Annotated in this window: 45 protein-coding genes (2 of these 45 running past the window's edge); 27 read left to right on the top strand and 18 right to left on the bottom strand. The window is 54.7% G+C overall.

Annotated elements, in window-relative coordinates:
• From REH34_RS09265 to REH34_RS09220, 10 genes are all read left to right on the top strand, one after another.
• A protein-coding gene (locus tag REH34_RS09265; protein WP_311971451.1) for a GlxA family transcriptional regulator crosses the window boundary here: on the top strand, window positions 1–574 show its 3' portion. It extends 416 nt beyond the left edge of the window; 574 of the gene's 990 nt are visible here — the last part of the coding sequence; its start codon lies off the left edge, out of view; the stop codon is at window positions 572–574.
• A 26-nt stretch (window positions 575–600) separates the two neighbouring features.
• A complete protein-coding gene (locus REH34_RS09260; RefSeq protein ID WP_226506871.1) occupies window positions 601–972 on the top strand; it encodes a MerR family DNA-binding transcriptional regulator in 372 nt (123 codons plus the stop codon).
• Between the two features lie 66 nt (window positions 973–1038).
• Entirely contained in the window at window positions 1039–2220 is a 1182-nt protein-coding gene (locus REH34_RS09255; protein WP_226506872.1) for an isovaleryl-CoA dehydrogenase, read from the top strand.
• Window positions 2221–2249: 29 nt separating this feature from the next.
• On the top strand, window positions 2250–3857 hold the full coding sequence (locus REH34_RS09250; protein WP_311971450.1) for a carboxyl transferase domain-containing protein: 1608 nt from the start codon (window positions 2250–2252) through the stop codon (window positions 3855–3857).
• A gap of 40 nt (window positions 3858–3897) precedes the next feature.
• Window positions 3898–4698: an enoyl-CoA hydratase-related protein gene (locus REH34_RS09245; protein WP_311971449.1), complete on the top strand. Its 801-nt coding sequence runs from the start codon at window positions 3898–3900 to the stop codon at window positions 4696–4698.
• Complete coding sequence (locus tag REH34_RS09240) at window positions 4695–6599, top strand: acetyl/propionyl/methylcrotonyl-CoA carboxylase subunit alpha (protein WP_311971448.1); 1905 nt, start codon at window positions 4695–4697, stop codon at window positions 6597–6599. The genes REH34_RS09245 and REH34_RS09240 overlap by 4 nt, the downstream gene beginning before the upstream one ends.
• Window positions 6586–7482 (top strand): hydroxymethylglutaryl-CoA lyase, encoded by an 897-nt coding sequence (locus REH34_RS09235; protein WP_311971447.1) that lies wholly within the window; start codon window positions 6586–6588, stop codon window positions 7480–7482. The genes REH34_RS09240 and REH34_RS09235 overlap by 14 nt, the downstream gene beginning before the upstream one ends.
• A 217-nt stretch (window positions 7483–7699) precedes the next feature.
• Window positions 7700–8551: an oxidoreductase gene (locus REH34_RS09230; RefSeq protein ID WP_311971446.1), complete on the top strand. Its 852-nt coding sequence runs from the start codon at window positions 7700–7702 to the stop codon at window positions 8549–8551.
• Between the two features lie 1043 nt (window positions 8552–9594).
• Entirely contained in the window at window positions 9595–10947 is a 1353-nt protein-coding gene (locus REH34_RS09225) for an AAA family ATPase (RefSeq protein ID WP_311971445.1), read from the top strand.
• Complete coding sequence (locus tag REH34_RS09220; RefSeq protein WP_059764587.1) at window positions 10940–11665, top strand: hypothetical protein; 726 nt, start codon at window positions 10940–10942, stop codon at window positions 11663–11665. The genes REH34_RS09225 and REH34_RS09220 overlap by 8 nt, the downstream gene beginning before the upstream one ends.
• Window positions 11666–12069: 404 nt before the next feature.
• Here REH34_RS09220 and REH34_RS09215 read toward each other — a convergent pair whose 3' ends face one another.
• The 3 genes from REH34_RS09215 to REH34_RS09205 all read right to left on the bottom strand — a co-directional run bounded on the left by REH34_RS09215 (window position 12070) and on the right by REH34_RS09205 (window position 14609).
• Entirely contained in the window at window positions 12070–12840 is a 771-nt protein-coding gene (locus REH34_RS09215; RefSeq protein ID WP_311971444.1) for a hypothetical protein, read from the bottom strand.
• A gap of 372 nt (window positions 12841–13212) precedes the next feature.
• Window positions 13213–14241: a hypothetical protein gene (locus REH34_RS09210; protein ID WP_059764592.1), complete on the bottom strand. Its 1029-nt coding sequence runs from the start codon at window positions 14239–14241 to the stop codon at window positions 13213–13215.
• Between the two features lie 167 nt (window positions 14242–14408).
• Window positions 14409–14609 carry a hypothetical protein gene (locus REH34_RS09205; RefSeq protein WP_024678814.1) on the bottom strand — a complete coding sequence of 67 codons (201 nt, stop codon included), beginning with the start codon at window positions 14607–14609 and terminating at the stop codon, window positions 14409–14411.
• A gap of 3 nt (window positions 14610–14612) precedes the next feature.
• Here REH34_RS09205 and REH34_RS30165 point away from each other — a divergent pair, with 3 nt between their 5' ends.
• The gene (locus REH34_RS30165; RefSeq protein WP_080269595.1) at window positions 14613–14738 is read left to right on the top strand and encodes an SEC-C metal-binding domain-containing protein; all 126 of its coding nucleotides are present in this window, start codon (window positions 14613–14615) and stop codon (window positions 14736–14738) included.
• A 118-nt stretch (window positions 14739–14856) separates the two neighbouring features.
• On the opposite strand, the gene REH34_RS09200 is transcribed toward REH34_RS30165, so the two are convergent.
• A complete protein-coding gene (locus tag REH34_RS09200; RefSeq protein WP_311971442.1) occupies window positions 14857–16260 on the bottom strand; it encodes a hypothetical protein in 1404 nt (467 codons plus the stop codon).
• Between the two features lie 293 nt (window positions 16261–16553).
• Window positions 16554–20519: a DUF4365 domain-containing protein gene (locus REH34_RS09195; protein WP_311971441.1), complete on the bottom strand. Its 3966-nt coding sequence runs from the start codon at window positions 20517–20519 to the stop codon at window positions 16554–16556.
• A 277-nt stretch (window positions 20520–20796) separates the two neighbouring features.
• On the opposite strand from REH34_RS09195, the gene REH34_RS09190 reads away from it, so the two are divergent.
• Window positions 20797–23673 carry an AAA family ATPase gene (locus tag REH34_RS09190; RefSeq protein ID WP_311971440.1) on the top strand — a complete coding sequence of 959 codons (2877 nt, stop codon included), beginning with the start codon at window positions 20797–20799 and terminating at the stop codon, window positions 23671–23673.
• Between the two features lie 652 nt (window positions 23674–24325).
• Here the strand turns inward: REH34_RS09190 and REH34_RS09185 are convergent.
• Window positions 24326–25545 (bottom strand): IS3 family transposase gene (locus tag REH34_RS09185; RefSeq protein WP_311969563.1). Its coding sequence is split into 2 segments (ribosomal slippage): window positions 24326–25200 and window positions 25200–25545, totalling 1221 coding nucleotides; the frame shifts between segments, so codons are not numbered across the junction.
• A 518-nt stretch (window positions 25546–26063) separates the two neighbouring features.
• Between REH34_RS09185 and REH34_RS09180 the strand changes: the two genes are divergently transcribed.
• Both REH34_RS09180 and REH34_RS09175 read left to right on the top strand, forming a co-directional pair.
• Entirely contained in the window at window positions 26064–26861 is a 798-nt protein-coding gene (locus REH34_RS09180) for a hypothetical protein (RefSeq protein WP_311971439.1), read from the top strand.
• Window position 26862: 1 nt separating this feature from the next.
• Window positions 26863–27027, top strand: coding sequence for a hypothetical protein (locus REH34_RS09175; RefSeq protein WP_311971438.1), 165 nt, complete (start codon window positions 26863–26865; stop codon window positions 27025–27027).
• On the opposite strand, the gene REH34_RS09170 is transcribed toward REH34_RS09175, so the two are convergent.
• Window positions 27020–28182, bottom strand: a protein-coding gene (locus REH34_RS09170) for an IS3 family transposase (protein WP_311970468.1) whose coding sequence is annotated in 2 segments (ribosomal slippage) — window positions 27020–27927 and window positions 27927–28182 — 1164 coding nt in all. Because the reading frame shifts where the segments join, the coding sequence is not laid out codon by codon here. The genes REH34_RS09175 and REH34_RS09170 overlap by 8 nt on opposite strands.
• Window positions 28183–28220: 38 nt before the next feature.
• Between REH34_RS09170 and REH34_RS09165 the strand changes: the two genes are divergently transcribed.
• Window positions 28221–30563, top strand: coding sequence for a DEAD/DEAH box helicase (locus REH34_RS09165; protein WP_311971437.1), 2343 nt, complete (start codon window positions 28221–28223; stop codon window positions 30561–30563).
• Between the two features lie 1007 nt (window positions 30564–31570).
• Here the strand turns inward: REH34_RS09165 and REH34_RS09160 are convergent.
• The 7 genes from REH34_RS09160 to REH34_RS09130 form a co-directional block, all read right to left on the bottom strand.
• Window positions 31571–32419, bottom strand: a complete 849-nt coding sequence (locus REH34_RS09160) for a DUF2971 domain-containing protein (protein ID WP_311971436.1) — start codon at window positions 32417–32419, stop codon at window positions 31571–31573.
• 788 nt (window positions 32420–33207) lie between these two features.
• On the bottom strand, window positions 33208–35190 hold the full coding sequence (locus REH34_RS09155; protein ID WP_311971435.1) for a hypothetical protein: 1983 nt from the start codon (window positions 35188–35190) through the stop codon (window positions 33208–33210).
• 97 nt (window positions 35191–35287) lie between these two features.
• A complete protein-coding gene (locus tag REH34_RS09150; protein WP_029240766.1) occupies window positions 35288–35659 on the bottom strand; it encodes a hypothetical protein in 372 nt (123 codons plus the stop codon).
• A gap of 127 nt (window positions 35660–35786) precedes the next feature.
• Window positions 35787–36410, bottom strand: coding sequence for a hypothetical protein (locus REH34_RS09145; protein WP_311971434.1), 624 nt, complete (start codon window positions 36408–36410; stop codon window positions 35787–35789).
• A 39-nt stretch (window positions 36411–36449) separates the two neighbouring features.
• The gene (locus tag REH34_RS09140) at window positions 36450–38648 is read right to left on the bottom strand and encodes a hypothetical protein (protein WP_311971433.1); all 2199 of its coding nucleotides are present in this window, start codon (window positions 38646–38648) and stop codon (window positions 36450–36452) included.
• 24 nt (window positions 38649–38672) lie between these two features.
• The gene (locus REH34_RS09135) at window positions 38673–39830 is read right to left on the bottom strand and encodes a hypothetical protein (protein ID WP_311971432.1); all 1158 of its coding nucleotides are present in this window, start codon (window positions 39828–39830) and stop codon (window positions 38673–38675) included.
• Window positions 39827–41194: a site-specific integrase gene (locus REH34_RS09130; protein ID WP_311971431.1), complete on the bottom strand. Its 1368-nt coding sequence runs from the start codon at window positions 41192–41194 to the stop codon at window positions 39827–39829. Before REH34_RS09130 ends, REH34_RS09135 begins: the two co-directional genes overlap by 4 nt.
• A 596-nt stretch (window positions 41195–41790) precedes the next feature.
• On the opposite strand from REH34_RS09130, the gene REH34_RS09125 reads away from it, so the two are divergent.
• Complete coding sequence (locus REH34_RS09125; protein ID WP_311971430.1) at window positions 41791–42834, top strand: hypothetical protein; 1044 nt, start codon at window positions 41791–41793, stop codon at window positions 42832–42834.
• A gap of 112 nt (window positions 42835–42946) precedes the next feature.
• A complete protein-coding gene (locus REH34_RS09120; protein ID WP_311971429.1) occupies window positions 42947–43945 on the top strand; it encodes a hypothetical protein in 999 nt (332 codons plus the stop codon).
• Here the strand turns inward: REH34_RS09120 and REH34_RS09115 are convergent.
• Window positions 43932–45484, bottom strand: a protein-coding gene (locus tag REH34_RS09115; RefSeq protein WP_311970423.1) for an IS3 family transposase whose coding sequence is annotated in 2 segments (ribosomal slippage) — window positions 43932–45022 and window positions 45022–45484 — 1554 coding nt in all. Because the reading frame shifts where the segments join, the coding sequence is not laid out codon by codon here. The genes REH34_RS09120 and REH34_RS09115 overlap by 14 nt on opposite strands.
• A 185-nt stretch (window positions 45485–45669) precedes the next feature.
• Here REH34_RS09115 and REH34_RS09110 point away from each other — a divergent pair.
• From REH34_RS09110 to REH34_RS09100, 3 genes are all read left to right on the top strand, one after another.
• On the top strand, window positions 45670–46356 hold the full coding sequence (locus REH34_RS09110) for a hypothetical protein (protein ID WP_311971428.1): 687 nt from the start codon (window positions 45670–45672) through the stop codon (window positions 46354–46356).
• A 367-nt stretch (window positions 46357–46723) separates the two neighbouring features.
• Window positions 46724–47851, top strand: a complete 1128-nt coding sequence (locus REH34_RS09105; RefSeq protein WP_311971427.1) for a hypothetical protein — start codon at window positions 46724–46726, stop codon at window positions 47849–47851.
• A 245-nt stretch (window positions 47852–48096) separates the two neighbouring features.
• Window positions 48097–49188, top strand: a complete 1092-nt coding sequence (locus REH34_RS09100; protein WP_311971426.1) for a hypothetical protein — start codon at window positions 48097–48099, stop codon at window positions 49186–49188.
• A 165-nt stretch (window positions 49189–49353) separates the two neighbouring features.
• Here the strand turns inward: REH34_RS09100 and REH34_RS09095 are convergent, their stop codons facing one another.
• From REH34_RS09095 to REH34_RS09085, 3 genes are all read right to left on the bottom strand, one after another.
• On the bottom strand, window positions 49354–50202 hold the full coding sequence (locus REH34_RS09095; RefSeq protein ID WP_311971425.1) for a hypothetical protein: 849 nt from the start codon (window positions 50200–50202) through the stop codon (window positions 49354–49356).
• Window positions 50203–50249: 47 nt separating this feature from the next.
• On the bottom strand, window positions 50250–51104 hold the full coding sequence (locus REH34_RS09090) for a hypothetical protein (RefSeq protein ID WP_311971424.1): 855 nt from the start codon (window positions 51102–51104) through the stop codon (window positions 50250–50252).
• A 461-nt stretch (window positions 51105–51565) separates the two neighbouring features.
• On the bottom strand, window positions 51566–52045 hold the full coding sequence (locus REH34_RS09085) for a Cro/Cl family transcriptional regulator (RefSeq protein WP_311971423.1): 480 nt from the start codon (window positions 52043–52045) through the stop codon (window positions 51566–51568).
• 203 nt (window positions 52046–52248) lie between these two features.
• Between REH34_RS09085 and REH34_RS09080 the strand changes: the two genes are divergently transcribed.
• The 7 genes from REH34_RS09080 to REH34_RS09050 form a co-directional block, all read left to right on the top strand.
• Complete coding sequence (locus REH34_RS09080; protein WP_122754756.1) at window positions 52249–52977, top strand: metallophosphoesterase; 729 nt, start codon at window positions 52249–52251, stop codon at window positions 52975–52977.
• Between the two features lies 1 nt (window position 52978).
• Window positions 52979–53296 (top strand): hypothetical protein, encoded by a 318-nt coding sequence (locus tag REH34_RS09075; RefSeq protein WP_311971422.1) that lies wholly within the window; start codon window positions 52979–52981, stop codon window positions 53294–53296.
• A gap of 488 nt (window positions 53297–53784) precedes the next feature.
• Window positions 53785–54198, top strand: a complete 414-nt coding sequence (locus tag REH34_RS09070; protein ID WP_311971421.1) for a DUF6957 family protein — start codon at window positions 53785–53787, stop codon at window positions 54196–54198.
• A gap of 34 nt (window positions 54199–54232) precedes the next feature.
• Window positions 54233–54889 (top strand): HAD family hydrolase, encoded by a 657-nt coding sequence (locus REH34_RS09065; RefSeq protein WP_311971420.1) that lies wholly within the window; start codon window positions 54233–54235, stop codon window positions 54887–54889.
• A gap of 612 nt (window positions 54890–55501) precedes the next feature.
• Window positions 55502–55834 (top strand): hypothetical protein, encoded by a 333-nt coding sequence (locus REH34_RS09060; protein WP_311971419.1) that lies wholly within the window; start codon window positions 55502–55504, stop codon window positions 55832–55834.
• Window positions 55835–56390: 556 nt separating this feature from the next.
• Window positions 56391–57185, top strand: a complete 795-nt coding sequence (locus REH34_RS09055) for a Hachiman antiphage defense system protein HamA (RefSeq protein ID WP_311971418.1) — start codon at window positions 56391–56393, stop codon at window positions 57183–57185.
• Between the two features lie 40 nt (window positions 57186–57225).
• Window positions 57226–57671, top strand: partial view of a DEAD/DEAH box helicase gene (locus REH34_RS09050; RefSeq protein WP_311971417.1) — the start only. The gene runs 2500 nt beyond the window's last position; only the first 446 of its 2946 coding nucleotides appear in the window; it begins with the start codon at window positions 57226–57228; its stop codon lies beyond the right edge, outside the window.

The raw sequence follows: 57671 nt of genomic DNA, 5'->3' as shown, positions 1-57671 counted from the left end.
TCCCCAAGTGATCATCGAGGAGGACGCGCTCTATGTCCGCGACGGCAAACTGCGCACAGCGGCTGGCGTGACCGCCGGGCTGGATCTGGCGCTGGCGTTGGTCGAGGAAGACCTGGGCCGTGAAGTGGCCAAGCGGGTGGCCGCGCAACTGGTGATGTTCTTCAAGCGCCCCGGCGGCCAGCTGCAGTTCAGCCGCCAAGGCGAAGCGCGGCCGGCCGGGCGATCGGTGTTGCAGGAAGTACAACGCTGGGTCGCCGCCAACCCGCACTTGGCGTTGTCGATCGAGACGCTGGCCGACCATGCCGGGCTAAGCCCCAGGCATTTTGCGCGGTTGTTCCACGCCGAAGTCGGCATGACGCCTGCGGCCTGGGTCGAGCAGAGCCGCATCGCGGCGGCGCGTGCCTTGCTTGAGGCAGGCGTCGATGCACCCAAGCAGGTGGCCGCCAAATGCGGTTTCGCCAACGCCGACACCTTGCGCCGGGCGTTTGTGAAGCATGTGGGGATCACCCCGGCGCAATACCGAAGGGGCTATGGCGGCGTAGTTGACAGCGATGACGGTGTACGTTTACGTTAACGTAAACCTGATCGGGAAATTCTACCTTGAGCACCACCTTCAGCATCAGTGATCTGTCCCGGCTATTGGACGTCACCCCGCGCACCATCAGGTTCTACGAAGAACAAGGCATGGTCGCCCCCGAGCGGCGCGGTCAGGAGCGGATCTTCTCGGCGCGCGACATGGTCGCCCTGAAGCTCATCCTGCGTGGCAAACGCATCGGCTTCTCCCTGGCCGAATGCAAAGAACTCATCGGCATGTACGACCCGTCCGGCAACAAGAAGCAGCTGGACCGGTTCCTCGAAAAGATCACCGAACGACGGGAACAGTTGCAACAGCAGATGCTCGATATCGAGCAGATGCAGCTCGAGCTGGATACCGCGGAGGAACGCTGCCGAACGGCGCTAGCCTCGCTGTAGCGAGGGGGCTTGCCCTCGAAACATATCAGTCACCGTGCGCCCAATAACAATAAGCAAGGAGTGGATATGACACTGGTACCCGGACTGGATTTCTTCCTCGGCGAAGAGATCAATATGCTGCGCGATTCCGTGGCGGCCTTCGTTGCGGATGAAATCACCCCGCGGGCGCAGGCTGCCGACCGCACCGACACCTTCCCCAGCGACCTGTGGCGCAAGTTCGGCGACATGGGCCTGCTCGGTCTCACCGTGCCCGAAGAGTATGGCGGCTCGGGCATGGGTTACCTGGCGCACATGGTCGCCATGGAGGAGATCTCCCGCGGTGCCGGCGGTATCGGGCTGTCATACGGCGCCCATTCAAACCTGTGCGTGAACCAGATCAACCGCAACGGCACTCATGCGCAAAAGCTGCAGTTTCTGCCCGGGCTAATCTGCGGCGAGCACATCGGCGCCCTGGCCATGAGCGAGCCCGACGCCGGTTCCGACGTGGTGTCGATGCGCCTGCGCGCGGAGCTCAAAGGTGATCGCTACCTTCTCAACGGCACCAAGATGTGGATCACCAACGGCCCGGACTGCGACGTGCTGGTGGTTTACGCCAAGACGGATCCCGCTGCGGGAGCCAAGGGCATCACGGCGTTCATCCTGGACACGGACACACCCGGTTTTTCGGTCGCGCAGAAGCTCGACAAGCTCGGCATGCGCGGCTCCCACACCGGCGAACTGGTGTTCCAGGATGTCGAGGTCCCGGTGCAGAACGTCCTCGGTCAGGTCGGCCAAGGCGTCAATGTGTTGATGAGCGGGCTCGACTACGAACGTGCGGTGTTGTCCGGGGGCCCGCTGGGCCTGATGCAGGCGGCGATGGACGTGGTGGTCCCGTACCTTCACGACCGCAAGCAATTCGGCCAGAGCATCGGCGAATTCCAGCTGATCCAGGGCAAGGTCGCGGACATGTACACCACCCTGCAAGCCTGTCGCGCCTATCTGTACGCCGTGGGCAAGCATCTGGATGCCATGAGCGCGGGTCACGTACGCCAGGTCCGCAAGGACTGCGCCGGGGTGATTCTCTACACCGCCGAAAAGGCCACCTGGCTGGCCGGGGAGGCCATCCAGATTCTCGGCGGCAACGGTTATATCAACGAGTTTTCGGTGGGGCGTATCTGGCGCGATGCCAAGCTCTATGAAATCGGTGCGGGCACCAGTGAGATCCGACGGATGCTGATCGGTCGCGAGCTGTTCAACGAAACCCGCTGAGCACGTCATCCCACTCCAGGAACCTCACCATGGCCATTCTGCAAACCCAGGTCAACGTTCGCTCGGCGCCGTATCAAACCAATGCTGCTGCCATGGCTGAACACCTTCAGACGCTGAAAAAATTGATCGCCGAGGTCTGCCAGGGCGGCGGCAAGACCGCCCAGGAACGCCACCTCAGTCGCGGCAAATTGCTGCCTCGTGATCGCGTCGATCTGCTGCTGGATCCCGGCTCGCCGTTCCTCGAGATCGGCCTGCTGGCCGCCCATGAGGTGTATGACGAGAAGGTCGCCGCGGCGGGCATGATTGCCGGCATCGGCAGCGTGTCCGGCGTGGAATGCATGATCATCGCCAACGACGCCACGGTCAAAGGCGGCACCTATTACCCGCTGACGGTCAAAAAGCATCTGCGCGCCCAGGCGATCGCCCAGCAGAATCGCCTGCCGTGCGTATATCTGGTGGACTCGGGCGGCGCCAACCTGCCGCGCCAGGATGAAGTATTCCCCGACCGCGAACACTTCGGCAGGATCTTCTTCAACCAGGCCAACATGAGCGCCATGGGCATCCCGCAGATCGCTGTGGTGTTGGGGTCGTGCACCGCAGGCGGCGCGTATGTGCCGGCGATGAGCGACGAGACCATAATGGTGCGCAACCAGGCGACCATCTTTCTTGCCGGCCCACCGCTGGTGAAAGCGGCGACCGGCGAAGTGGTCAGCGCCGAGGATCTAGGCGGCGCCGATGTGCACTGTCGCCTTTCCGGGGTAGCGGATCATTACGCCGAAAACGACGAGCATGCCCTGGCCATCGCCCGTCGCTGCGTGGCCAATCTCAACTGGAAAAAGGCCGGCGAGCTGGCCTGCATTAGCCCCATCGAGCCCCGTTACCCGGCCGAGGAAATGTATGGCCTGGTGCCTGCCGACCCCAAGCAGCCACTGGAGGTTCGCGAAGTCATCGCGCGCACCGTCGACGACTCCAGCTTCGATGAATTCAAGGCGCTGTTCGGCGTCACCCTGGTGTGCGGCTTTGCCCATATCAACGGCTATCCGGTGGCGATCCTGGCCAACAACGGCGTGCTCTTCGCCGAGGCCGCGCAAAAAGGTGCGCACTTCATCGAGCTGGCCTGCCAGCGCAAGATCCCCCTGGTGTTCCTGCAGAACATCACGGGCTTCATGGTCGGGCAAAAATACGAAGCCGGTGGCATCGCCAAACACGGCGCCAAGCTGGTGGCCGCTGTGGCCTGCGCCCAGGTGCCGAAGTTCACGGTGATCATCGGCGGCAGCTTCGGCGCAGGCAACTATGGCATGTGCGGCCGCGCCTACGATCCGCGCTTCTTGTGGATGTGGCCCAACGCGAAGATCGGTGTAATGGGCGCGCAGCAGGCGGCAGGGGTGCTGGTGCAGGTCAAGCACGAACAGGCCCGGCGCGCTGGCGAGCAGTTCAGCGACGAAGATGCCCAGCGCCTGCGTCAGCCTATGGTCGAGCAATACGAGCAGCAGGCCCATGCCTTTTACTCGTCGGCGCGGCTGTGGGACGACGGCGTCATCGACCCGGCGCAGACCCGGGCGACCTTGGCCCTGGCGCTGTCAGCGGCCTTGAATGCACCGATCGCCGATACGCGCTTTGGCGTGTTTCGCATGTAATCCAACGCGCACTTCCTGGCACCTCACGGAGCACTCGGCCATGCCCGATTTCTCGACCCTCGAGTTGGTCTTTGCAGACACCGGCGTCACCACGCTATGGCTGAACCGACCCGATAAAAACAACGCGTTCAATGCGCAGATGATCAGCGAGTTGCATCAAGCGCTCGATCAGGTAGCTGCCCACCAGACGACGCGATTCCTGCTGTTGCGCGGCCGCGGCAAGCACTTCAGCGCCGGCGCAGACCTGGCCTGGATGCAGGCCAGTTCGACCCTGAGCTACAACGACAACCTGCTCGAAGCGCAGACACTCGGCGACTTGATGGGCCGCCTGCATCAATTCCCGCTGCCGACCCTGGCCGTCGTGCAAGGCGCCGCGTTTGCCGGGGCCATGGGCCTGGTCTGCTGCTGCGACATGGCCATCGGCAGTGACGACGCCTTGTTCAGTCTGTCCGAGGTGCGCCTGGGCCTGGCCCCGGCGGTGATCAGCCCTTACGTGGTGCAAGCCATCGGTCAGCGCGCCGCGCGGCGTTATGCCCTGAGCGGCGATCGTTTTGACGCTCACCGGGCGCGGGAGCTGGGGTTCCTGGCCGAGGTCTATCCTGCGGCCGAGCTCGACATCGCGGTGCGGGCCTGGACGCGCAACCTGTTGAAGAACAGCCCGGCGGCCATGAGCGCGTGCAAGTCGCTGCTGCTCGATGTCGGCGACGGTGAGCTGACGGCGGATTTGAAAACGCGTACCGCCACGACCATCGCCAGCCTGCGCACCAGTGCAGAAGGCCAGGAGGGCATGCGCGCCTTTCTGGAAAAACGCGCTCCGGCGTGGAATGGAGAAACGCCATGATTGCTACCTTGCTGATCGCCAACCGCGGCGAAATCGCCTGCCGGGTCATTCGCACCGCCAAGGCGCTGGGGATCAAGACCGTCGCGGTGTACAGTGATGCCGATACCGACGCGCGACATGTGCATGAAGCCGATGTGGCGATACCCCTGGGCGGCACCAAGCCGGCGGACAGTTACCTGGTGGTCGACAAGATCATCGCCGCTGCCAAGGCGTCTGGCGCCGACGCGGTGCACCCCGGCTACGGGTTCCTTTCGGAAAACGCCAGCTTCGCCCGGCGCCTGGAGCGCGATGGCATCGTGTTTATCGGCCCGCCCGCGTCGGCAATCGACGCCATGGGCAGCAAGTCCGCCGCCAAGCGCCTGATGGAAAACGCCGGCGTGCCCTTGGTGCCCGGTTATCACGGCGACGCGCAGGATCTCGACACCTTCAAGGCGGCCGCCGAGCGCATTGGCTACCCGGTGCTGCTCAAAGCCGCAGCTGGCGGCGGTGGCAAGGGCATGAAAGTCGCCGAGCAACCGACCGATCTGGCCGAAGCGCTGGATTCCGCCAAGCGCGAGGCGCTGTCGTCGTTCGGCGACGAGCAGATGCTGGTGGAGAAATACCTGCTGGCGCCACGGCATGTCGAGATCCAGGTCTTCGCCGATCAGCATGGCCATTGCCTGTACCTGCACGAGCGCGAGTGTTCCATTCAGCGGCGTCACCAAAAAGTAGTCGAAGAGGCCCCGGCGCCGGGGTTGCCCCCCGAGTTACGTCGCCAGATGGGTGAAGCGGCGGTGCGTGCCGCTCAGGCGATCGGCTATGTCGGGGCCGGTACCGTGGAGTTCTTGCTGGATGCGCGTGGCGCGTTCTTCTTCATGGAAATGAACACCCGGTTGCAGGTCGAGCATCCGGTGACCGAGGCCATCACCGGGCTTGATCTGGTGGCCTGGCAACTGCGCGTCGCCCAGGGTGAAGTGCTGCCGTTGACGCAGGCCGAGGTGCCGCTGCTCGGGCATGCCATCGAAGTGCGCCTGTATGCCGAGGACCCTGAGGGCGGTTTTCTGCCGGCCAGCGGGCGGTTGCAGCTGTATCAGGAAGCGGCGCCCGGCATCGGTCGGCGGGTCGACAGCGGCGTGGTCGAGGGCGATACGATTTCGCCGTTCTACGACCCGATGATCGCCAAGGTCATCGCCTGGGGCGAGACCCGCGAGGCAGCCCGTCGGCGCTTGCTGGCCATGCTCGGCGAAACGGCGGTGGGCGGCGTGAAAACCAATCTGGCGTTTTTGCAGCGCATTCTCGCCACCCCGCAATTTGCCGCAGCCGAGTTGGATACCGGTTTTATCGAGCGCCATGCCGAGGTGCTGCTGCCCGCGCGGCCGGCGTTGACTGACGAGTTTTGGGCTCAGGCCGGGCGGGCCTGGTTGGCGAGCGAGCCGATCTCCACGTCAGAGGCGGACCGCTTCTCGCCTTGGCGCCAGCGCTCGGGCTGGCGGTTGGGTGGGCCCAGCGAGGCGTTGCTGCAGTTGCGTTGTGAAGCGACCTCGCGCGTGTGCCGGGTCGCCCCGGCCGCGGCTCCGAGTGTTCGGTACTGGCGCCGCGGCGAGGTATTGTTCCTGATCTGGCAAGGCCAGCCATTCGAGGTTCGCGCGGTCGATCCGTTGGCTGAAAGCGGCGGGGCCACCGCCATAGAGGGCGGCCTCACTGCGCCTATGAACGGCAGTATCGTGCGCATTCTGGTCTCCCCCGGCCAGCGAGTTCAGGCCGGTGATGCCTTGATTGTGGTCGAGGCGATGAAAATGGAGCACACCCTGCGCGCCGCCACTGCCGGCACCGTCACCTCGGTCTTCTGCAGCGAAGGCGAGCTGGTTGCCGAGGGCGTGGTCCTCGCCGAACTGGAGGAGGCCAGCCATGACGCTGCCTGATCGGGTTCGGATCGTCGAGGTCGGCCCGCGCGACGGCCTGCAGAATGAACAGGCATCCATCAGCACCGCCGACAAGATCGCGCTGGTCGATGGCCTCAGCGATGCTGGCGTGGGCTTTATCGAGGTCGGCAGTTTCGTCTCGCCCAAATGGGTGCCGCAGATGGCCGACAGCGCGGCGGTGTTCGCCGGTATCCAGCGGCGGCCGCAGGTGGTCTACGCGGCCCTCACCCCCAATGTGCAGGGGTTCGAGGCGGCACTTGCTGCGGGTGCTTCGCAGGTGGCCGTGTTTGCCGCCGCCTCGGAATCGTTCTCGCAAAAGAACATCAATTGCTCGGTCGCCGAGAGCCTGAAGCGTTTCGAGCCGTTGATGGCTCATGCCCAGGCCGAAGGCATTCAGGTGCGCGGATACGTGTCCTGCGTGCTGGGCTGCCCCTACGAAGGCGAAGTCGCGCCGTCTCGGGTGCGGGATGTGTCGCAAGCCTTGTGGGAAATGGGCTGCTATGAGGTTTCCCTGGGCGACACGATAGGCGTCGGCACCGCCGGCCAGGCGCGGCGCCTGATCGAGGCCGTCAGCCGCGACATCCCACGCGCCTCCCTGGCCGGGCATTTCCATGACACCTACGGCCAGGCGCTGGCGAATATCTATGCTTGCCTGCTGGAAGGCATCAGCGTGTTCGACAGCGCCATCGGCGGGCTGGGGGGCTGCCCTTATGCCAAGGGCGCGACGGGCAATGTGGCCACCGAAGATGTGCTGTACCTGCTGCAGGGCCTGGGGATCGAGACAGGGATTGATCTACCGCGGCTGATCGCGGTCAGTCGGCGGTTGACGGCTGCGCTGGGCAAACCGTCCGGGTCTCGGGTGACGCGGGCGCGGGGCGGCTGAGGGGTAGCGGGATTGTTCGACGGCGAGCCCCCTCGCTACACATGTCGCATGCGCGACGGAGGCTTGCCCTGGCTCTGGCGAACGTTCGTCAAGTGAACCCTTGGTGCTTTACCGAGGACTAACACCTAATTCCCGAACACCTGAACATGGCCGCCGCCGCTCGCGCTTGCGAGCAGGAGAGGCAGGCCCATGTCTTTCAATGAAGGAGCTATGCACCATGGCAATCCATTCGAATGAAACGCCAGTCTGGTTCATCACCGGCTGCTCCACCGGCTTCGGCCGTGCCCTCGCGCAATTGATCGTCGATCGCGGCTGGCGGCTGGTTGCCACCGCGCGTGACGAATCGCGGGTGGCGGATTTGGCCAAAGGGGCTGAAGAGCGAGTGCTCACCGTCGGACTCGACGTCGGTATCGCAGATCAGGTGACCCACGCCGTGGCCGCCGCCAAGGAGCGTTTTGGTCGCATCGACGTGCTGGTCAACAACGCCGGTTATGGCTATCAGAGCACCATCGAAGAGGGCATCGAATCCGAAATCCGCGACCAGTTCGATGCCAACGTCTTCGGCCTGTTCGCCATCACCCGCGCCGTGCTGCCGATCATGCGTGCGCAGCGCAGCGGGCACATCATCAACATCACCTCGGTGGCGGGCTTGATCGGCTTCCCGGGGTCGGGTTACTACGCGGCCTCGAAGCATGCCGTCGAAGGCTTCTCCGATGCGCTGCTGGCCGAAGTCGAGCCGCTGGGCATCAAGGTGACCTGCGTCGAACCGGGGCCATTCCGTACCGACTGGGCCGGCCGTTCGTTGCGCCAGACGGCCACGCAGATCGATGACTATAAAGAGACTGCCGGCAAGCGTCTGGAAACCACCAAGTCCAACAGCGGCAGCCAGGCCGGTGATCCGGTGCGTGCGGGGGAGGCGATGATCGCGCTGACCCAGCAGGACAAGCCGCCTCGGCATTTGCCGTTGGGTGCCTGGGGCATCGATATGGTGCTCAAGGATCGGCGCGGTCGTCTGGAGCAGCTCGAAGGCGTCAAGGACATCAGCGTGGGGGCTGACTTCCCGAGTTGATCCGGGGCCCATCGCCTCTAGCCGGGGGGGCTTGCCCCCGATTGGCCCGCTAGCCGCAGATGATTTGACTGACAGGACGCCCCTCGCCACAGGTGCATGCCAGACAGGCTCAGAATGGCGGAGGCGAAGGCCTGCGGCGCCTCCTGAGGCACGTTATGCCTCACCCCCGGTTGATCTGCCGCCGATACGGGCCAGTGAAGTGGCCTTTGTCAGGATCATCGACCGGAGGCGGGGCAACGGTGTCTTCTGCGCCTTGGATCACCACGGCAGGCACCGCGATTGGCGGTTGCGCGGCCAGTCGCAGTTCGGTGGGGTCGTACCGTGGATCGCCCGCCACTCATCTGAATCGATGACGATAGGAGTGGGTCACCACATCGATAGCTGACGCGGCCTGGGGGCACAGAAAAGCGGGGTATCAACACTGCAACTAGGCCTGGCGGCCAGGTAGTACGGGGATTTGAAGCGTATGAGATGGAGCAGGTAGAGGGAATCGAACTTTTATAGGACAAAAAATCCCAGAAACGCGTAGATGTGTAGGTGCCCACCTCTCGAAAATCCTTGAAAAGCGTGTAGGTGTGTACTCCACGATGCCTATAGCTTGGTGCCGCATCGTAAGCGACGCCAGAACATCCGGTGATCCTCTCTTTACTCACATGTGAGCCAGGGTGCGAATTTGTGCCCCTTGGCAACTGAATCCGAATGGCCTTCAGAAACGGGCCAGCCGGTTCCCCTTGCATTGTCGAAGAGATAGTATTGAGCCATCACTCAAGGGCAGTCGAATGCCCAGCGAGCTTTGCCCAGCGCGGGGGCGGCGCGTAGGAGCCCGGCATGGATCGGCGAACCAATCAAAACTCAGCCATTCATAAGCCATATCTCAAAGCATTTTTGGGAAGATCTAGTAGTTCCTGAAAGATCTCTCGATCTGGCGTACAAACCTGCCATCGTCACCATATATCTGCCGCAATCCAGCTTATTTAATGGAGGTGCAAAAGGTATTTCCATCGGCATGGGTGAATGAAAATCACAAAAAGGAGTTTGGCTAGATGATTAATGCAATAAATTTTCAAGCGTGGGACGGTGATTGGAGGAGCATTCCCTTCGTAGCATCCGAGGGCGGCTGTGAAAAACACGGCTTTAGGTGCACTGTAGTCACCGGGCAGAACGGCTCGTATAAAAGCACAATGCTTCGAGAATTGGTGGCTGGCCTGATTGCTCCGAAATCCACTGAGACGAAGCTTGATGTCAGCGATGGCTCAGTCATGAACCACGTCATCTGCGCATCCGGCTCTGTTGCTGACAGATTTCCCTCTAAGGAAAAAGCAGGTGGTGGTAGTACCGAGTTTGCGACAGAACAGTATGCTTATATCGGTCAGAGGGTTGGGGCGAACCTCCTTAGCAAGAAACGACCTTTTGAGACCGTGATTGTATTTGCTTTAGATAGAAGCAAGAGCGAACGTTTCACATGGCCTTTCTATAAACAGGCTCATGAGTTTGCTAACATCATGCCGGATCTAAACGTGTCGGTCTTGGTGCGTAAGGATGGGCTTAAGAGATCCAGCAGGCGGAGCGCGGAGGAAAGCGGGTACTCAGTGAGCAAACTGAAGCGATTGTTGAATATGGAGGACGCTGATCTTTCTGGCCCTGTGTCTGATGACGTGGCTCGGCATATACTGGAAGAATTCAGTGAAAACGTCTTCAATGACTTTATTAAATTCATGTCTTCCACTAAGGCTCGACTGATCTTGAGTATGGGGAGGGGAGGGATTCATTGCAAAACTGCCTCTAACGAAGTAGTCCGCTTGGGCTTTATGCTCGACATTTTTTCGCTTCGCGATGTTACAGTTAAGCGAGCCGGAAGTGATCTTGAATTTTCAATTTTCGAATTGAGTTCGGGCGAGTATCATATGTATACAAACCTGATGGGGCTAGGGTTCGGGGTCGAAGAGGGGTCGCTGATGCTCTTGGATGAGCCTGATAATAGCCTCCATCCACAATGGCAGCGAGACTTTATGGCGGCAGTGCATGGGATCTGCCAGATAGGAATGAAATCTGGACATCTGGTTGTATGCACTCACTCTCCATTGATCGTAAGTGCCTCATTAGAAGGCAGTACAATCGTTGATCTCTCCAATGATGAACCCGTCATTAGCGTGGCATCTTATGGCGCTTCATCTGATGATATTTTGCTTGAGCAGTTTGGCTTGACTTCCAGTCGAAATCGAATCGTAGTGGATGTCGTCCAGCGCGCGGTTTCTATCATAGAAAAAGACGGCTTTGCACATCCTGATCTACTCGCATTGACGGATCAGCTGGTCTCAATCAAGTCGGCTCTGAGGAGGGAGGATCCTTTAGTTGAGGTGATTGATGCGATCCTTGGAGAGTCGGGCAATGATTAAAATAGGATTCGAGCAAATCCATCCGATCCCTGTCCTCCCCGCTGACATTGTTGTCGCGAATCTGAAGGGCCTTAGCTGGAGTAGTGGTGTGAATGCTGTCACTGCATTCAAGGACACACTCAAACCCATGCTGCGTAAGGTACAACAGGGAAGATGTAGTCTGTGTCGGCGGTTTCTTTACGATGATTATGCTACTCACTTGGAGCATTTTATCGAGAAAGGTATCCATCGGGACTTTACATACGAAGTTACGAACTTATCTTTGTCCTGTGGGACGTGCAATATAAAGAAGAATGGATATAACCGTACACTCAATAGCCTGATCAAAAAGCGTGCAAGACGTAAAGGGCAGCAAGCCAGCAAGTACTGTCCAGTACTCGCTGTGAAAATTTCCGCTAATGCTCCAATGCCCGTTTCTTCTGCTAGCTATCGCTGGATTCATCCTTATTTCGATCGATATTCAGATAACATTGAGATCGAGAAAGGATGGATATTCACGGGCAAATCTAGAAAAGGGCAGAGGACAATTCGTTCCGTGAAACTTAATGCCTTGGCACAAATTGAGCGAAGAGCACTCGCGGAGCGATTGGAAGCACGGCCCGGTCGGCTATCGAAGCTTTTGGGGGCGACAGCCGAACTGGATAAATACAGGGCTGGGCACCTCTTCAAATTGGTGACAAAGCAGCTATGGAAACGCCGAGAGGCTTCCGACGTCTGAGAGGACGGTACCAATGTGTCGATCTCCCGCTTGCGCTGGTGATCGACCACTTCAGTTCAACGGTGAGCTGGCCCCAGCTCAGTCCGAGAAAAAACTTAACGTCTTGTCCGGGATCAGTTGACCACTACACAACCCCGACGCCGGGTTAAGGGATACGTTTCTCGGGGGCAAGGTCAGCCAAGAGGCTTCATGTGGAAATGGGTCTTATAGACTTCTTCGCTTTGTTCAAGCGCTTCAATGTGACGCTTACTTCGCTTGAAGGGATGCAGGGGCGAGACTACCGCTACACTTGATTGAACGGAGCCGGTCGCTGCTCCCCTGTTTGAGATAGTTAGTTAATTAATTAGTTTAAGGGCATCAGGAGGCTCCTGATGCCAACTATTTATCAGTAACCAATGTCTAGCTCAGTCGTCGTAGTCGTCGTAGTCATCCTCTTCGTTCTCTGGGTAAAAGATACTTTCTCCGGTTCTGTTGGTTATAAAGCATACAAAATTGTATGCCGCTAGTGTGTAGTCAAATGTTCGTAGTGGTATTGTGTTGATTCTTTTGTTTTCATGATTCTTGAAGTGTTCGAATTTTATTAGATCTTTGTCGACTATGTAAGAGTGTTTGATTTTGTTGTTCAGTGTCCTTAGTTCGTTGACGGTGGAGTATGAGCTGGCTTTATTTAGGTTTGCGTTGTGATTCGTGTAGTGTTTTTCAATAATATCCCATCTGTGTGGGGCGCGGTTCCCAGGAGCGGGGTTTTCAATAAGTTCTAGGCAGCGAGTCAAAATCTGCTCTATTGTTGCCCATAGATTAATAACTAAGCTTTCATTGGCGATACACTGTATTTGTTCAAGCTGTGCCACTTCGTTGAAGTTTCGGAATGCCAATCGGGCGGAAGAGATTTTTTCTTGATCATCTCCCATATTGTCGAACATGCGGCCGTAATGTTCGTTGAAGGCCTCAAAGACTGGGGCGATGAGTTCATTGCTTTGCATGTGAGTGAACATTGCAAACTGATGGAACATTACGATGTCGTCAATTCGTTGAATAGCTTGCAGTCTTAGATTTCCGCGTGCGCGCGATAGAGCACCGTCAGGAAATCTATAGGTTTCTCGCAAAAGCGGCTTCAAAGTTGTATCGTTTTGGCTAAGTGCCTGGGTTGCAGCTAGCGTTAGTGGTGATTTCACAAATTTACCTTAGCGTTTTTTAGTGGGCTGGGTTTCAGTGTTTGTTAATCGGGTGTGGAGCTAATTTTCTTGAATTAGTACGGTATGAACCTAAAGCCCGTTATGGGTCGCTGGAGGCGATCTACCTTGAACCTCACATAGACGAGAAAATGGAGCGATTTCTGTCCGCCTGCACCACTTGCATGGCTAAGCCGCTGGTCTAACTGTCAATGGGCAAGTGGCTTTTGAGTTCACCTGCCTCCATCGATAGGGCGGTCAATAAGGGCGATATGTGAGCCCAGGGCATGGTTCGTCATCAGCGCAGGTCAAATGAGGAAAGCGTCGTCTAGCCGGAAGCCGAGCTCCCCTGGGCTTCCCTGAACCTTGAGATGATCAGTCCGAGAACTCTACGGTTGCATGCACGAACTGCTGATCATCCTCATCTTGCCAGAAGGTGTGGGTGCATTGCTTGCAGCGAAACTGAGTCATCGGCGGATCATCTCTTTGCTGCTGGGTTTCGAGGTCATGACCGTGGCATACGTGGCAAAACAGATCCCAATCGGATTTCGCGGCTGCCCACTGCGACAGATTGATTTTGACCAGAGGTAGTGAAGCTTCGATGAGTGAGGCGCAGACATTCGCCCATGCTTGGAAGCGCACTGGCTGGAAAACATGGCCTTCCCACTCGCCTCGATCAAGGCCGGTGTTATTCAGTTTCTCTTCGTTACCGTGGATATAACCGTTGAGCAGGTCGTAAGCCTCAGAAATAGTGTTTTCCATTTCCACCGAAATGATCCCTGCCTTACGCAAGCGAGGGAGCACCCCTTTGTCTCCACGTAGCGTCGGCGATCGGTAGTCGTTGGATTTCCATTCCTTGTACTCATCGGGCTGTTTGCAAAAATAGATGGGCGAGATGACGCTTTCGATGAATCCTCGCAGCACTTGCATAGCTTGACGGTAGTACAGCCCACTCGCCAGCTGGACGGAGCACATCAGATCCGACCGAGTCTCAAGCATGTGTGAAAGAGAAAAGTATCCCGCTTCAGACAAGACGTTTCCGATAGTCTCTTGCCAGGCTATCAATGCCTTGGCCAACCGCCCAAACACCGGATCATGTTTAAAATCAACCAGGGAGACCGACTGTGTTCTTGCTCCTAGTGCCGGCTCCGATTGAGTTGCAATCTCGGTGAACTGGTCTGCTAACTCCAATGCTACTTGGATCGAGCCTTCCAGCCTGATGTCCGCCTGATCCTCATAGCCTGTGCCTGCGAGGAGTTTGTTGATGTAGGTATGCAAATCGTTTTGCGTGGCCCAGGCAGTTATGGCCTCGGGCGCGAATGGCAGGATCGAGAGCGCATCTTGCGGAAGAATTTCTTCTGGGCCCGCGCTGGTGGGAAAGGTTCCTTCAAAAACACTGTCCATAGATTCCGATGTCCTTCACAGGATTGGCAGATTGTCAGATTGCAAGGTAACTGCAGCGGCTAAGTGACGATGCCGTGTTTCAGTCGTACGATCAATTCGAGCGCGTCCACGATGAGCATGTTCATTGGTCGTGAGAGGCTGCTGACACCGTTGTTGAAACTGCATCGTTATGCAGCTTCGTCGACCTTCGCTAACCTCTTGAACATTTCGATCTTCTCAAATTCGAGTTCCTTGAGGATCGTCTGCTTCGCTTCATTCTTGTCCAGCCCACGACGGGCCTCATCGAACTCGATCTTCTTTATGCGCAGCTCAATCTCACTCTCCCGATTGTGACCATTGTTGAAGTCGGTAAACGCCAGGGATATCACGCAATGGCCATCCATGGCGGAAAGACTGAACCGAAACTTTGTAGTGGTCAACTGATCCCAAGGATATACGGGCGCAACGAACTCTGTCCCTGCGGAAGCGGTGTTAAGTACAAAAACTGCTGTCTCTAAACTGCGCGTAGCGTCGTCATGCTGAGGTCTGAATGCAGATCAACGTGGGCAGCCTCCCATCATCAGAACGGCCCGCCCTGTGTACAGCAATGCCCTGGGGCGGGCTCCGGAGCGGCATTTACATTGGTTTTTGCCACTCAGAGGTCGCGTGACGGTACCGGGGGTTTTGAACCTTCGGACTGCCGAATTTTTCTTTGTCGATAACGAACGATTTGGCCATGAGGTCTCGAACACCACCGAGGCGCTCCATAGACGTCAGCTCTGCCGTGATGTCCTTTACGACGGTCGTGAACGCCTTGGTCGACTGCGACTTCATGAACTCAGGGGTGGACAGGGCAAACTCGCGATCCGGTAAGCCCGGAATGCCGGCCCATCCAGTCATGGTGTTAACCGCTTTGATCAGGAAGCTTCCTTGGATGCCTTGGGCAGAGGGCACGCCGTATTTGCGTTTCAGGTCGCCGCAAATCTTGTCAACATCGCCTATCAATTTGGTCACCAACCTGTTGCCGTCACCGATGCCCTTTTCATCGAACGCGACCCGTATTTCCTTCAGAGTCTGTCGGATGGTGACGAAATGGTCTTCGTTGCGAATCTGCTTGGCAGCCATGATCGCGTTCGGCACGCTGCCGGAGACCTGGGTCATCCAGGCTGAGAAAAGCGGCAGGTCGAGAGCGACAGTCTGCGCACCCCCGTGAGATTTGATTTCAGCGATGCTCGTCTGTGTTTTGCTGGAGAGGTTGGCCAGGAGGCGAGCCGTGAAGTCGTGACCGAAGAAGCCGCTTTTTTTCAGCCAGTGCAACTGATAGGCATGGCGTATCGGATGAATAAACGAGTCGGCCTTAAGGTGCTTAGCTGCCATGGAATAGTAGATGGATTTGTAGGCCAGCCAGTTCAGGGAAGCGATGAACATCTCCAGCTGCTTTGTGGCGCCGCCGAAATCTTCGGGCTTCTTCCTGGCGAAGTCTTGCTCGGTGAAGACGTGGCCATCGGAGCCTACGAGTTTCACTTCTTGCGACCAGCGTCCACGTGTGTCGCCCACATCTGCCAATTCGGCAAAGATTGCAGCGGTCAAGGCGCTGTACTTGCCGTAGGCATCAGTGGCTTGGTGCCCGAGCATTCTCATGGTCAGGTAGTACACGCTGGAAGATTTATCCCAGGTGCAGACCATGTTCATTTTCAGCTGCTCCAGGAGACCTGCGAAGTCCTCATCGACGAACTTACCTCCGCGAATCTCGGGGCGGATCAGAGCGGCTTCCCGTTGTGCAACCTCGTCGACCGTCTGCAGTTCGAACTGGGTTGGGTCAACGAAGCGCAGGTACGGGAACTGCTTTTTCCGCGCTTCCCGGTGCTGAGGCTTGTAGTTGTCGATGCACAACAGGTCATCATAGAAAAGAATGCCCTGGAGGAAGTTCTCTACAGCGCACAGGTCTCCATTGATCGTGTCGGTGTTTTGTACCGTGACAGCTCCAGTGGCACGCTGGACAGCTGTGAGGGTGGCATTGTCTAAAAGTGCGTAGGTCATGAGCTCGTTGCCCTGTCGTGTTGTGGTTACGATGATAACCACTCCCGGCCAGAAACTGAGCAGGCCGAAAAGCATCGGTGGCCGTTTCTATCACAAGGTTGATTCGCGCCAACTAGCGGATGTTGAGCGGGGGGGGGGCTCGTCGGCCCGTCATGCGGATGATTTCGCTCCGGCGGTCAAGAGAGCGTTTCGAGAAGCGCGTGAGGGTATCTGCTCCAACCCTAACTGCGACGCGTCCAGCGTCGACCATACTTAGGCCACATCGCGCTGCGTCCAGCGCCTGCGGCCTGCACTCATCGCCCGAATTTGGGGCTTTGCGCCGCTATTCGTGCTGTGGTGTAAGCGTTGGCGAACTCTGACTGGTCAATCGTGCCCTCCGTTAGGCTCTCATTGAGCTCGGTGAAGATTCGCAACCCTTCGCCAGCCGCTACAGATTCCAACTGAGCACATTTCGAACCTAGCAACCGGATGGAAACCTTCTCAAGACGCTCGTCCATTTGGTCTCCATGGTGAGACTCGACCAACAGCCTGTAAACCGCCCAGAGTCGTTTGGCACAAGCCTTCGGCAAATGACCCATGAGTGCGGCGGTGATGATCAAAAGGACTATGGTCTCAAGGGCCTGATCAGGGGCATCATTTTTCATAGCTGCTTTGACATGCCAGTGTCGCATCAGCGCAGCTAGTCCAGTCTCAGGAAGCTGAGCCTGCTCCACTAGTGCATGCAACGCCGATGCTGCATGCCCCAGCGATTTTTCAAAGGGCACTCGATAATCCCAGAGCGCCGAGATCACTGAAATGAGCCTAGGTTCAGCGTCGAGGATTTCTACGGCTTGACGTACGGTTCGTGCAGTATAGGCAGCCGGGGGGAGCAGCCGGACAATTTCGGATAGCTGTACGATTACCCCGACCCGCCATTCGCACAGCTGCGCAATTTTGCCGGCTTTTTCAATAGGGGAGAGCTGCCCAACCTCTGTCATTGCGGTCAGGACATCAAGCGTGCAGAAACCGTCGACCTCGGAACCTGCAGCACAAAATATCCGCAGCGATTCGTCATCAGAATAGAGCCGGTACCGTTCCGGCTCTTTGCCAAGTATCTCCACGATTTCACTGTTGCTGCGCCCAATGACTCTGGCGGGCGATGCCTCGCTTGCCACCTCTGGAGGGGAGGGCTGAAGGATCGAGGCGAGATGGGGTTTCAAAGCGTTCTGTAGCTCCAAGCATTTGCTTCGCTTTGGGCTTCCAAACACGGGGTTCGTGAACTCGGCAAGCTCCTCCATCGTGGCCTTGGCCACCGCAATTTGACCGAAGAAAGTGATGACGGCGTCGATCAGCCCCAAGTCGTTAAGGACTAACAGTGCTGTCCAATCCAGCAAAGGCACTCGCTTGCGCAGGTCATCGGCACTGGTCGGCTGCCAACCTGTATCGTTGACCATTGCCAAGTGATACTGGCGATCATCCCGGCTGGACACCTTGGCAATTTCCCACAGGTGCACGATATCGCAAACGTAAGACAGCACCAGTCGTGGACGCCACGAGAAAGGAACGGTATTCAATCCCTGCTGTAGGGAGCGCTCTAGCCGCTTCTGGAAGGCCTCTCTGTCGGGCGTCATTCCAGTCAGTGCTTTCAGGCTTTCCACCAACTCCGTGCCAGAGGCGCCCTCTCGGATTTCGCCTCTCCAGAGCATCCGGGAATTCGGGAAATTCCTGAAGAATGCATCAGCTCGTGTGCGGAACTGCTCTCTATCCCTGGCAAGGTCGATGTCACTGCGTCCACCCAGAGTGCCGCTCAGGTGCATCATCAAGTAGGTGCCTTCCTGGCTCTCTACACTCTGATCCACCAGCTCGCCCGCTCGCAGGGCCAGCTCCAGTAGCCGTTCGCTCGTTGGGTCGGAAAACTGAATGAGAAAGAACAGTAACTTAACGAACTCCAATTGTTCCCCTTTGGATCTCGCAGTTTCGAGCGCTCTTTCCGCTGCCTCCACGGCGTCATCGACGTAGCCGCAACGCGTGGCAATCGTCGCATAGGTGTTCAGTGCCAGTGGATCGTCAGATCCTGTGGCTACAATTTTCAACAACCGATCGCGGGCCTTTTCCGTTTCGCCCAGGTGATCAAGTGCCAATGCCTCGAAGGCTCCCATTCGATCGCCAGGCTCAACGCGAACTCGATTGCTTTGACACAGCTCTACGATGCCTTGCCAATCTCTCAAGGTCACCAAGGCCAGCCCAAGCCGCGCAGCCACCGCAGGCGAGAGGACATAGTGCTCAGTGATCCTTTCGGAGAGTCGAACACACGCCTGCGCGCTCTGCGGGTCAGTAGGGTCAAGCTCGTGGATGAGGGTGAGTGCAATACTGACGGGCCGATCCAGTTCTTCATACCTGGCCTGCAGCGTCCTCAACGCCTCATCCTTGGCCAACCTGCTCATCTCCAACTGGAGATAAAATTGTGCGAGGGCGGCTTCGGGGGCCAGAGCAGGATCTGCTTCGAGCAGCCCCATCCACTGGTTCACGAGGCCGGTCTGAACTGATTTGTGCGCCGAAATAGACGCTGCGGTGACAGCCGCCCCAAACAGGGGGTGGCTGCGATCCACGTCACCGACGTATGCGCCAAAGCCTTGATAGCACGCCCGAAATTTACGGGTTTCATAGAGCAGAAGCGTGCCCCAGAACTGCTTGTCAGGTGAGTCGGGCAACTGATCATTTGCCGACAATGCGAGGGTGAAGTCCGCCAATTGACCCGCAATGCCCCGCAAGACCTCATGGATATGGGGCAAGTCCGGGCGCTTCTGCGCTGCATCCTTCAGGTCTGCAAGTATCGACTCTGCCTTGCCAAGGGCCGACGCTGTGGCCCCCCAGATGTCGACGAGCTGCTCTATGTTGGAGCCCCAGCCAGATGCCTTTATGGACAGGACAGCATCGTTAATCGCAACCCAAGCTTCCTCAAGCTTTTGAAGGTCTACACCCGGAAGACCTGCGGGTGGGATAGATTCACGTCGCGGCGTAGTGGCGGTGGCCACTGCGAGGGAAAATTTGGCTCGGGCCCTAAGCAACAGCAACAGTTCACGAATGTCATCGGACGCGTCACAGGCTTCAATGCCCGCCTCGCAGTCCGTCAGGGCATTTGCCGGTTCTTCAGACAGCCAATGTGCAAACGCTCTGGCGAAAGACCGTTGAGGTTCCGCAAGCAAATTCGCCTGCTCAACGGCCAACTCGTAATGCCCTTGCACGGCATGCAGCCGGGAGCGAATGGCAATGATGGCTGGATCTGCACCCTCCAGTAAATCATGTAGCTCTGCAAGTGAGTCGCTATCGTTCTCGAATCGGATGCGGATCTCCGCTTCCACCTGGGCTGCTCGGAACTTGGGGAACGGCGTTACCTCATACGCGTTCTGGTAGGAAGAGACTGCCGCTCTGTTATCTCCCGTTTGAACCTGCCAGTTGCCACGTAGGCGCCAATATTCTGCGCGCTCAAGGGTGGCCGACCCTTCGAGTTTTGGCTCTGCCTCATCGAGCTGGATCTTCGCTCGATCCAGCGCGGTGACCTGTAGATCTGCCTTGGCCTGAGTCAAGTTCCAGGCAAGCGTGCCGCGAGCTGGGTTGACCCAGTAGTCTTCCGTTGGGCCTGCCAAGGCGTTCATCAGTGCGGAGCCTCGTGCAGCCACGCCTTTTACCACGCCCTGAACCAGGGTTAAGCGGTCATCTGCTTGCATCCCTGGGTGTGTTTGCTCTGCGCGCTCACTCAGGATATGCCCCATGCGAGACAGTTCGTTCTGGTGGCGAATGTCCTCCGAGAGATCCGTAGCTATTTTTAGTACGTTCTTTGTGGGCGCACGAAGGGTGACGGATTTGCGTTCAGCGGACAGATCGTCGACCGAGATGCGATTCAGCTCATCCCTGAGCCAAACATAGTAAAGGGGGCAGTCGACAGAATCTTCGTTCACCGATAGGTCGCAGATCACCAGAAGTACCGGTTCTACGGCTCGGGCGTAATAGCGGACAGTGGTGGCTTTCAGAGACACCGAAATGTATTCGCCATCCGCCGTCAGGTTCGGAGAGCGGGTGCCCTTAAGCTGGATACGGAAAATATCCGTCGCTTGTTGATTCGGCGTGGTCTGCACTTGGAAGTCATAGCCATAGTCGTCAGTCCCTTCCAGGCTTTGCACTCGCCAATTCTTGGGATGTCGAGCCATCAGGCAACGTGTTGCATCGGCATTGATGTCGTGCTGATCACCCGTCCCAGGTAGAGGCCCGTCAACTGGCATGGTGCTTCCTCGGTATTATCAAAAATGGGTGCTGGAGGCTTGAACGGCGTTTTGATGCAGCACTATTTGTCCTGAGTATACCGGGCGTCAAACCGGGTTTGGGATCAGACTATGGGATCAATATCTCTGTAACTGGGGCTGCGAGTCAGGTTGGGTGCATCCCCCATGTTGTATGAGACCGCCCAAGTTTTTCCGGACAGCGGCCCATCCACAACGCTCGATAATGGCTTCCTGATGCCAGTCCGGTTACGCTGATGCGTACCAGGGAGGAGGCGCAATGAGTCAGTACCTTTTAAGTTTTGCCAGGCAGAACCTTGAGGGGCGTACTGATGCGTACCTGGTGCTTCTCTGGTGTATGTACCAGGCCAACCAAAGCAAGGGCCGCTACTCCGACCACATCAAGTCACACATCACCACTGCGTCGGATCAATTGCTGGGTCGTAACTACCAGCGCGTCGCTGCTCGCTTCAAGAAAGTGCTCGATAAAAGGCCTGAACTGGATCGGATACCACCCTCGGGCTTGGGGGCATTAGATCACCTGCGCGTCAGGAATTTCCGGGGCTTTGGCGAGTTTGGTGCCGACGACAAAGGCACGTTCATTCGATTCAGTAAGCTGAAAAACATTTTCTACGCGCCCAATGGCGGCGGCAAATCATCGCTCTGTGAAGCCATCGAAATTTGCACCACTGGGGACATCAAGGAAGCCGCCAGGCGCAAGACCAAGGTCAAGCAGTACATTGCACGAGGAGAAACCAAGCCCCAGCTCGCTCTCCTGGGAACGAATAAGCTCAAAATTGCGCCCAGTATCAGTTGGTCGAGCTGCTTCATTGATCGCAATCGCCTTCAGGAGTTTTCGCTGCTGGGCTCGAAGGACACTGGTAGTGGCGAAAGTGATGTCTTGGCGACCTTGTTCGGCCTGGAAGAGCTTCAGGAAGTCATTTCCCGATTCGTGCGCCCTGACAGCTTTACGCTCAAGGCATTCATGCGTGCCGACCAGGCCGAGGCCCTGGCGAACCTTGAACGCGCACGAACAGAGCTTGGCCAAGTGCGGAGCAAGCACAGGGCAGATCTCTACGCTGCGATTTCGCAAACCTGTCAGCTCTTGGGGCTGCGGGCCGATCAGGATTTCGAAATTCGTCCAAAGGTACAGCGGCTGCGCAAGACGATAGACATGCACATCCGTGGGGCCGAGCGACTGCGAGCGGCCAAAGCACCGGTGGTCATTCCCATCAAGCATGTTGCGCGTACGTCTGCCATCGCCAAGCGGTTGCTCAGCCGCAAAACGCAGATCGAGACACTGTTTCTGCAAAGGGCCAGTGACGTTAACTATCGCGCTGTTTTTGAAGCCTTGGAAGCTTTGGAAGCCACCGAACCGCCGTCTGAGCAGACCTGTCCCGCCTGTTTGACGCCCCTTGACCAAGTCACGGTGAACCCGTTTGAAAGGGCGCGTGATCAGATCAAGGCGCTCGGGGCTCTGGAGGCCCTGAAGCAATCCAAACAGAAAAATGATACTCAAGTTGTCCTCTGGGCTTCAAGGATCGCGACCGGGGTCAGTTCCGTGAAGGCCAATGCCTATGCCGATGTACCCTGCCCAGTGGCGATGGACGTATTGGAAGCGGTGCTCACAGAGTTCCATACGGCCACTGACCGCTCGACAGTGGCGGCGTCTGTCCTCAATGCTTTCATCGCGCTCTGTGCTGACAGTACAGCCCAGATCGAGGCCTATCTGCGTGCCTGCGAACGCAGGCAACGGGAGGTTGATCAGGCGGAGGTTCAAGCGGCTCGTCTGGATGCGCTCATCGAACACCTCAAGCAGGTCGATGAGTCGCTGAAACGACAGTTTGACCTCAAAACCCAGGCGCTAACCGGGTTCACAGACGCCAATGACAGGATGCTTGCGCTGATAGCGCAGAGAACGGCTTTGCTCAACGACTCGGTGGATAACAGCCACTTCAACCAGTTGCTCAAAGATCTTGAGGTTGAATACCGAACGCTTTACGGCGACCTGTTGGACTACAAGCTGGAGCTTGAAAAAGCGCGCATTACAGGGATCGAAGCCAAGGCTGCCGAGTACTACCGAGCGATCAATAACCACGACGATGACCATGAGCAGATTGAGACGCTGGCCTTTGAAAAGCTTACGGAGAGCTACCGGATCAAGATCACCAACGTTGACGGCTCTCTGTTGGATGCGTTTGCTGTGCTCAGCGAAGGGCATCTGAGGGCACTGGGCTTGTCGATTCTCTTGGCGATGGCTGAGAAAAACAATTTTCCGCTCATCGTTTTTGATGACGTCGTCAACGCGATCGATACGGATCACCGATCCAACATCATCGACTTGTTTTTCAATGATGACTACCTGCGCCGGATCCAGATGGTGGTGACGACCCACGATCGCCTCTTCTGGGAGCGCTTCTGCATCATCGCTGATCGCCATCCTCAATCCGACCAGCACGCAAACCATGTGCTCAGCTATACGAACAAAGGCATCGTGGTCATTGATCACGCGGGTGGTTTTCAGAAAAAGGTGCACGTGGCTCTGTCGGTTTTCGACGTTCGACAGGCGTTGCTGTATTGCCGGATATGGTTCGAGTCCATGGTGCTGGAGTTCTGCATTGAGAACGGCGTGCAGGTCACCGCTAATTTCAACAAGTCGCAGCTGAAGAAGAGCGTGTACCTGCAGGTTAGCTTGGAGCACACCTTCAAGCTGGTGGAACCGTTCATTGACTACGACCTGTCGCACTTCAATTTCATCAAGAATGACTTGGTGAACTGGGGTGGCCAAAATCAGGAGCACCACGCCTTTGATGAAGGAAGCTTGAACTTCGTGCACTCCAAGACCAGTGGTGAGGTCTTGAAAATCTACGATGCCATCCGTTTCTTGGAATGCCAGCTCTTCATGGACAAAAAGAAGGACTTCGGAGAAAGGTACCTTGCTGAGGTCAATGAAAAGATCGAGAAGGCCCGCAGGAAGCTAGCAGGCCTCGCCAGAGCTCCTGAAGAGGTGCAAAAGGAACACCGGGCCGGGTTGAAGGCGTTGGAAAAACGCGCCACTGAACTCACCCAAGAGCTTGAGTTTATCGAGCGCTGCATAGTGAGCGTGGCGGATCGTGAGCGAGCAGGGGAATTGCCAGCTCAGTTGCCGGCCATTTAGCGTCACATTTGGCAAGCCTCCGCTTGGATGAGCCGACCTAATCGAGCTCAAGCCGATGTACCAGGGTAGGCGGATCACTATTCAGGGGTACTGCCTAGCTAATCGAAACAGCAGCAGTGGCCATCATCTATCCATAGAGGGTGCATCCGGGGCCCGGAACTGGGGGTTGCAACTTAACTGAGTGCTATCGCCAGGGGGAAAACGGGAGGGGAGCGGTAACCTGATCGAATATCGTCTTGGCGACGTCGTACTTGATGAGGTGCTTGCCGTGTGGCGTTGGGCGGACAAACGCCCGAATCTCCGCAGGCCCAAAAGTAAAATGCCTAGGGAGATTCAGGTGCCTTTTAGCTGAACCGTCAGCACTGTTGCACTGCTCACAAATGGTTATCGGAGCAAAGCTAGTGATCCGGCAGAGCTCACCCGGCTGAGGCTTGATGCCGTAAGCATTTGTGCCATGATCATGATGAGTGTGAAGACCCGCAGCCCAGCCTTCCCGCTTGTCCGGTCGGTGGGGGAAAAGCATTGTCCAGCGGAGTAACTCAAATTTCGTCCGATCGCAGGAGGGGCACCTCCATTGGTCACTCAAATTTGCGTACAAGAGTCTGCAGTGCGCCCTGGACTTGCCCCTACCAGACCGGACACCAACTCCCCGTTAAATTGATGCTGCTGCCAAACGCCTAAATTCTCGCGGCGACCGATATTTCAAAGCGCTGTGCGGATGCTGCTCGTTGTAATGCTCGAAGGCAATCGTCAGATTGCGCAGCGCTGTTTCTCGATCCGGCTTGGGCATGTGCGCCACGTAATCACGCTTGATCGTCTTCACGAAGCTCTCTGCCATGCCGTTACTTTGCGGGCTGCGTACCGGTGTGGTCACCGGCTGCAAGCCGATCTGGCGAGCAAACAGACGCGTCTGCTCGGCGATATAGGCCGAACCGTTATCGCTCAACCATTGGACGGACGTGCTCGGTAGTTGATCGCCAAATCGCTTCTCCACGCTTTCCAGCATCAAGTCTCGGATGTCGTCACCGCTGTAGCCCGTCGGGCTGGCGACCCAGCTGATGGCTTCGCGGTCACAGCAGTCCAGGGCAAAAGTCACGCTCAACTTCGCACCGTCGTCGCAGCGAAACTCGAAGCCGTCCGAGCACCAGCGCGTATCGCTGGTCGTAACGGCAATCCTGCCTTCATGCCGGCGCTGCACGCCTGGCTGTTTGATGCGGCGTTCCAGCAGCAGATTGTGATCGCGCATGACGCGGTAAACCCGCTTCACATTGATCGGGGCCAGTGACTGGGCTTCACGCTCGCGGCGCAGCAACCCCCAAACACGACGGTAGCCATAGCTCGGCAACTCGCTGACTTGCCGCTTAACCTCAGCGACCAACTCCGTATCGTTCACGAGCCGACGTCGCCGTACTTTGGGCGATACCGATTGCTTGATCCGAACCGTTAATTGCGAGCGCGACACACCGAGACATTCGCTGACCAGTTTCACTGGTCGTCCCCCGGCAACAAGGGTGAGTGCGCAATCCATTTTCGCGACCGGGCGATCTCCACGGCCTCTTTGAGGACTTCGGCTTCCATCGTCTTCTTGCCCAGCATCCGTTGTAATTCGCGGATCTGCTTGAGCGCGTCGGTCAGTTCCGACGCAGGTACAACGGCCTCGCCAGCACTGACCGCCGACAAGCTTCCGTCCTGATACAGCTTGCGCCACAGGAACAGCTGGTTGGCGTTGATGCCGTTGCGTCGAGCCACCACGGACACACTTTGTCCGGGTTCAAGGCTCTCGCGAACCATGGCCAACTTCTGCTCGGTACTCCAGCGGCGCCGGCGTTCCTGGCCGAGCAACTCGCCACCCTTATCGTTGCTGTTAGTCATATACATACCCGTTTGCCTATCCCTTATCTTAAGGGGGGAACGGTGTCCTGTCTTTCATGGGGCTCGTTCACGCCCCCTCAAAGGCGAGGTAGTCATCCCATCCAGGAATTCGCCTGGCATGGTTGCTCTTCAGCGTCTTCTCTCGGTTGAGGTTTCTGACTCGGGTATCGTCGCACGACAAGCACTGACCATCGGCTAAGAACTCGGGTTTGCAGGCGCAGATTCCAGGTGTCACGAATAAGCCCTCGTAGTACCACATGTGACCCAGATGGGACGGCGGCTGAGACCCCGCAAAGCGATCATCGCTGGGTGCTAGTGCATCCGCAAGCCACGCATTAGGATAGTGATATCGTCTAGTCGCTCCTGGGCGTCTACGTGATGACGTCTGGCTAATTTCGCAAGGACGCAATTACCTGTTTACCTCGGCCTCGGAATCACGATAGTTTGCATTGATGGGTGGCGTTTGGCCGCTATCGTCATGCAAGGGAATTACCAGGGATGACCCTCGTGGATAGGTTATGGATGGCGTAAGTTTCAAGGAGGTTGATCAGTACGCGTTGTGCTGTATCGAGCATCTATCTGATGAGCTCAAGGATGCCCTACGGGAAAATCTGACGCGGATATGCCATGGCGTTGACCAGGCGAGCCGTGACAGAGCTTTGTACAAGTACCCGGCAACCCTGCGTGCGTTTTGGGATCGATACTCCGGTAAAACACGCAAGACTCAGGTAGGAATGCTCGGAGAGCTCCTGTCCCACGTTGTGATCCTGAAGCTTTTCCCTGGCTTTGACGTTGTCTCTCCATTTTTCAACATGGAAGAGAAAAGCATCCGCAAGGGCTTCGATCTGCTGCTCTATGAATCGTCAAGCAAAGAGGTCTGGATCACCGAGGTGAAATCCGGTGGGATGAGGGTGGGCAAGACCCCATGTACTGCCACTCGTGATCTGCTCGCCAAGGCCCGCGATGATCTAAAGGGGCGACTCGCGGAGCAGGAGATGAATCATTGGCAGAACGCGATCAACGCGGCCCGCAACTCCATCCACGCCAAGGCTGATTTCAGGGACTCCGTGCTGGAGATTCTAGAGCTTGAGGCTGACATGGCCGTGGGGCAATCGGCGACTGCAGCTGACAATAACGTCTTTCTGATATCGGCCCTGTTCAGTGATGTCTCCCAGCGCGTTGCAGAAAAAACCATCTCCAAGTTCACAACTGACCTAGCAAGCGGGTCTGTCTTCAAAACGCTGGTGGTGCTGTCTCTGCACAAGGGCACGCTGAAGCGTCTAGAGGATTTTTTGAAAGCGGAATCGGGACACTGACATGCAAGAGCTGACAATCAGGAAGTTAGCCAACACGAAATTCAAAGACCTGTACTTCCGCCTCCTCAGCAAGGATGAGATGGAAGACTCGGAGGTCGTTAAGCTGCTGGCTATCGCAGTGCTCTTGCTTAACCATCAGACGCCGGAGATTGTAGTGGTCAACTGATCCCGGACACTGAATTGAGTTTTTCCTCAGCGACCGCAGGCGCTAGCCCTTCGTTGAACTGATGCGGTCGCCGCCAGTTGTATCGCCCCATTAGGAATCGGCCGATATCCTGTTGCGCTAGCGCAGCGCTCATGTAGCCCACCGTCGGTATCCATTCTGTTTTCAGACTGCGAAACAGCCGCTCCATCGGCGCGTTATCGTGGCAGTTGCCGCGCCGACTCATGCTCTGTGTGAAGCGGTATCGCCATAGTCTTTGGCGGAAACTTCGGCTGCCATATTGGCTGCCCTGGTCGCTATGAAACAGTACGTTTTGCGGCCTGCCACGCTGCTCGTAAGCCATGTCCAGTGCCTTGATTACCAGGTCGGCGTCGGGCTTGGGTGAGAACGCCCAACCCACAACACGGCGGGCACAAAGGTCGATGACAGCTGCTAGATAGTGCCATCGACCTTCGGCCCAAACGTATGTGATGTCACCGCACCAGACCTTGTTTGGGGATGCGACGGTGAATCCTCGATCAAGCACGTTCGGAATATCAGGTCGCTCCACGGTCGCCTTTTTATAGGCATGCGAACCGGGCTGTTTGCTGATCAGGTTCATCTCGCGCATCAACTCGCGCACCTTGAATCGCCCGATCTGCATGCCGTCCTCTTTCATCATCAGCATGATGCTCCGGCTGCCCGCAGCGCTTCGGCTTTGCGTAAACAGCTCGTTCACGCGGCTGCGCAAAACCACCCGTTCGGCATCTGGATACCGGCGTTTTCGGCAGTACGCGTAGTAGCAAGATCGGGTTACTTCAAATACCGAGCACAACAGATCAATCGGCTCTTGAGCCCGCAATTGATCGATTAACGCGAACGCTCGTGTTCCTCGGCCATCAAGAGCGCGGTGGCCTTTTTTAAAATCGATTTCTCTCGTTCTAGCCGATTGATACGGGCTTCGAGTTCCTGGATTTTTTGCTGCTCAGGTGTCAACGCCTTGCTGGTCGGCGTGACGCCGCCACGTTCTTGCTGGAGCTGGTTCACCCAACGACGCAAGGCCGACTCAACCAGCCCAAGCGAACGGGATGCCTCGTTATGGCTGTAGCCTTGGTCGAGCACCAGGCACGCAGCCTCGCGCTTGAACTCAGGGGTAAAGGTACGACGTTGCTTGGTCATCAGACACCTCTCTGTGGCGAGCATTCTCACCTAAATGGGTGTCCGGAATCATTAGACCACTACAGATCAAGCGTCTGGGCTATCGGATCATCCTGTTTTACGGAAACCTCACTGGCCGATACGAAGCCCTCTACGATGTCGCGCTCCACCACGGCTTGCATCCTGTATCAGCCGTGATCGGTAACAACTTTCCAGAGGACGACTACCGCAGCGACTCTTTCATCCGACAGATTGTAGGAAGCTACGTTGACACGTTCCGCGATCAGGGCATGGTACTGACCGAGCAGCAGGAGGCGCTGCGCACGTTTGTCCAGTCCGAGTACGAGCACTCTTCCGTGGTAGTCGCCCCGACGTCGTACGGAAAATCCGAGCTGATCATCAAGTCAGTGAACGATAACCCTCACAGTAAGATCCTGATCTTGGTGCCTTCCAAAGCGCTCCTAGCACAGACCAAGAAGCGCCTCATTTATGCTGATATTGAAGGTTTGGGGAAGGTGATCTCCCATCCTGAGATGTATGTCGAAGGCCGAAACGATCGAGCATTTGTGCTGACCCAAGAGCGCCTGAGCCGGCTGCTGAACGATCACCCCTTGCTAAGCTTCGACATGGTGTTCGTCGATGAGGCGCACAACCTTCTTCAGAATGATCGACGAAGCGAACTGCTGGCGACCATGCTGTGCATTCTGGGAGCGCGCAACAAAAAGACCACGTTCAAGTTCCTCACTCCCTTTCTATGTGACGAGCTCAACGTCAGGGTGCGCTTTCTGGACATGATCCCTACGGGATTCAGGATTGATGAGTACATCAAGTCAGAGCGCTTTTACCTGCGAGATTTCAGGCCAAACAAGGGGGATGGAAAACTCAAGCTGTACGACCATTTCCTCAATGTCTGGCTTGATATTGACGGCAAATACCAAAATTGCTTCGAGCTGATCCGACGCGAGTCGCTCAACAAGAACATCATCTATGGAAACAAGAAGAAGAGCATTGAGGCATTCGCGGTGGGCTTGGCCGCGACACTGAAGCCTGTTGATTGTCCCCTCATTGCGCGTGCATGCGACGAGCTGGAGGATGCTTTTGATAAACGCTATCGCTTGATCTCGTGCCTCAGGAAAGGCGTCATGTATCACCATGGCTCTATCCCGGACACCATCCGTTTATACCTTGAAAATCTCTTCAGCGCCTCGGAGAAAATGAGATACCTGGTGTGTAATTCAACGTTGCTGGAGGGGGTGAATCTACCTATCGAGCGGCTGTTCATCTTTGATTACACAAAAGGGCAAAGCAATCTCACGTCGTCCCAGTTCAAGAACTTGATTGGGCGGGTCAATCGCTTCAGCGAGGTCTTTGCGCCTGAGGCGCAGGCTTCACTGAAGAAGCTGGAGTCCAGCATTTATCTGCTCGGAGTCGAGGGGTTCACCAGTAAGCGGGCAAATCTTCAAAGCTTTTACCAAAAGGCGGTGAACGTCTCGCAGGTTGACCAGGATAGCGTCGGCAATGTGATGCTTGAGGCCACTACCATCGTGGATGGCAAGATTTCGAAACTGTACAACGATGCGGTTGAACGTCTGGCAAATTTGCATCCCGGCTTGCTGGGGGATCGTCCTTGCCAATACGTGACGACCGAGCTTGGAAAGCTGATGATCGCCAACAGCATCAGTGAACTCGATGTTTTCAAGCATGAAAAAAATATTGATCGACGGATCAAGAATTCGGTCAAGACGCTTGGGCAAATCAGCGACGTTGCACGACTGATGCGGGCTGTCCAGAAGCTCTTCATCGCAAACTTCGAAGAGAGCCGAGAGCACCGCGATTTGCTGCGTCTCAACGAGCTCCCGGCGCTTAAGTTCTACACCATGCTTCTGGATTGGAGGTTGAAGCGATACAGCCTCAAGAGAATGCTCCGGCTAACCCTACGGTACTGGAACAAGCTTGCCGAAGAAGGCGTCACCGACCACGTTTTTGTGGGCAAATGGGGCGACTCGACCTTCGGTGAGAGCGTGTACGAGAACTGGGTCAGGATCTCTCAGAAAGATGATGCCGAGCGCATCAACCTGGCTATCGTGCATTTGAAGGACGAAGAGGATTTCTTCGACAACCGGATCTTCAAGTTCGTGGAAGTGCTCAACGGTGTCGGTGCTTTGGAGGCTGGCTTCTATAAGCGGATCAAATACGGTACCGACGATGATCTCAGGATCAAGCTGATTCGGGACGGCTTCAGCCGTGGCCTGGCCGACCTGATGCTCGCAGATTATGCAGAAATGGTCAGCGTGGGATCGGATGGCGAAGTCCACGTCGACTCGCGTATCGTCAGAAAAATGATGAGAGACAAGGTCAGCGATCTGATGATCTTTGAGGCGAAAATGAGCATCCGAGTTTGATCGTGACCGCTGGAGTTAACAGCGTGGCTCCGGTGGTGGCGAGCTCTCTGGGCTTGGCTCCAGCAGGCAATCGACCGCTTGGCCTGGGTGAGTGACCCAGTGCTCCCTACATGGTCAGACCATGAGCATAAGGCCGGTGCCGGTTGCGCGAAGCCCCGTTGACCAACTCACGCCCTGGATCTGACAGATCAGACTTTAGGAGTTTATTGAGTAAGCTGAGGCAGAAGTGGGTCAGGCAAGACGCCGTATTAGAGAAATCGACGGTGCGCCAAATTTTTGAGGCTTGTGAGAAGGCTGATGGCGGCGCTGCGAGGGGGCTCGGCCCGCCTAGGCGCTAGGGCAAGACTGCCTGGAACGCCCGTAATCATTGGCTGAATGGTGGAGCGGGTAGAGGGAATCGAACCCTTATTGGACAGAAACGCCTGAAAGCGTGTATCCGTGTAGTCTTCAAGTCGTCCGAACCTCGGTATATGCTGAGTATTCTCTGATATCACCATGGTGCACCGTGGTGCATGAAGCATTCGTACTCTTCTAGCGATGCTCGATGCGGTCTATCCTCGAACCTTGTGCCGCTCAACCATAGGCTAGCGGGGGGGGGGCATACCCCTCTCCCGATTGGGTACGCTCGCCATCAAATAGCATTCTCCAAAGGCTGGATCTCACATTCGTTGACATGGCTAGGGAGATCCTGCCAAACGCTTGCTAGGTCGGCGCTATCGAGCAGGTAGCGCCCTTATCAGCACATACTAAATTAGCCTACGGAAGCGCCATACGTTTACCTTGGAGAGTTGCTATCGCGATGCTTTTGCATGTAGAAGTCATTGAAAGGTTAAGGGATTTTTCCTGGCTGAAGATTTGTTCATACGACCCCGGGACAGGTGGACACCAGAGTTTACGCCCTCACTTATCTTCTTGCTGAAATGAAAAAGTCCAAAAGGGCGGCATCGTCACCGATGCAAACGTTCATTCTGGAGTTCACACAAATCCTGACACAAGGATGGTTTAAGCTAAGTGATTTTATCCAGCTTCATGAGCGTGTTGCATGTCTTGGTTAGCTCAAATTCAAAACTACCGGTTCTATGCTGAACGAAGTTCACATCGACGTGTGTATAGTCGGCAGTATTTAGTATTTTTTCAACCCTTTTTATAAACTCTAAGTTTGCCTTGATTCCAAAGGTTATCGATTTCAATGCTTCAGCAGGGAATTCATGTCCTCCGGTTCGCCTACTAACTAGTCGGTACTCCTCTTCGTACTTCCATTTTTCCGATTTAACAAAAAGATTGGCGTGCATTAGCTCTGATAGTTGTTTAGTATAAAAACTATCACCTAAATCGTTCTCGTACCGGTTGTCGCTCTCCCAAGGCTTTACAAATTCACCAAGCCTATTTGCTAGATCCAAAAACAAATCCTGATAGGGTGGAAGTTTTGAGTATTTCATGTCCTCACGGATAAATATATTTTTTTCTAGTATTAAGCTTGTGTCAAATTCAATGGCTATGCCTGTATGCGATCCTCCATAATGTGACCATAATAGTGCATCTGTTGGGATTTTAGATAGTGAGTAAATTCCCAATGTAGACATGTACCACTGCAAAGCCCCATTAAGCCCAATTTCTTTTCCGTGCTTATCCATAAATGAGTGCTGGTTCAAAATATGGATCAAAAAAGATTTTCTTAAATATTCTTCACTATGGTGTGGTGGATACATGTCTACAACTTTTTGATATTCGGCATCAATATTTATTTGTGAATCTAAAGGGTCGTTAAGTTGGGCTGCAAGCGGGAAATATATTGTGCGATTTGAAAGTATCTCCAAGGTTCTGCTAGATGGATCTCTATATTTGTATGCTTTCAAGGCTGGTGTCTCGCTCTTACTTAAGTGTTGTAAGTTTATTTATATATGTGTTTGCTTGCTTGGTCAATATTCTAATTAATTATCTTGGCCGTTGTCATGGGCGGATCTGCGAGCCCGGCGGCGGTGGATGATTTGCACTAGGCAACCGGGCGAGATTTGAGTATGTTAGTGGGACAAAAGCATAACTCCTCCGTGTGTAAAATTTGGCTGAAGGGTTCACGAGCTCCCTGATAGCGTGGCAGCGGTCAGCCAACGTCTGGTTGCTCCTAAAACATGGTTGGGGAAGAGGGGGATTAGCGTATAGGAGGTATTTTGTGATTCGCTTGATCTAGAGCAGCAGATGAATGCGCAGTTGGCGACCGCCAAGAGTCTGAATGGGCTTACACAATCAATTCAGGACGAGTGCGCTGTCGCCGAATAGAGTGATCGCGACGTACAACCGCCTCGGTTAACCATTCCATCGACTCCTTCATGCTCATGCCCTCCCTGATTGCAGGGGCTATGGCTTCCAGGATATCCCCCAAGCGAGAGTCTTCTCGACCGTCACCTGAGCCCGGCTCAAAGGCGTCGCAATGCCGCACTAGTGCTTCGGCGTCGTTTGCGTTCAGTTCAAGTTCAATCAGTATGCCGATTTTTCCTTGCCAGGTCGCAGGTGCTTCGGGGAATGATGCAGGTATGCCACCCAGAATGATGTAAAACCAAGCTCACAATAGCGAACATGCCAGAGAACGGAATGTTCGCATCTGCGATTGCGACGGTCGTGGAGGGGATCGTCTGGGATAATTGGCTCACTCAACCAACGGCACAATCCTCTGCAAAGTCCCAGTGTCCGCAACCTTCGTAAACCCCTCAATCTTATACACGCAGTGCTCAATCACGCGAACCCCTTGCGTCTGCAGGTTCCTGACGAAGGCAGCACCCTTCAGCTCCCCACCAGAGCCACGTTCATCCGATCCGCCTTGAGCTGAAGTGAACACCAAAACCGGGGGGAGGGCCACGCCGAGCGCTTCACCGGGGCTCATAGCGAACCCAGCAGCCCACGAGTACCCGGCAAACTCGTCGGCTTTGATCGTCCGATACATCTGCGATTGCAGGACAAAGAGCTCGCCCGGCTTTACGTTCACGATCCGGATCAGGGCGTCATCCTGGCGCCGCAGGCCGCGAGGTGAGAGCCGGATCAGATCACCCTTTTTGGGCACTTTCGTCTCCCCTGGCACCGAGCTATATCGCTGGTTAAGCATCAGCGATATTTCTGGGCAATCACACACCACCGCGATGCGCTGTACGTCCTCTGAATCAATCCGCGACTCAATCTCAGAGAGCCCTCGCAAGTGCTGTTGGAACGGCAGAGCACCTTGTCGGCGCACTTGGACATCGACCGTCGTGAAATAGCGAGACATCTGCTCGACGGCTGCATTCGCCGGCAGCGTGGTATCGACCAGGACAACCAGATTTATCAAGTCTCCCAGCCCTGCCAGCAGCTGAAAAATGTCGAACAACGGCAGCTGATTGAACTGCTGGACAACAACAGCCGGCGCGTGAACACCGTCGGTTATTTCGTAAAACGGAACATGGGTAACCCCTAATTCATCCTCATAGGCGACACACCTCGCTTTGGCGGCTGTCACCAATGTTGGAACGGCATTTGTCAGGAGCTCAGAGACAGCACAGTACTGCTGGGTGAATTCACTGGATGCTTTGATATCGTCATAACGCACAAGCACCAGGCGAGCGTTAACGGCTAGCGAGACCTCGTCGAGCATGTCGTGAGCGAAGAGATCGGGAGTGAACGCGCCCAAACGATTGAAAGCGTGTTCAAGCTCGCGCTCGCTGTAGACTGGGTGAAACGGGCCGCAGATTCTGGTCAGATGGTCGCGCACTGCGTTCTGCAGCCAGTAGTTGCTTCGAAGCTGAACCAGTCCCTCCGTCTCGACAACCCACCCTTGGCGTTCACATTCCCGAACTGCCTGACGCACATCATCCACCCCGCCAACGCCTCCAGCATCACCACATCCACAAATAGCCCCTACCTCCACAACGGTATCGCCCGCCATGGACTGTGCTTCCAGGTACCTCAGCAGCCCCAAGGCATGCCTCAATCCAGGATTCAACTCGAAGCCTGACAGCACCGCTGGGACAACATCGGTAACGGACTCAAGAAATGGCAGTGCTATAAGGGGGTTGGCCAGGATGGAGTCAGCGTCCACCGACAGGCACTTTGTCATCCGCTCCGCCGCGATTTGGTCAAATCCTTGGCGCATATAGCCCGCAACTGACGCCTGGAAGGCTAAGTTGTCCTCCCATGCGAACTGTAGCTGGGCCGTTTGGGCATCGCCAAGATGCTTCCCTAGGATGAATCGGTTCTCATGATCAAGCAGTTGCCGTACGCGGCGCCCTTCGGCCAAGGCAGTCTCGATCAACAGATTCCCAAGACCATAAGGCGCAGTGTAAAGGGGCAGCGCACCTTGAGCGCTAACAAAGCCCGCCAGTGCCTTGCACTCATCGAACCTCAAGTCAGCGCGGGTGGAAACGGCGGCAACTGAGGGATCTGAGCCAACTGGCGCAACCAGGGCAACCGAGGCGATGACCAATCCTCTCCCGCGCTTAGCAATGGACGCGCGATAGGTCATTCCAGGGAATAGTGGTTTGGACATCAGCGTCTGGTCGAGCCGCGCTTTGAATGGGTTCCCAGTGGCCAGAGATAGAAAATGAAATTGTCGCTCTCCGCTCAGTGTGAGCGTGAGTTTCCGGACGAAGTAATAATTTTCCATTGGCCGTACACCATTGGTTAGAAAAGGCTACAAGGGGATAAAAAGGGCTATAAAGGAGCGAATAGATCGGCGTCTAACCGGCTCAACAAGAGCGCGGTCAGAACGTGAGGATCTTCCCTGATCTAATGATTTCCTCTCGGAAGGCAGCGCACTGGAGGGCCCGCTGAGCGTCCCGCAGTTGGGTTCGGAGCAACTGAATCTCGGTTCGCAAACTGGCCAGCGATTTGTCGTACTGCGTATGTGGCTTGGTGGACGACTGGGATCGCACGTGCTCCAGCAAGAGATCAGCAATCTGGGAAAGCTCCTCCCCACCGCGCCCTGGATAGAACACTTGCCTCGTGAGTCCAACCGTGCCGGCAAGCCATGCGAGGTTTATTTTGCCAGCTCGCATAGGCACGCCTTTACCTGATTCGATGACCTCCAAGACCACCAGGCGCAGCTTCCTGGCTGACTCCAATTGCGGCGTCATGGCGCGCAGTACCTCAAGCGGCGTGCCTCCCTGGACATCAACCCCCGTGCCAGCAGCAACCCCAGCACCGTCCTCAGCATCAGCATCAGCATCAGCATCAGCGCCACCGCCACAACCATCATTCAACTTAAGCACGGGTATTTTTCCATTTGAGGTAGGGGGCGATGAGCTTGGAATCCGCAACTGGCTTCGGAATCCCGCTGACATCCGAGAAGTCGGTCAGGGTGTCGTCGACGATCTGAATGGCTGGCTTGTGATCGAGGATTCTGTCTACGAGCTGACAGGTCACTTCGTATTTGCGTTGGTACTCAGGTACGCTGGCCTTGGCGGCAACCCCGTAAGACGGTGCAGCCCTGACAGTCCGTTTCGACAGGTCGTCTACGATGTTGCGAAGCTTGGCGTTCTCCTCCTCCAACTGCGCAGTTCGAATCATGACCGGATGCATTGGATCGATATCGATCTTGTACGGGGTAGGAGCGCTGCTCCCATCGCCCAGCAATGCCGGATAGCGCTCCAAACACTGCCTGTATGTCTTCCCACGCTTTAACAGCAAGCTGCGATCTATGCCGCAAATGCGGGCTACTTCCTTTGCTAACTGGCTGATATTTTTGAAGGGGTCACCACTCTCCTGAAGCACCTCCAAGGCAGCATTGATTCGAGCAATCGTCGCATTGAGTTGCGCGGCGCCGCGTCGCGCCTTCACTGTTTCAGGCGCTCCTCTTCGCACTGCTTTGGTGGGTATCTTTGTCATGGTCGGTTCGGCCCAGTCTCACGAGCTCGCTTGGCCATCTCAGTGCACCATCGCCATCGAAGCTTGGTCTTTGGGTGAGAGGGCAGAAGGTTTGCTCAGGGCGTACGCAGCAATATCCCCGAATGAAAGACCGGCGCCATTCATAATTGAAAGAATTTGACCAATGTAGCGCTCTCTTTCGTCTACTGGTTGGTTGACAACTATCAATAACTCGGGGTTACGTGCCATCTCTTCAAGGATTAGCGGGTAATGCTCTGACGCCAAGGCAGGAAACTGGGACATGTCTAACAGCATGGAGAGAACGCGCTGTTTCGGGTCGTCCATATCAACGCTGTGACGTACAGCATTAGCAAGGTCGCGATGACGAGTGATGTACCCTTTCGGAAACTTCTCTTCCCGCCAGTTTTTCTCAAGAATCTGTACGACTTGACGGTATCCGGCCAGTTCCAACGCGCTCACCGAAAGCTCGTCGTAGACTATCTCGGTATTGGACGAGTGTGGTTGATGTTTATGTAATTGCTGAAGCCTTGGTTTAAGATGATCAACGCGGTTGACTAGGTCGCGAACTTTCGCGTTCAGACCGGGTAGGTGATCGATGCCGAATATTGCATAAGGGCAGATACCACACGTGCGAGCTTTTCTTGTAAAATTCATCAATTTTTTAGGGCAATCACCGTCTAACGCACAAATGCAATTGTCCAGAAATTTTACGCGCTGAGTTTTGGTGCTAGCAATCAAGTCCAGACCCGTCTCCTCGATGTCCAGAATACCTGGAAGTACGGAAATCAGGTGCTGTTCGCGCACTGTATCTTTGCGGTGCTTTTGCCAGCCTTTGACCAGCGCTGATTCTGGCGATGACGGGCTGGGAGGTCTGCCAGTCAGAGCAGCAAATGCATGCGCAGACACTGCTTTGTTGGCAGATTCAACTAGGGTGAGCGTTTCTTGTCGCGTCGGCACTACGTAATGCGCGGATGTGTACCGATGGGCATGGCCTACTTGCCCTCCGATGATGGCGTAATCGAGAAATGCATAAATACGGCGGTGGGTAATCCAAGTTGCACGCAGCGCATGGGGTGTATGTACTGTCGACCAATCTCCACTGGCCGTCTGTTCCACGAATTGATGGCGACTTTCAGGTGGCACGAAACTGTTGTACATTTCTTGAAAGCCACGAAGAATCAACGTCCACTTAGCTGCGTAAGAGGGATCAGAAAACGGCAAGCCGCTATCGAGCCATGGGCTCCGGAAGAGAGGTTGGATTTTTCCGTACTTCTTCGCATTGCTGATATCGTTTTCGTAATAGACACCTTTGTATCTTTTGCCGTACTGCTTAGTCTGAAAGTGGCGCTCTTGGAGCAGTACGTCCATAACCTTGTAAGGGAGCGACACGGGGCGGCTATTGCCGCTTTTATCGGTGTTGACGTAGAGAATGCAGCTGCTAAGGCTACCCCGCAGAGATGCATCATAATATTTGTCAAAGCTGCGAACATCCAGCCATTGGCAGTTTTGAAGCCGTAGCCCAGAAAACATGGCTGTGGTGAGCATTCTCAACTGTGATAGCCATGGGACGTAAATTTCACGGCCAGCGTATTTATAATTCTCACTTTTCCACGAATAAGCGTTGATGATTTTTTTGAGAGGCACCTCCAAGGTTTCAGAGATGTCGTCGGGGTTCCACAGCTTGAGGGAGTATGAAACTCCGTATTTTTCAAGATCAATCCAAACGCTGTTTTTCAGATCCAGAGAGTCTTGGAAGCTCAGTAAGCCTGTCAGGAACTTGTTTTGAAGTTCAACCCCAATCGCATCGAGTGCCAGCATGTATGCCTCGACCATAATCATGGAGCCGATGGGCAAGGGGATTTTGTCACTTTTCCCCGCTGGGCCACTTCCAGGTGAGTCCAGTTTTGGATGAACCGGATTTGTGTAGGGGCTACTGACCAGTGCTCTGCCATCTGGCAGCAATTCTTTACTTTTCGCTATCGCGACCTCAAAGAACCGCCATACCGAAAAAATGAAATGCGACTTTGTTTTGATACTGCGTTTAAGATCGTAGAACTGCATCAGTGTGAGAGGCAGGTCGAGGTGCGAGCTATCCTTGAGGTTTTTGATCTTGGTGTATTTTTTTGTGCGATGCCAAAATATGGATCGGTGGAATTCCTCGATGTTAGTCGGGAATTCAACGCCGCTGTCCGGGTGTTTTCTCAGCCAAGCGGGCAAATACCTGCCCAAGTAGTCCATCAGGATGTGAATGTAGCCAACTTCCTACGCCCTGCTTTTGGGCTGGTGCTCTTCGATATGCTCAAGATGCAGTTGCCCAGCTCTTACCCAAGAGGCTAAGTTGTCCTCAATGTGAGGATTCTCTGGGGTATTGTAGTAACTCTCGACCCATTCATAGTCGCCCTTTGTAGGCCGCCTGCGGCCAGGCAGAGCTGCATACTCCTCAGGGGAAAGTACGCTCTGTGCTTCCCAGTTTTGGGCGTCTTCTCGGGCGATTTTATCCTCAATTTTTTGTTTGTTCTTCCTCTTGCGGCCATCAAGGCCGGCGGCATAACGGGATCTTCTCCATTTTAGGTTTTCGCTTTTTGACTGGCTGGGGTCGATCGAACCCCAGTGCATTGCGAACTCCGCATAGGACTTTTTGATTTCGGTACTCGATTTCTCGATCCTGGTCGTGCTTAGATGCGCGTGATACCCCTCAAGTAGACGCGCCTGATCAGGGCTTACAATCGATGGATATTGTTTGGCGAACAGGTGAAGCCAAGCTAGGTAGGAAAAATCCAAACCTTTACTGCCCTTTGTTGCCTTGCTCTTTATTTCACGCTGTTTGTCTACAACTGCAGGCGCTGCCTCCCACAGCTCTTCAAATACTATATTTTCAGGCTTTTTCCAGTTCACACGGTACTGGAAAGTGCGAGCGCAGCGCTGCTGATGCGATGCGTTGAGTCCAGCGATCTGGTGAATGAAACCCTCGGACATGCCTATCATTTCTGGGTACTTGGCCCATATGCCACTCAGGTTGAAGCTATGGGGGAGCGTGACGTGTCCCTTCGCCCACAAGAGTACGAACATCGCCCGGATAGGGATGCGAAGTCTGCTCACATCTTTCAGCTTTGGCGTGTACTCGCCCGTGAGCTCCTCATAAAGGGGCATGGCGAGATCGAGCTGTTTGTCGGGTACGAGGCATAGGCTGTAGAGGTTAGTGAGCTCTTGGTAGGTCAGGGCCCGACCTTTCCGATGCCGCAAGAAGATGGATAAGGCCAGACGGTGTCTGGCCTGCATATCCCTCAGAAGCTCTGGATTTGCTTTCCCCGCGACATTCTCGGCTTCCATAGCTTTCTGAGCCAACTCTTGCAAGATGGCTTGAGCGCTTTGCAGGACATCGTCGCCGTGCACGGTAAGGTTGTCGGTGGTGTTGATCACGCTTCTGGGCCCTGCTGCAGCAGTTGCTCGCTTAGGCGCGCATAGGCTTGGCCACGGTAGTAATCAATGCTTTCCCCGGCGCCCCGGTGGTAGATGAGTTCATTTGCAGCATCTACCTCCACAAGGGTGTAAATACCCAAGTCGGCGGCATAGATCTCAGTGCTTTTGAGGTCAGCATGGCCCATCAACAACTGGATCTCAGGCAGGTCGAGGCCAGGTTTAGGTCGGCCTGGCACCACCACATAGTTACGTGCCCACACGCCGTACAGGTGGCGGAATTGGTGGGACGAGTAGTTTCCTTGAGGCGCTACGAACTTCAGTTTCTTCTGCGTGGCTTGGATGCTGCGATTGACCGCCCTGTTGACGCTGTTGGCATTGAGTTCGCAGAGAGGTACCCCGTAAGTATCTTCATCCAACGACAGCAGCAGCCAAGGGCTGTCAGAAGAAGGGCGCACAGCCATGTACTCAGCCAGCTTTTCCCAAAATATCGACTGGAACGGCTCGAACATAGTCACAACAGCTGTCTTGCGGCCCTTGAAGCCGAAGCTTTCCTTGTTGGTCGTGTCACGCAAGCCTTGAGGGTCTTCGACGCGGATGATCCTCTTGTGGACGTCTATGTCCTCCAGGCGAATCCCCATCGCTTCCGATACCCTCAAACTCCCGAGTCCAAAGCACCAGATCAGGCCGTCCAGCCGAGTCGGGGCGTTTTCAAGCATCGGCAGAATGTGAGGGATGCCGATATGTTTGGCCTCCCGCTTTTTCTTGTTCTTGGGCGTGCGCAGGCCTCCTTGGGTTTTCTTTGCATCTTTGCCAAGAGAGGGTTTGACCTGCAGGGTGTTGGCGTGGATCTGAGCCAATTCCTGAGGGCTGCGCACCCGGGGACTGAGTTCCGGCAACTCATTCACTTGCTCTAGAGGCGCTTGACCCGTTAGGACGGCGGACATTTCTGCCTGTTCGAACGTGATTGCGCTGCAGACTCTCAGCATCAGATTGGCGCCTGCGATGTATGGGCCCGCAGACTTGGGGGAGATCGTTTTTCGGCCTGTTCGAATGAATGCCTTGCGGACAATCGGGTCTTTGGCGTCCGCCCCATCGATGAGATAGGATGGAAAAAGCTGCATGGTTTTCGATGCAGTAGCAGGGTCAAGTCGGCCAGAAAGGGCACCGGTCTCATAGAGAAATTCGGCAAGCGCGCGCCCACCCCTCTCCAAGGTGATGACCGAGTTACGCGCGTAGCTGATGCCGATCTCGTCCCAGAGGTGCTCGGTGAACTCGTTGTAGAAATCCAACGGTATGCCTGTAGCTGTCTCGTAAAGCCTGGGAGGCTCGCCCTTGACTAGCGTGAGGCTATTCATCGCTTGCATGCTGCCGCCGGGGCCTGGCTGCTTTTGACCCTTCTGCCGACGAGGGGCTGGGGGGCTCAGATCTTTTGCAATCGTCGGGTTACGCATATATTGACAAGGCTCCGGTATGGTGATTTAATCTCGCGAACCGGATGGTATTGACTGTACAGTAAAATTAGAAATAGCTAAAAGTGCTAATAAGGCGCTTTTTTATGTCTTTTTTCGCCTATGTTCTCTGCAACCCCCTATTTTCCGGCGCCTCTACAGTCGTTCCCGCCGTTTCCCCACCCCTCATAGATGCATAGGTTCATCCCTTGCTGGCTATAGAGGCATGCTTGAATGCCCATGCCGGTAAATATTTCCAACAGTCCGGCTGACTACTCGATTGTGCTGATGGAACGCGCCGCGTGATGCCAAGGCTCTGCGTCCATGCGCAAATTTGATGAATTTCGACACAGTCGTGCTCTAACCCTTACCGTCGCCATGGCAACGTCAAAGGTTTTGCGATACTTTGTACTGGCATGAAGCCATATCTATAGCAGGACGCACCCAGACGGCTCAGGCCCCGACCTTGGCTGACCTCGTTCCTGCGCATTCATTTCGTGACAGGAACGACCATGTCAGGCGGCGAAACGGAAAAAATTGCAAGACTCGCGGAGCTCGTTTCCAGCGAGATATTCAGCTTCTTTCGCTGGAAGAAAGAGGGGCCGGCGAACCTCAACTTCGCCTGTGTGAAGAAGGAAACGCACGCGCCCTCTAAGAAGTCTGAACACACGCATCCGACTGACGTGGTGTTCAAGTACGCAGACCCTTATCTGAATAAAGCCGTCTACCTTCATACCGATTTGAAGAGCTACGCGGTGGGCTCAATCACGCTGGACTCGATCAAGAAGGCCTTGAAATCCTTGGGCAAGACAATCGACTGTGCCCGTGCCTCGACGGAGTGGCAGACGCGCTATCACTTGGCTAAGCGGGAGAGGTATGAGGTTCGTGGGATGCTGTTCGTGTACAACCACGACGACGAGTACGACAAGAATTTCTACGATCACTTCAAGGACTACAAGGGCGAGAACCTGCACATCAAGGATTCTCAGCAGATTCATATCGTCGAACCTTCACTGATCAATTACCTGAAGACGCTGCAGGTCGATGTGAATGCCCTCAGAGCGGCAGGGACATTTCCGAAGGACAACTACACCTTCTATTATCCTGACCTCGTTCTGCATAAGGCCAGTGGCGAATACTGGGAGCGCGCGGCCACCGCTGAGCTCATCGCTTCGCCGTACATGATCATCCACCACAAAGAGGTGATCTCGTACTGCGAAAAGGCCATGAAGCCGACAGAAGCGTATGGCGAAGGCTACCTGATCTACTATCGCCGCGATGGCAGCAGTGAGATCGAATTCAGGTACCTCTTTGACGCCCTGTCCAGGTTCCAAATCCTCAATGCCAACAAAGACTTGAAGATCCGTATCAGGGTTGCCAATCGCTACCATCACAGCAGCATCCTCAGCAACTTCAACGCTGCCATCAACAGCTACGTCACTGAGTGGGGCGAAGACGAGAATCGCAAGCGGAAATTGCAGGCAATCGAACTAGACATTATGAATCACGCGATTCCGAACTATAAGCCCGAAGCGATCGGCTGGGAGCGAGACTGACATGAGAATGGGGAGCCTATACTTCGCGTCCGACAAAGCGATCTTTGACGCGCTCACGCAGCGAAGCCTTACGAGCGCTGAGCTACGGAAGGTCTTCCTCTCCAGGGGGATCGTGATCTCCAATGAGTCAGACAAAAAATTCCTGGCCAATCGGTTCAGTGCCCTGTTCCATGATTACTACGATTATCGGAATCTTTCTCTCTTGGTAGGTGGCCGTGACAGTCGTGAGAAAACTACGAATGTGGTCGTCACCACGGCGGTTACAAAAGATCAGCTGACCGACGCTCTGACCTCCGTCAAGGAGTGGCTTGTGGATGATCAGCACGAGCAGGCTGAAGTAGCTATCCATGGGGATCAGCTCAAGCTCACCGTCAAATACCAGAAGCTTGATCTGAGCCAGGCGGAGTTCCGCCAAGTCGTCGAGAAGACAGCGGAGGTAATCCTTGAGAAGCAGGGCAACGGCTGGAAAATCACTGGGCCCATGAACGAAAAATTCAAGGACATCACCGATCAGCTGTATTCCCAGATCGAGATAGTCACTGACAAAGACGTGGCGACCCGAACCATCTCTCTGGAGGCAATTCCGGATGCCGGCATCAGGACGAATTTCCTTCGCAGTTTGATCCGCAACCTCAAGGGCATGGAGGTGGTCGATGTCGTCGACGTCTCCACATTCAACCCTAAAGATCGAGAAGATGATGACCTAGATCTCAGCGATGAGGCGTTGGTGATCGAGGATGCGGTTGAGTTTGACTCAGACGATGAGGGCGAGGGTGGCGATCCGGAAACCGAGCTGGCGAGGCTGCAGCCAGAAGCCAGGGTTCACAAGATCATCCGCATCGACAAGGCATCACTGAAGGGCAAAGGTGTCTTGGAGTCCAAGCAGCTGATGGAGCTTGAGGGGCACGGTTTTTACCTGTGGAAAATTCGGTGGACTGCTCGCGAGAAGCTCGTAGGTTCAGAGATCGTTCAGTTCGAGGCTCAGTTTGGTAACCAGTCCAGGTACTGCGATTTCTCATACATCGTGAGAGGGGTCTACAACTACAACAATGGGAAATACGGCGTTTTTCAAGGTAGTTGTCGCGTCCACCGTCTTGCTACGCGACCTTAACCACCACAGTCAGCTCCCTTTCAGGATTCAGATACACTGTCCCTATCGGGTTCCAGTTGCGTGTTTCGCCCGTCCATCGTTCCGGTCTTTTTTCTTTAGCCTGCTCATAGACCGCGTCGCGCCGAGCCAGGATCTCCCGGTCTTTCCCCTCGTGACGTTGGGCCGGTGTCACGAAGCGGATTTGGCTATGGCGATGCGCGGTGTTGTACCAGACCATAAAATCCCGCACCCAGATACGCGCATCATCCAGACTGCTAAATCCATCTTGCGGCCACTGCGGGCAGTATTTCAGCGTCCTGAACAGTGACTCCGAGTAAGGGTTGTCGTTACTGACACGCGGTCGGCCACGAGAGGGCGTGATACCCAGGTCGTACATCTTGGTCAGCAGCGTCACCGATTTCATCGGCGCACCGTTATCCGAGTGAAGTACCAGCGGCTGGTGCCAGCACTTCTCCTGAGTCACGCTTCGTTGCAGTAACGCAGCAGCCTTTTCACCACTTTCTGCTTCGTAAACTTCCCAACCCACAGCCTTGCGGCTGTAGATATCCTCGATCAAATAGAGGTAGTAAAACTTCCCTCGAACCGGTGACGGCAGGTAGGTGATGTCCCACGACCACACCTGATTAGCGGCTTTCGCCGCATAGGTGGTAGGTGCCTCATGACGATGCGGGCGCTTGGCGCGCGAGCGATGATGCTGCTGACCTGCGGCATGCAACACACGATAAAAAGTCGCTTCAGACGCTATGTAACGGCCCTCATCAGCCAGCTGTGGCACGATCTGGCTCGGAGGCAGATGCGCGTATGACTTACTGTTGCACAGCGCCAGGATAGCCTGACGCTCAAACTCACTAAGTGCGTTTATGGGCGTCGGCCTGACTGTCGTGGTACGTCCATCGGCAAGCATTTCTTCGGGCAAACTCCAGCGTTGTAGCGTGCGAAGCGAAATGCCAACTTCCAGACAAGCAGGCGCCCTGCGGGCGCCCGCACTGATGGCTTCATTGAGCCAACCAACGAGTAAATGCCGTTCTGGCAACAAGGTCAGGTGCCCTCGTCGTCGCTTCCCCAGTAGGCGTTGAGCTTTTTTCGCAGCACTAGCAATGCCGCTGTCTCAGCCAATGCGGCATCCTTGCGGCGCAGTTCGCGCTCAAGCTCACGGATACGATTCTTATCATCCCGTGACTGCCCGGAACTCACGTTTTTAGCAGTTGACCGCTTCGTGCTGCTGGCAATAAACGCATTGCGCCAGTCGGTGATCTGCTCAGGGTAAATGCCTTTACGTCGGCAGTATTCACCCATTTCCAGTTCCGACAGGGCGGCTGTTTCCATGATGATCGCCATCTTGGATTCAGCTGACCAACTCTCGGAGGGTTGCTTGGTGTCGGACAATTGCGTTCCTTTGGAAGCAGCTTGCTTGCGCCAATTATGGAGAGACATATCGCTGCAACCTTCGCGGCGCGCAACCTCCGACGCCGATAGGCTCAAAGGTGGCAACATCATTTTCAGCAGTGCAGCTTTGCGTTCTTCTGAGTAGAAAGGCATGACGATACTCTTGCCGCCCCCGGAATGCTTTTTTAAAAAGCAGGGGACACGACAACTACCCTGACACCGGGGGAATACGCCAAGAATCTGGTGCGTGCCGAGCCGGTGTTTGAGCAGAAGCTCAAAATCCGCTTGGAGGAAGCAGCGCAGAAGACACTGGATGATATCGAAAGGAGTTTATTGGCATGAAGTCAAAGCGGCTGAAACTGTGGGTTCTGACCGCTCGCATTGAATTTCAGACCCTTGTTCATGGCCTTCGACAGCAGCCGTTCAACGACGAGAGTCGGATCGGTGTCGAGGTTCTTGAAGTCCTGGATGGCAAGGCAACCTTTCGGTATCACGAGCAACGGGATATCACCCAGTCGTTTACGAATCCTCTAGGTGAGACGTTCGAGTCGAGTTACTCGACGTTCATCAGCTTTGACATGGTCTTCGAATCGCTGGGGGTTGATCGTTATTCAATCTGCATGAGTTCGCCGCCCAAGGATCTGAAGCCGTTCGTGGAGCTCATCCGGGCGGCAGCCGGGACAACATTCGCGCTGGAGGTCGTGAAGCCAGACATTTCGTGGGTCTACCAGCAACTGAAGGCTGACAAGCGGCTTACAAGGGTCATGGCCAAGCGCATCGTGTCCGGAGCTGTGACGTTTGATATCGAAAGCAGCTACCGAGTGGATATTACCTCTACGGGTAATGCGATGACGAAATTGCTGGAGATCACAGGTGGGCGCGCGGCGCCTATCGACAAGATCAAAATCGTCTACACGTACGACTCAACGCCTGTGCAGATCGAGCTATCACGATCGGGGTCGGTTGCGATTTCTCTGGATGATGATGAGCACTTGCAACTGCTGACGAACCTCTTGATTCGCTAACCAGGCTGGGAGCGATTAGGGGAGGGCTGGCTCGTTCTGGAAACTTTCCTTGATCGCGCACGTAACTGCATCTGCGGAGGATGGTAGTACCTTCGCGATCACGTAGGGCTTCACAGCCCTGTCCTGCATTCAGTTGATTCTGAGTACGCCTAACGTCCCTGGGGTTGTAAACCATTTTTTTGACCTGTAAACCTTCTCAGTTAACGCGTCAAAAAAATGGTTAACAAGCTTTGAGGTGTCGGCTTCCTAGCCACATGTCCACATGCATGCCGCGCCAGGTGCATGACGTCCGCTCAACCTTTTTGTTCTGATGGCCGGAGGCCGCTGGTAGGATTGCCAGTACTAATCAAAACATGGAGTTAGAGCAGTGGCCAAGAGCGAAGGCAGGTGGTGGATCTGGGGTGCCTGGTTGACGATTGGGGTTGGTGTGGTCGGCTTCGGGATCGTGCTGTTTACGCTCTATGGCATCAACCTCGGGCCGATTTCACATGAGCACGCAGCTTGGTCAAGCTTCGGGTCGTTGTTGAGTGGCTTCTTCATGGTGGCCTCTACGGGAGCTACTGTGGCCACGCTTCTCTTCCTAGCTCATCAGAACAAGCAGATCCAGAAGACAAATATTGAGCAGCAAAGGGTCACTAACGCGCAGCTTGCGGCGATGAATTTTGAGCAATATGTCAATCATCGACGCTTCTTCATGGAACGATTAAATGAGCTGCAATCGATGTTCGGTAATACATTTGTATTTGAAAATAGAGACGCTCTGTATAACAAAGTCTTCCCGAAAAATACTCCGACCAATTTGGAGTTTAAAGCTGAGGTTGTGACAGATCCAGGCTCCCAAAATTATCTCGGTGCATTGAATCTTCATTTGTCCGTGTTAAGAAACTATGCAAAAAGCCCTAGCGGCAAGGATGATGGTAGGTGGCTTGTGGGAAAGCTCATCAACCTGAGTGAAGCCTTAGATCTTCGTATGGTAAACGAGGTCGCAGAGGGAGATCTTGAATTTAAAGGGCAAAGAACGCCATTAAATATCTATGGAGCTGACGAATTTGTTATGGTTGCCACAGCTATTTACGATTCGTTCATGTTTTACACCGGGAATGATAAAGCGGAGAGGCTGATTTTTCCGATGGGGCGATCTGCAAATGACTCTCTGATGAAATATTTTTTGGGGCGAGAAGAATATCCAGAGATTGTTAAGGTTTTGAAGCCTTTGCCCGGCTTGGAAATGTTGGAGCGAATTTATTTTGATCTCTGTGGAATCGAAACTGAACATTTCGGCTACCTAGAACCCCTTTATGCTCAGTTGATGGAAATATTTAGTAGTCCAACAGGTGTGCAAAAACTACGGAATAACGTCTACATTGCCGATTTGCTCGAAACAGGCCGTAGATGCACCGCTAAAGCATTGGCTAGGTCGGAGAAAGGTGCAGATGATTATAATAAGCTCAAAGTGATATCTGAAGACCTTGATATTCTGATTGCACTGAAATAACGAGTTAGTAGGGGTGATGCAAATTCGCCCCGCTTTTATGATTTTTGTATCTATGCCAAGCGCTATCACCTGAAGGGGTCAACCAAAAACTTTCAAATATATCAGGTGGCGCTGGTTGTGGATAGTGTGTAAAGGTGTTGTATATTTCTATTTCGATTGGGTTTAATGTTTCTGGCTATGTATAAGTCGCGAGCCTTCATGCTCATGATACTCGGCTAGCTTGGTTATTATAATTCGGAGCTCACGTGCCTAACATCCAAGGTGATATTGAGAATCGGCCAAAAGAATTGTGGACGCTGCCCAACTACAATCATTTGCCTGATGAGTCTTTTCAAATTGATTTGGCCAGCGCTGCTGGGAAATTTTTGGCGAATGATATCTTTGACTTGGACGGAGTTCAGCCCCTTGAAACGGCTATTTTCGACCTGTCGAAGCGGTTCTTCGAAGGGGCACCAGTTGTCGGTGTAAACCCATCGAAAGAGGCCATTGACTATTACAGAAAGCGTGGTGACACATTCCAGATGGTTAATGTGGTCGTCTGCTGTCACTCATTCGAAAGACGTGATGGTAAGCTATTCGCACTGCCTTACCATGTTTCCCTGCGTCCAGCTATGAAAAATGGTTCGCCACAGACAGTGGGCATTGACTGGATCGAAAATTTTGATTTAGAGAAGGTTTTGGACGGCAGGCCACACTACATGGGGTTTAATCCATTCTCGGATGCTTTTGGCCTGTATGCTATTGGGGCAGTCCCTGTCAACGAAACCATATGCTCAGATGTTATCGGCTTCGTTTACAATACCTATTTTGTTGCCTCCAAACATGTTCCGAGAGATGCAACAGATCCTGGTCTGTGCACTGAGTTGCTGGGCGAGACCAAAGGAGTTCTTGGAGACTACCAAAAGTACAGGTGCAAGAACTATTTCAAGAAATTTACTGATTCAGAACCCTTTAAGATTTGGGGGTGCGATTCCCCCATTGAGCTTTTCCTTTTGCAGGCCATGAGTCAAATTGGTTTGCACCCAAAAATCCAGATGCATATCTATCCCGATGGAACGATTTTCCCATCTTTGCAGTCGATGTGGGAGGGTGGTGTTCGCACGAAGAAACTGGCGCAGACAATCACTGAAGCAGATTTCTTCTTTGAAAAGGAGGGGGTCGCAGTATTTTGTGACTCCAAAGCTCATCACACAACTCCTGCCCAGGTAGCAAAAGACAAAGCCGTAGACGAAAAGCTGGCAGCGGTTGGGATACGCTCATACAGGGTGGCAGGTACGGACATCGTTGACTCGCCATTCCGCTGCGCTGCGCTGCTCAAAGAGTTCTTGACTGCGTGATTCTCTGACTCTGGGCTGCCCACCACAACACCCGTCATGTGGCGGGTGTTTGAGAGAGAACTGCCATACCCACTCGGCGGGCTGGACTGGCCTTCACCTACCATCAAGGCTGCAGCTGGCCATCGGCTTGCCCGGTAGGTGGGAATCTACCTACTCGACATCACCTTACAGGTATTGCAGCGCGAGCAGGCGTAACCGCTCACGTCGCATATACGTGTTGAAGAAATATTCGCTGTTGAACTCGATGGCCTTCGAGCAAACGATCGTCGACGTGTGAGTGGCGTTATGTATTTCTGCAACGACGAGATCGATTGAGTCATCCCCTACAAACGACTCCCCCAGTCGATGGTTATTGAAGTAGAAGCGCAGACTTGTGCCCTTCGTATCTTTCTTGCGCACCACTTTACGATACTGCCCGACCTCGAATCCGACTGAGTTCTCAGTGATCTGCTCGGCAAGATAGTTATCCACCTTCAATCCGTACATGTCCTGAGCTTCCGTCATGTAGGCAAAGCCGAACGGTAGGTTATAAAGATTGATCGCTTTGTACTGATGTCCCTGGTTTGCGCCGAAGTCTCTCAGCATAGCCTCCACTAGACCATCGCTGTATGCAATGCCTGTGGCCGTTTCCAAGATCTTGACCACCAAGTGAATATGGTTGATTAGGGCGTCTCGGATTTCGTCGTTGCGCACCTCGTTGGTTCGGCGAGTTTTGCTGTCAAAGCGTTCCGGGTTGTGGAATGGGCAACTTTCGTAGGTTTGTTGATCGTGGTCGGCTAAGCCAGGGATGGAGCGGCCTGCATGCTTGGCGTAGAGAATCTTGGCATCGGTCTTTGCGACATGACGATTCACAAGAAGGACGGGATTTACGCAGGCTGGGCAGAGAGCGTAAGACTTGACCTCCTGCCCATTGTTCCAAACATAGGGCTTGGTACGGCTCGTCTTCTTGTTGTAATTACTCTCAGTTAGCGCGATTGGCACTCTCGGCTTTTCCAAAATGCTAAAAACGTTCAAGTTCTTCCCTCATTTTGAATCTGGTAATGGGCTTGTCAGCAAGCGTGTCAGTTAGTTTCTGGCCAGCTCAGCGCCTCAAGATTTAAAAAAGTGTGATAGTAGGTTCGACGCAAATACTCTAAGTCCCGCTCCCAATCATTGATCGCTTGAATGAAATTGTGAGGTGATCGTTTTGCATTGCGGCATAGCGCAGCAATCGTTCTCGCCATCTTCATGAGCCGCCCTAAGCTGGAAGGGGTTGACCACTCGCCAATATACCGCTTTTCAAAGAGATCAATATTCAACTCGGCGTTAAAAATCTTGGCTAATGTTTTAAGGCGATTTGCCGCTGGCTGACCGTCCTGCCCCACGTGGTAACCATAGTGGCTTAGCATTCCTGCTCTAACCCAGCCCGAGTCAAGCAGAGATGCGAGAGAGGGAGGGGCATCGGTCGTTGGCCATCTGACAAAGCTAATGAGGTATCGGCGCCAATCGTGCGCAATAGTTGAAACTTCACGCTTGATTTGATGCAATTGTTCAATTGTAATTTCGGAGTTTAGGCCGCCGAAGCGTTTGAATAGATCGTAATCAATTAGTACAGTCGCTATAGACTCTATGTCCACTTGTGGTGTGCGCCGCAGTTTTGCTATTCCGTCGGAATTGATTAACACCGGATAGAACAGTTCGATGTACTTTTTTAGTCCGGCCTTTTCAGATTTTGATCGGGCTATCGTGAAAACTGAAGTAATCAATGCCACGTCTCCGTGCATCGCTCGCCGCAGGAACAGATCGTTGTTGTCATAGAGGATCCGCCCGGCACATTGCCCGGGTTCCTTTAAATAACCAGCGGTCTGAACAAGTTTAACAGCCTTGACAACAGCATCAATGCTTTTACTTCCGGTTCCAATTACGTTGAATGACATCCATATCTCCAGCGCAGTTTAAAAGCTTTTCAACGATGGGCTTCGTAGTCATGGAACAACCCAAATCCTCCCACGACCGTTGCATTTTAGTGAATCGACCTAGATCTTTGTAGTAGCTCAATGATCATTCCTGGTCGATTCCGCCGATCAAAAACACCGGCGTGCTGGTCAGTCCAATGCAAGCGCCTCGCCACGTCGAATGCAAACGGATGGTGAAATCAATGCAATTACACAAAAATCGCGCAGTATCAAGTATTGCACCTTCCGCTCAGCGCATGGTGCCCCCGCTGTGCAGGCTCAAGTGCGTCTCTTGAAAGGAGAAGCTTGGGTGACTTCCATGTGCCTGCAAGGACTGCTGTCTGCGCTACGGGTGTTGAGAGCAGCCCCAATGATTAACCTTTTTCGATAGACCATGTTTGGCTCACCCCTACCGCTCTACTCTCACTGTCATAGCGAATGTGTTATTCGGTGCTGGTTGCTTGCCAGTATCGGTTTACGGTTGTACGGGACAGGCCCAGATTTTTGACAACCTCTGCGGGCGTCTTACCCTGGGCCTTGAGTGCCAGGACGGCGTCACGGTTTTGGGATTTGAGCGGCTTGCCTGCAACGCGTTGGATTAGTTTCCCACCTTCAAACTGGCTTTGAATGAGCTCGGCCCCGCCTGCTGCTAGAAAGCTCTGCAGTTCGAGTGTCGCGTCTTGGAGAATGGTTTCCGCCTGCAGTCTCTCCTGGCTGGCGACGCAAAGTGCGATCAGCGTGACCAAATTGAAATCCAAGGCGCGCGCAATGTCCGCCAGCTTATCAAGGGTAACGCCGGCTTCTGCTCGCTCAAGATAGCCAATCGTCGTGCGCATTGAGCCACCACCTAGATTCTCATAGCTGACCTGCTTCTGCTGGCGAACGGCTCGGAGCGTTGCCGCTATCTCGTTCTTGAGTGACATAGGCGTCCAAAAGCGAGAATAGAGCCACAGCCGTATCGACCAATAAACAGGGTATGCTGACACTATTATTCATAATAGGCTAAGATGTGTCCGCTGGAGGTTCATCCCTCGATCTCATTTCAGCCGGATGACCGGGCCAGGCCTCGCATTTACGGGCGTGGAAGTTTCAATTTACCGCTAAATCGAGAAAATGAGGTTGGTTCATGAAGGTGTGCGTCTTGTCCGATCTGCATCTCGAATTTGAGAGTTTCGAGCCGACCTTACGGGATGCTGATCTTGTTGTATTGGCAGGCGACATCCATACCAAAGAGCGCGGCGTGAAATGGGCGAATGAAGCCTTCGCGGCCAATGTCTTGTACGTCTTGGGCAATCACGAATTCTATAGCGGCCATTTTGACCGGGCTCTGGAAAAGTCCAAGCAGTTGGCAGCGAGTCATGTCCATGTGATGGAACAGGACGTATTCATCCAAGATGGCGTTCGTTTCCTTGGTTGCACAGGATGGACAGACTTCGCTGCCACGGGTGACGCGACAGCTGCTAGTGCGCTCGCAAGGGACTCAATGAATGATTTCAAAGTCATCCGAGCAGGAACGAATTACCGCCGGCTGCGCACAGATGATGTCGCTGCCCGCAGTCGCCTGGCCAAGGACTGGCTTGCCATCGAGTTGGCAAAGCCGTTTACCGGTCGCACGGTCGTGATCACCCACCACTCGCCGCTGGTTGAGGTGGGCGGTCATGAACACGCAGGGCACCTCACAGCTGCTTACTGCAACAATTGGCCCTCACTGGTGATGCAGGCTGATGTCTGGATCTTTGGACACACACACCATGCCATCGACGTCGAAATAGGTGGCTGCCGGATGATATCAAACCCCAAGGGATACCCTTCGGAGCAGACCGGATTTGATGCTTGCATGATTTTGGAGATCTGACGTGTCAAGAGTTGAAAGGTGTCCTGCGTTCGAAGCAGTAGCAATCCCTGCAGAGGTTTTGGAGGCGCAGCAAGTCCAATGGGACGTGCTTATCGATGCCTATCTCACCCAAGCTGCGCGAGTAGGTACTCGGTATGCTGCCAGCGTGTTTTTGGATCGTGCAGGACTGATTGCCGATGGAACGACAGTCGCCACCCCTGAGGTCAAAGCCGTTGAGGAGAGACAGGGTTTCGTATTGCTCCAGTCGTTATGCGGCAACGACTTTTACGTCATCACAAACTGGCTCGTCGACAGTGAACGCCTGCATGTCTGTTCATAACAAGCCGCCACTTGCCGTGGTGCAGGTGGCATCCATTTTGTTTGATCTGCCGACAACTGGGATTCTGTACCTCCCTGAGTTGGAGGGCTTCTCTCTTATAGGACGAGTGTACAGCGACCTGCGGAAGAGATTCGCTGACGGTCGCTTAATCAGGACGTCCACTGTGGTTGAGTTCCACGAGGATCAGGGCTATCAGATAGCTCAGACTTCATCAGGCAGTCGCTACGTTTTGGTTTCCGCCACCGGCCCGGACGTCACAGGGCTTTTGGAAAAGCAGTTTGGGTTTCCTGGCTGTAACTGACGGCCAGAACGACTTGGTTCGGGAGTGCGACCAGGGGATGCAAACCTCTTTGTTGACCTGTAAACCACCATGGTTTACGGGTCAGCTTTTCGGTTTACATCGCTGGCCTGGGATGCGCGGCCACGGTAGGGGATATGCCTCGGCGTAATGGTTTATCTCAGATTCAGTACAGGTGGTAAGGACACTCATGCAGGATCATCAAGTAAGCCGAATGTTTGGCCCAGGCGAGATAATGTTCGGATCCAGCTTAGTTCTGGAGGAAGTCATAGCACTGACGAGGGATCAATTTCCTCATCAAAGTATTTGCGTCGTCGGCAACTGGTTCTGGATCGATTTGCAGGCTCCTACGCAGGTCATTGAACAGATGGCCGCGCAGGGCCAGCGGCCCGTGATGCTGCTCGCGTTTGATGTCCTGTTCAGCAGTTCGGGCGCTTGCCGTCCCGGCGAGTGGCTACGTACTACGCCGCTGGTGGCATTTACTGACGACATGTTTTTTCGAACGCAATACACCCTCTATGTGCTGATGGGGCCAGGTCGAAAAAATACGATCCCGCTCTCCACTGTTCTGCGACTGTTTTCTAGTGAACGCGATGGCTACTGACGCTTTTCAATGATCAAAATGGGGAGGGTGTGGAATGATTTCGGCGGTCTTGTTCGACGCTTTCGGTACGATTGTCCGTATCCGGCGGCGCACCAATCCCTACCTGCAATTGATGAGGGAAGGGCGCCGGCAGGGCTTGTCTATCACACCTGAAAGTACACATTTCGCGATGACCGCAAACCTTCCGTTTGCCGGGATCGCAGACCACTTGGGGATTGCTCTCTCCGCTTCCAAACGCATGGCGCTAAGCGAGGCGTTGGAGAAGGAGCTTTCCTCGATTGAGCTGTACCCTGACTCTGCCCGGGCGATCGCTGAGCTCCAAGAGTCAGGCATCCTGGTAGCGGTTTGTTCGAACCTAGCTCAGCCATACGGCCCTGTGATCAAAGGGCTGCTCCCGCATATCGAATACCACGCGTTCAGTTTTGAGCTCGGTGTGACCAAGCCAGATCCTCATATCTACCGGTTCATTTGCGGGCAAATGGGGGTCGACCCCGGCTACTGCTTTGATCCGGAGAAAGGCCAGGTATTGATGATTGGTGACTCGCCAAAGTGTGATCGCGACGGGCCGAGGGCTGTTGGAATCATGGGGCATCTTTTGCAACGCGTAGGCCACGGGCGAATTACTGATCTCAACCAGTTCGTGCAGCTAGTACTTGATCGTAATCGAGCTGAGCGTCTGGGCAACAGATGAAGAATGATCTTGAGGTCTGTGTTGGAAATGAGAGCTGGGCAGCAGGGGCTGACAGTCAGCCAGTAGCGCGGGTGATTCTTCCCGCCCCCCTGCAAACCGAAATCCCGCGTTCACTCACGACAGCTGAGTTTCAAGAAATGATGCGCCAGAGCGACGAGGCGGGTGATTGGATGCTCAGTCAGTTGAAGTTAAGACCTCGCAAAACTTGAAGGGCGAAGGCCATGCTAAGGTCTCTGCAGCATCACTTTATTTACGGAGGCCGGCCTGATGGGGATAGTCAGATTCCGCCAACGAAACTCATGGCATGATGTCCGGATGACATAGGCAATGTGCCAATTTTGCACATTTTCCCGAAGCACAGCACCTCCAGCGCTGACCTTGTTTCGACTCGAAAATCGACCAGGTAAGTTTGTTGCATGCTTACCTTGTCTCGGCTTATGCGGACGATTCGGCACTTTGCGCGTCGGCGGCTGCTAACCGTGAGCATGCGTTAATGGCGCGAGAGTATGGGAGCAATGTCCAGTTGTGGCGCGACGCCTTCTCCACTTATAAAACGCCCATCATCTTGTTAAAATTTGGCTGCTCGGATACAGCCTCCCCAGAGGCAATCACATGACTCCAGAATTGAATGAAGAACAGATGCGCCGCGCGCTGTTCGGTGACGTAGAACCCGTCCCGAAGGCGGCTGCGATGCCTAAGTCGGAACCTGTCGCAGACTTCGCCTTTACGGAGCCGACGGCGCCTGATGCTAGGAAGAAAGCGGCAAAGGCGTTCACTCCCAGGTTGAAAGTTACGTTGCTCGTAGGTAATGAGTACGAAGGCCAGATGTACGAGACGATTCATGAGGCGAACACTCTGAGTACGCTTTTAGCAGAGCAAGAAGCCGTGAAGGTTGCTCGGAAAAAATATCGTTACATTGAGGTAGTTTCGATCAAGTCGATGTAGCTCGTTGTGCCGCAGTACTCATCTCTTGAGCCTTCCGGATCATATAGACTCGCCACCCTGTTGTGGAAATGACGAGGCAGCGGCGTGGCCCAACCCAAGTGTGACTTAAGCAGAACTCTCGCGCTCACCATCGCTCCTGCTAATAGATGATCGGACTCCCTTGGAAGGTTAGGCCTGCGTATCCACTGCGGGAGCGATTTAGTCTCGGTGGCAGAAAATGTTGCCGAAGCGTTTCTTACCGAATACTTACTGGAATGTCTTGGCGACCGACGGTAAGTACGAGTGTCTGCATCGCTGAAGCCGCCAGCGAATACACTTTCACCGTTCACGCGAGCATCCACTGATATGGCAGTATTTTCTCGATTTCGCCGACCCCCTGCGTCGGCATGCAATAGCGCCTTCACGCTGTTGGCCAGGCTCTGGGCAAAGAGATAAGCGCAGTGCGGCTTCGCCGCACCGAACTCTGTACCGTAGTGGCCATCCACTACTAGACGTATCTCAGCGCTCGGGCGACTATGGGGGCGACTCCCGAGCTTTTTAAGGATGACCATCACTCATGGATGATCTCGGTTTCGACTTTGCTGACGCTGTACCATGGTTCCCGCACGAGCAGGAGCAACCGTACGTGCTGGTCAGGATGACTGCCCAGCAAGTGGCGCTTTTGGAGGCGGCCATGGCCGAGCCATTGCGTCGCTGCTACATCACCGATGATGTGCTCCACGCTGCGGCGGATCAGCATGGGCTGGCGCTTTCAGACGTCTTGGCGACTAAGCTTCCAGATGCCGGTGCAACCATGGCCGGAGACTTCGGCGAGGTGCTCGGTTACTTCTACCAGTCCGCCATGGAGTATCCAGGCACCGCCATTGGCCCTAAGAAATGGCGGCTCAAGCAGGATAGAACCAAACCGGCCCCCAAGTCCGATGTCATTCACTTCATAATGCCCCAACGGCCACTCGCCAGTGTTAATGATCAGGTGCTTTGCGCTGAGGTTAAGGTCAAGTCAACTGCTGCTCCTTCAGACCCGATCGGCTCTGCGATCACAGACTGCGCAAAAGATCGCACCAGTCGACTCGCGAGCACATTGGTGTGGCTTCGTGAGCGCGCCATCACAGAGGATCTCGGTGACGTAGACATTGGGCTTCTAAACCGGTTTATCAACGCAGTTGATCATCCGCCCGCTGCTCTGCGATATAGAGCCGTCGCCGTCATCTGCGAGAACTTTGTCGCTGCTGAACTCGGCAACGTACCCGCCACGGCCAGTGACGAGTACACGCTCGTGGTGATCTCAGTGCCGAATTTGCACACTACCTACAACGCAGCTTTTGCAGCTGCACGGGAGTCGGTGCTTTGATATGAGAGCCTCCCTCCAAGCTTGGATCAACGACGCAGACATGGCCCGGCACTTAGGGCAGTTTTCCGTAGCCGCGTTGCCCATTGAACTTGCCCAGATCGGGAATCGCGTTGCCGACTACTACATCTCGCTCGTGGGAGAGCTGTTCGACGGAATCCACTCCCCAAATATCCCTAGTGACGATTGGGCACAGCTAGGGAACGCCTTTCTCCAGTTTTCGAAGGAGACCCCAGCGGAGCAGATTGAGGCGCTGGGTATCTCGAAAGATGAAGCAGCACTATTTGCGGCTGCGGCGTTTTACTTCGGGGACTTTCCTGCGTCGGCCTGTCTGGCCATGCGGCAGTCGATTCGGCCCGCTGATGCACTAAGCCCATGGGCGGCGTGCTATGACTTCCTGGCCCGCCCGAGCAACTTGGGATCGCAGACTGCCATCGAGGTGCGGGAGCATCTGCGCAGCGGTGACCTGATAGGTCTTAACAACAACGT

This window comes from Pseudomonas baltica (assembly GCF_031880315.1).
Lineage (GTDB): Bacteria > Pseudomonadota > Gammaproteobacteria > Pseudomonadales > Pseudomonadaceae > Aquipseudomonas.
The sequence above is the reverse complement of the archived record's forward strand: the minus strand, read 5'-3'. Positions and strand labels throughout refer to the sequence as shown.

Excerpts from the sequence above, each read along its gene's own strand:
- REH34_RS09110 (WP_311971428.1), top strand. The coding sequence starts at position 45,670 with ATGAAGTCAAAGCGGCTGAAACTGTGGGTTCTGACCGCTCGCATTGAA.
- REH34_RS09080 (WP_122754756.1), top strand. The coding sequence starts at position 52,249 with ATGAAGGTGTGCGTCTTGTCCGATCTGCATCTCGAATTTGAGAGTTTC.
- REH34_RS09125 (WP_311971430.1), top strand. The coding sequence starts at position 41,791 with ATGTCAGGCGGCGAAACGGAAAAAATTGCAAGACTCGCGGAGCTCGTT.
- REH34_RS09155 (WP_311971435.1), bottom strand. The coding sequence starts at position 35,190 with ATGGAAAATTATTACTTCGTCCGGAAACTCACGCTCACACTGAGCGGA.
- REH34_RS09195 (WP_311971441.1), bottom strand. The coding sequence starts at position 20,519 with ATGCCAGTTGACGGGCCTCTACCTGGGACGGGTGATCAGCACGACATC.
- REH34_RS09060 (WP_311971419.1), top strand. The coding sequence starts at position 55,502 with ATGACTCCAGAATTGAATGAAGAACAGATGCGCCGCGCGCTGTTCGGT.
- REH34_RS09090 (WP_311971424.1), bottom strand. The coding sequence starts at position 51,104 with ATGTCATTCAACGTAATTGGAACCGGAAGTAAAAGCATTGATGCTGTT.
- REH34_RS09200 (WP_311971442.1), bottom strand. The coding sequence starts at position 16,260 with ATGACCTACGCACTTTTAGACAATGCCACCCTCACAGCTGTCCAGCGT.
- REH34_RS09140 (WP_311971433.1), bottom strand. The coding sequence starts at position 38,648 with ATGGACTACTTGGGCAGGTATTTGCCCGCTTGGCTGAGAAAACACCCG.
- REH34_RS09175 (WP_311971438.1), top strand. The coding sequence starts at position 26,863 with ATGCAAGAGCTGACAATCAGGAAGTTAGCCAACACGAAATTCAAAGAC.
- REH34_RS09250 (WP_311971450.1), top strand. The coding sequence starts at position 2,250 with ATGGCCATTCTGCAAACCCAGGTCAACGTTCGCTCGGCGCCGTATCAA.
- REH34_RS09220 (WP_059764587.1), top strand. The coding sequence starts at position 10,940 with ATGATTAAAATAGGATTCGAGCAAATCCATCCGATCCCTGTCCTCCCC.
- REH34_RS09150 (WP_029240766.1), bottom strand. The coding sequence starts at position 35,659 with ATGACGCCGCAATTGGAGTCAGCCAGGAAGCTGCGCCTGGTGGTCTTG.
- REH34_RS09055 (WP_311971418.1), top strand. The coding sequence starts at position 56,391 with ATGGATGATCTCGGTTTCGACTTTGCTGACGCTGTACCATGGTTCCCG.
- REH34_RS09180 (WP_311971439.1), top strand. The coding sequence starts at position 26,064 with ATGGATGGCGTAAGTTTCAAGGAGGTTGATCAGTACGCGTTGTGCTGT.
- REH34_RS09065 (WP_311971420.1), top strand. The coding sequence starts at position 54,233 with ATGATTTCGGCGGTCTTGTTCGACGCTTTCGGTACGATTGTCCGTATC.
- REH34_RS30165 (WP_080269595.1), top strand. The coding sequence starts at position 14,613 with ATGGCCATCCATGGCGGAAAGACTGAACCGAAACTTTGTAGTGGTCAA.
- REH34_RS09230 (WP_311971446.1), top strand. The coding sequence starts at position 7,700 with ATGGCAATCCATTCGAATGAAACGCCAGTCTGGTTCATCACCGGCTGC.
- REH34_RS09225 (WP_311971445.1), top strand. The coding sequence starts at position 9,595 with ATGATTAATGCAATAAATTTTCAAGCGTGGGACGGTGATTGGAGGAGC.
- REH34_RS09235 (WP_311971447.1), top strand. The coding sequence starts at position 6,586 with ATGACGCTGCCTGATCGGGTTCGGATCGTCGAGGTCGGCCCGCGCGAC.
- REH34_RS09070 (WP_311971421.1), top strand. The coding sequence starts at position 53,785 with ATGCAGGATCATCAAGTAAGCCGAATGTTTGGCCCAGGCGAGATAATG.
- REH34_RS09085 (WP_311971423.1), bottom strand. The coding sequence starts at position 52,045 with ATGTCACTCAAGAACGAGATAGCGGCAACGCTCCGAGCCGTTCGCCAG.
- REH34_RS09255 (WP_226506872.1), top strand. The coding sequence starts at position 1,039 with ATGACACTGGTACCCGGACTGGATTTCTTCCTCGGCGAAGAGATCAAT.
- REH34_RS09210 (WP_059764592.1), bottom strand. The coding sequence starts at position 14,241 with ATGGACAGTGTTTTTGAAGGAACCTTTCCCACCAGCGCGGGCCCAGAA.
- REH34_RS09245 (WP_311971449.1), top strand. The coding sequence starts at position 3,898 with ATGCCCGATTTCTCGACCCTCGAGTTGGTCTTTGCAGACACCGGCGTC.
- REH34_RS09130 (WP_311971431.1), bottom strand. The coding sequence starts at position 41,194 with ATGCAAGCGATGAATAGCCTCACGCTAGTCAAGGGCGAGCCTCCCAGG.
- REH34_RS09145 (WP_311971434.1), bottom strand. The coding sequence starts at position 36,410 with ATGACAAAGATACCCACCAAAGCAGTGCGAAGAGGAGCGCCTGAAACA.
- REH34_RS09240 (WP_311971448.1), top strand. The coding sequence starts at position 4,695 with ATGATTGCTACCTTGCTGATCGCCAACCGCGGCGAAATCGCCTGCCGG.
- REH34_RS09190 (WP_311971440.1), top strand. The coding sequence starts at position 20,797 with ATGAGTCAGTACCTTTTAAGTTTTGCCAGGCAGAACCTTGAGGGGCGT.